The sequence below is a fragment of the Sneathiella sp. genome, from assembly GCF_002694385.1.
Classification (GTDB): domain Bacteria; phylum Pseudomonadota; class Alphaproteobacteria; order Sneathiellales; family Sneathiellaceae; genus Sneathiella.
Window position 1 is genome coordinate 1 of the sequence record NZ_NZMB01000003.1, and the last position, 57,671, is coordinate 57,671.

Consider the following 57,671-nt stretch of genomic DNA (forward strand, 5'->3'; position numbering starts at 1 on the left):
CCAGGCCCGGCTGTGTGTGATATCGACGGGCACCCAGTTTCTCTGCATCATCTGTAACAGACGCTGCGCCGCGGCTTTGTTCAGCAGATAGGCGTAGGCGCCGCTGGGGGAGGTTGGAACACGGGTAATGCTGTATCCATGGCGGAGACTGGCGAGTTTGCGAAAGCCGAGATCGAACACCTTGCCATGGCCGACAAAGCGGATCAGGTCCCAGGGAAGTTCTGTCTTCTGGATATCTTCCAGCACGGCACGGAAATCATCGGCGAAGAATACATCATCCTCCAGAACGACCGCACGCTCGATATTTTCGTCCACCATTCTCTGATAAATGGCGCGATGCGACAGCAGGCAGCCGATTTCGCCGGCCTTCAGATCCTTGCCGAAATAGCGGCGACGCTTTCCCCCGTCATAATCGGGGAGGTTAGGGATATCCAGCTTATACCCGTCCACCGCCGGAAAGAAGGTCGGGGTGAGACCGACTTTGGCCAGCCGTTCCGTCATATCGCCGCGGCGGCTTGTGTCCGATTGCCGGTTGATGACAAAAATCGGGGGAAGATCGCTATTGGGATTGAGGGGCACTGGCGGTCTCCGCGCGGTTATTGGATACAACCGGATTGTTAGGCCATGTTGGCGCGGCGATCAAGCTCCCGCATTTTCACTTGCAACTCGTGAAGATAGCGGTCTTTCACATTCATCTCGTCGAGATGCGCAATGGTATTGGTGAGATAATCCCGGCAGGTGCCGAGATGCCCTTCCCCGGTGGCGAGAAGGCGGGTTGTCTCTTCCATGTCCATCTCCCGGATATAGCGGGAATGGGTGCGGTTGATGACAAAGGTTAGCCCCTTCACCGTCCCGCCCGGCAGGCGGAGGTTGACCAGACGGGCATGATAGGCGCCGGAGATCATTTCCCGCATCCACAGGATATCCGTTTCGCTGTCGATCTTTTCGGGGGCGATGTGAAACGCCCGCCCGTTGCAGGAGCCGCCATGGTCAAGCGCCAGCATCAATCCCGGCTTGTCGGGGCTGCCCCGTCCGATTGAGGCTTTCATGCAGAAGCGGCGGCGAAAGCCATGCAGCCGAGCCGGTTGCCATTCGGTAAAGTGAAAGGCCGGATTCCACAAAAGAGAGCCATAACCGAAGACCCAGAGGCCGTCTTGCGGGTCAATTTGCGACAGAAACGCGTGTCTTGTCGCCTCCCGCTCCTCATGGGTAAGAGCCTGAAAGGGACCATGCTTCTGCGCCTCGCGAATAAGTTCGTCGATCCGTTCCCGATTGAATTCCTCTCGCACCAGCATGATATTTAATCTAATGTACCTTTGGGTCTTTGCAATGACAGGGGTTAGTCAGAACAGGTGTCATAATGTTGAAGAATCTTTTGAAGAATGTCCAGAGGCCGGAACTGGATTTTTCGACGCTGAAAAAGCCTCGCAAGCCAAACACCTATCTGATGTCGCCACCGGATTACGCCGAATATCCGCCGAAAACGGTCAGCCCGATTTTCGAGCTCGATATGCCGACGCTTGCCGCCCGATTTGAAAAAGTCGCGCTGGGTGAACCGCGGGTCGAAAAACTCAGTAGCCGCAATATTGGCGCGGATCTGCAGGTTGACTATGTGCAATGTTCGAAGCTCATCGGCTATCCCGACACGATTACGGTCCGCTTTATTGATCTGGGGGAAGGGCGGTCAACCCTCGCTATTTTCAGCCGCGCCCACTATGGATACCGTGATTTCGGCGTCAATGAAGCGCGGGTCAGGGACTGGATGAGGAAACTCGACCATGCCCTCAGTGTGCCGGAGAAAAACGCCTAGATTTTATAGGCGCGCAGCGCGTCGTAACTGGGCTGCTGCTCGGCGGCAAGCTGTTCCAGATCGTCGTTGAGGGTTATTTCCTTCTCCTCATAGGGCGCGAAGCCGGTCGTTGCCTCGACTGATGCATACCAGTGCGTGGCCCAGACGCCATCTTCCGGCCGTCGGCCTGCGGGCCAGGACAGCATTTCAGGCTGCCAGTTGATGTCGAGAGCCGCGCATAATTTTCGCAGCATATCTTCCGGATTTTTCAGGATATCCTCCGCCTCGACCACAACCGGGGTCTCTCCTGTGAGACGTTGCAGCGCTTCGAAAATTTCAAGCTGACGCCGGATGCCGATATCATCGGTCGTGATGCGATCCCATTTTACGGCATAGGAGGCGATGACCCGTCTCGGGTCACGGATCAGGAAACAATTGCGATGATGGCGGAACGCGCCGAGGTCCACCTCCTCCAGCATATGGTGGGTCATCTGTTTGATATATAATTCTTGCGCAGAGTGAGGGCCGTTGAGATTTGCCGCCACCACCTGCCAGTCGGTTGGCTGGCTGGCGATGACTTCTTCATACATCGGGTGTTTGAGGCCGGTCTTTGCCAGATAATAGGCATAGAAGGGTTCATCGACGGCGCGGCACCCCGGCCTGCTGGCGAAGGCGCGCATCATCGCCGTCGAAATATTCCGGGGGCCGGACCACATGGAGAGACGGATCGTTTCCGTGCTTTCAGGCAAATTACTGGACTCCGTCCATCAACTCATTGACTCCGTCAATAAACTCTCCCCTAGAGGCCAAGAATCAGCTTCGCCATGATGTTGCGCTGGATTTCATTGGACCCGCCATAGATCGACACCTTTCTGGCGTTGAAATAGCGCGGGGCGACACCGCTTGCGTAATCCGGCCCGACGGGTTCTTCATTCTGCCCGGGATAGAGCGGGATGAACGGCTGGGAATAAGTGCCGACGGCCTCCAGCGCCAGGGCGACAACCTCCTGATAAAGGTCCGTGCCGCGGCATTTCATGAGGGAGGATTCCGGCCCCATATTTTGCCCCGATGTGAGCTTGCTCAAGATGCGAAGCTCCGTCATTTCCAGCGCCTGCACGGCAATTTCAAGACGCGCCAGCTTGGCATTGAAGGCGGCGTTTTCAATGACTGGTGCCTGCCCGTCAATTTCCTTCGCGGCAATGGCGCGGACTTTCTCAAGCCCGCGTTTGAGCCGTCCGGCATAGGCATTGCCCCGCTCAAATTCCAGCAGATATTTGGCGCAGGTCCAGCCCTTGTTCATCTCGCCGATCAGGTTTTCCTTCGGTACCTTGACGTCATTGAAGAACACCTGGTTCACCTCCTGCGCGCCCTTGATGGGCAGGTCCAGGGTCGGGATCGGATCAACGGTGATGCCTTCTGATTTCATGTCGATCAGCAGGAAGGAAATGCCTTCCTGCGGCTTGCCGCCAGATTGCGTGCGGACAAGGCAGAAAATCCAGTCCGCATACTGGGCGAGTGTTGTCCAGATTTTGGAGCCGTTGCAGAGGAAATGATCGCCCTTGTCCTCCGCCTTCATTTGCAGGCTGGCAAGGTCGGAGCCCGAGCCCGGTTCCGAATAGCCCTGGCACCACCATACCTTGTTTTCGCGAATGTCAGGCAGGAATCGCTGCTTCTGTTCTTCGGTGCCGAATTTCATGATGACGGGGGCGCACATGCTGACGCCGAAGGGCATGATGCCCGGCGCGTTCGCATTTGCCATCTCGGTATCGAAGATATACTTCTGTGTCGTCGTCCAGCCCGGTCCGCCATGTTCGACCGGCCAGTTGGGGGTGAGCCAGCCTTTCTTCGCCAGCGCGTCCTGCCAGCGGAGGTGATCCGCTTTCGGCATGTAATTATTGCGGTTTTCCGCCATCTTCTGTTTCAGATCCTCGTCGAATTCATCGGCGAGAAACTGACGGACTTCATCGCGAAAGGCGATGTCCTGCTGGGTAAATGAAAGGTCCATATTCCGCTCCCTGACTTTTTATCTCGACGAGTGCCATTGTCATCATGTTATGTTGATTTTTAAGATTGAATAGACCACAAGGACACACTTGTATTTTACGATAACGGATCGGAAGGATGAATAAAAATGAAAAAAGGCATCAAGCAGCTTATTGAAGAGGCGAACAGCCAGATCAAAACCCTGTCGGTCGAGGAAGCGTTAGCCCTTCATGGCACCGAGGGTGTCACATTTGTCGATATTCGCGATGTACGCGAACTGGAACGGGACGGTCAAGTGCCGGGCGCCGTGCATGCGCCGCGCGGGATGCTTGAATTCTGGGTCGATCCGGATAGCCCCTATCACAAGGAAGTTTTTGCAAGCGGCGACCGGTTTGTGTTTTTCTGCGCGGCGGGCTGGCGCTCTGCGCTTGCGACCAAGGCGGTGCAGGACATGGGCCTTGAAAATGTCTGCCATATCGACGGCGGTTATGGCGCCTGGAAAAAATCTGGCGCCCCGGTTGAGGAGCGCCAGAAAAAAGGCGGTTGATATTTTGTCCGGCTGATTTTTGGATCGCTGCCGCGGTCAGTTCTTCTTGCCCCCGAGAAGGCCGCCGGCAGCATCCAGCAGATTCTTGACGCCGCCGGAGTCCTTCTCCGCTCCGCCTTTCAGGCTGTCTTTGAGATTATCTCCAGCCCCTTTGGCGTCATCTATGATCTTTTTGACATTTTCCGGGTTCACGTTTTTGAGTGTCCCGGCCAGATCAGGCGCATATTGCAGATTATCCCATGAACCCGTCACCAGAATGGGGACGCCGACACCGCTGGCTTCAGTCCCGCCCTGACCTTCCGTCGAGGCGACAAGCTGCGGTTCAATCCGGTAATTGACGGTTTGCGGGGGCAGTTCCACTGTCCCGGAGCCGCTGAGCCGGATGAACGGGTTCAGCATTTTCAAATCATCATTTGTGAGAATGCCGTTCTTGATGACATAGGTTCCCGAAATCTCCGCAAAGTCGGTTTTCTGCAGGCTGCTGTTCTCGGTAAAGGCACTGGTCAGATTGCGCGCCATGGCCGCGAGATTGATGCCGGAGATGGAGCCGTCCTGAAACAGGATCTGGCCATTGCCATTCAGGGCATTGATCATGTCGGCCTGCGATTTTCCGCTAGTGGAGATATCCGCCTGCACCATGCCCTTGCCTTCAAGTTTCCGGAAATCCGCGGCATCGGTCAATAATGGCTTGAGCTGAACATCCTGAATGGTGACAGTCTTGCTGACCGTCAGGACCGGCTGCTGGGCATTCACTTCGATGCTCGCCTGTCCGGTCCCGTCATAGAGATTCATTTCCGTCAGATCGACATTGAGAATGCCGTCTTTCAGAACCGTGGCCAGCGCACTTGCCCCGATTTTGATTTGCTGCACAAGAATCTCCTGAACGGACAGGTCGAACTTGGCATTCACGGTTTTGAGGGCGGAGAGATCAATGGGAGTGGTATCCCATTTTTCTGCGGATGCCGGCTTCTCTGCTGGCGTTGCAGGCGCAGTTTCCCCTCCGGCTTGATCCGCAGGCAGATAGGGGTTCAGATCCAGCGTTTCGAGGGCCAGCTTGCCAACAACATCGGGCACCTTGCCGCCGAGATTGACACTGAAATCACCGGTGCCCTTGATCGCATCGAAGGCAAGCTCTGCATTGGTGAAGCTGTATGTCGTGTCATTGACACCAAGCTCCCCCTTGATTGACAGGGCCTGGAAGCCTTCCCCCGCGACTTCAAGCGGCGTGCCGGTCCAGGCGGCCAGCTCCCGCACCGATGGGACATCGAGCGTGGTCGTGCCGCCAAGGTTAAGCGGCTGCGTGCTTTTTACCTGACCATCAAAGCTGGCATTCACATGTTTTGAGGCAAGGCTGACAGTGGCAGTCGTTTCCATATTCTCGAGGATGGCGCGCAGCGTCGCGACATTGACATCCAGTTCCAGCTTTTCGTTGTTCCAAAGGGCGCTGCCCTCCGCCGTGAAGGGCTGATCGAGACCTTGCAGGGTGAGCCCGACATCAATATCGGAGAGATTGATGCTGGTATCGTTTTGCCGGTCCAGGAAATTGACAACGCCGTCCACGATACGCACGTCACCAAGATTGAGGTCGGAAATGCCAAAGCCGGACCCGCCTGCGCTCTCGTCCGCATTCTCCGCCGGTTTCTCCGCGTCGCTCGCGGCGGCATCAAAGACCCAGTTGCCCTTACCGGCCTGATCAACTTCCAGATTGATGACCGGCTTGTCGAGGATAAATTCATCCACCTGAACCTTGCCGGTAATGAGCGGCAGCAGGCGGAGCTTGATGGCCAGGCTCTGGATCGTCGTCATGCTGGCTTCCTCGGCGCCCTCCGCATTGGAGAAGGTCACCATATCCGCCGTCACGCCGAGGGTCGGGAAGAAAGACAGGCTGAAATCGCCATTGATGGCAAGTTCGCGCCCTGTCGCTTCGTTGGTAGCGGAAATTAGTTCCTGTTTGATCCGGTCGGTCGGGACAATGAAGGGGAGGGCCACGACCGCGCCAACGATGAGGATCAAAATGACGATTAGTGCGATGATTGCTTTTTTCATACTCATAGTCTCCGGATACATTACGGCTTTTTTCAGATCATGCCATAAATGGGCGCGCGGGTCATGGGTCTTTGCGCTTTGCAGCCATACTTTTGCCGTGAAATGCGATAAGATAGCAGAGGATTCACACAATCGGACTTTTCATGACAGGTCGCGGATGAAACGGCTGGCATTCTCAATTCTGGCGATATTTCTGCTGCTGCCAGGCGTCCCTGCGGCGGCCGAAGACGTTGACATGCAGCTTGTCCTGGCCATTGATGTGTCCTCCAGCGTGAATTTCGACGAATATAACCTGCAGATGCGTGGCTATGCCGCCGCATTTCGCAATGCGCTGGTGATTGAGGCAATCGAGGCGGGGCCGCAGGGCAAGATAAGCGTTGCCGCGACCCATTGGGCGGGGCTCGATGAACAGCAGACCATTCTCGACTGGCAGGTGATTGCCAGCGCGGCGGACGCCGAAAGATTTGCGACTTTGCTTGATGCCGCGCCGCGCAGCTTCCCCTTCGGCGGGACGGCGATAACCGGTGCGCTGGTCCATGCCCATTCCCTGTTCGCCGGGGACGACAACCGATCCCTGCGCCGGGTCATCGACATCTCCGGCGACGGGGTGGTCTCCATTGGGCCGTCGCCGGAAGAGACGCGCGATGCTATCGTTGCATCTGGTGTCATTATCAACGGGCTGCCGATCCTGACTGACGAGCCGTCCCTGGATGACTATTACCGGGAAAAAGTCATCGGGGGCATTGGCGCCTTTGTGGAACCGGCCCGCAATTACGATGATTTCGCCCGCGCCATTGCCGAGAAGCTGGCGCGGGAAATTCGCGGAATCTGGCAGGGCGTCTAGAANNTGCCNGCCGGGGCGGCCTCAGACTTTCGGTCGNAGCATGGCAAAAACACTCTCGACATAGCAGTAATCCATATAGCCAAGCCGGGCCAGCGGCCGGAATTTGTCCATATTGANCATGCCGTCCGTAATGATGTCTTCATTGATATGAATACCNACGACTTCCCCGAAAACCATCNTATTCTTGACNTCCGGGTTGGTCGACGGCAGCTCGAGNGTNTTGTAATGAACGCATTCCAGATGCGCGGGGCTTTCCTTGACCCTGGGCGGCTTTACNAGTTCGGAGGGNTCNTTGGTCAGNCCGGCNTANTCGAACTCATCGACATCGCGCGGTAACATGGCGGAGCTAAGGTTCATTTGCTCGCGCAGNTCATAAGTNACCATATTGCAGACAAACTCTTTTGTTACCTCAATATTGGCGAGCGAATCCTTGGCNCCGCCTTCACTGTGCGTNCCATTGATGCCGAGCACGACAATCGGAGGAGAATCCGNCATGGCGTTGAAGAAGCTGAAAGGCGCGAGATTNACGGNACCGTCCGCCGCAAGGGTGCTGANCCANCCGATNGGNCGNGGGGATACCAGCGCCTTGAACGGGTTGTGCTTCAGGCCATGATGTTCGGATGCTTTATAAAACATGCAGAANTTCTCCGATTTTTTATCCCGGTAAACAGGAGNTTTGTAACATATGTTACTAATTGTAACGGNTGGCATATCCCAGCGCAAGCAGGATTTATTTTCTTTCCTTGCCGACATTGATGTGATATNTGCGCCATATGACCGGAAANATGATCATATTCCTTCGACGACGACAAGCTGCCGCTTATCNTTGCGCTGCCGCTTAANTCNCCTTTGCTNTGNTCATTTTAATGTCGTGACGGTANGGGGCTTCNTTAAGAGGCTGNCCCCCAATTCCGAAGTATAAATGGAAACCGTCATGTATCATATTCTCCACGAACGGCCCGGCGANGACCGGATGATCGAACCTCTGCTCGANAGATGNTTTGGTCCGGANCGNTTCAACAAGACCGCCTATAAAGTCCGCNGGAATATCCGCGCCGTCCCGGAGCTCAGCTTNGTCACGCTGGATCAGNNTCAGCTNGTCGCNACCATCCGGTACTGGCCNATTACCATNGGCGGGCGGNCNNCCGCNATCCTGCTGGGTCCGATTGCNGTNGANCCGGAGTTGCANGGCAAGGGNATTGGCGTGCGCCTTATTCGGGAAAGNATNAANGTGGCCGAGGATCTGGGGCATCGGCTGATCGTTCTNGTGGGCGATCCGGAATACTATATGCAGTTCGGNTTNCAGAATGCCGCTGNTCTGGGNTTCNNNCTTCCCGGACCGGTNGAGGAACGCCGCTTNCTGGTNCGCGAATGTGTGCCGGGCGCCCTTGACAATNTCAGCGGAATGGTCAGNGGNGCCTCCCNGGACCCGCAGCCGCCGGGCAGGGTTGCCAATGGNTCAGAGACNGCCGATCTGGTGGAGAGGCTAGCGTCCNTCACGCCACCAGCCGANGCATAGAAAGGCGAGGGNGAGGANAAGNGCNAGCAGCGGCGGTAACATNGCCCGGCGGCTGTAGCCNGTGACTTCATAATTTTCATTGGCGCGCANACCGAACCAGTAGTCGCTGGATTGCCGGTTGTCGGGCCGTGTGCGGCGGAANTCCGGCANTCCNTCCTGATTGATCCAGCGGATGCCGCCGTCCGTGGCGCGCGCNGCCGGGGCAANCAGCTCCGGGCTNGCCCGGATGTCATGCAGTTCCTTCGGGTTGAGNGCNCCCACCGCCACCAATGANTTTTTCACGCCNTCNTCAAGGGTNTGCAGNCCGCTGGTCGCCAGTTCNATAACTCCGCGCTGCACCCCATATTCCCCCTCACTGAGCGGAATTTCCGTAACGTTACCGTCCGGGTCCGTCACGCGCACCGTCACCGGCTCCACCTCGAGGGAGCGCCGGGAGACGACAAGCTGATTGCCGGAAACTGCGCCTTTAAGCTGCTCCTCTTCCAGCTCCGGTTCCTTCATCAGCCAGTGGGAGACCCGGCGCAAGAGTTCCGATTGCGGCCCGCCGCCTTCAAATCCCCGACCCCATAGCCAGGCATGGTCGGACAGCAGTTGGGCAATGCGGCCATCGCCGCTGCGCTCCAGGATCAGGAGCGGCTGTTCAAGGGGGCCGGTCATCAGGGTTTCCCCGCCGAGCGCTTCCGCCTCGATCATGCGGAACCAGCGGCCCCATTCCCGGTCGTCCTCAAGGTTTGCCTTCAGAAGGCCGGTGACCGGATGCCGTTTGCCGACATCGCTGATCTTTGGCACATAGCCTTCCGTGAAAACGGTGCCGGTGGGCCGACCGGGCAGAACATCGGCGAGCGGCGTCTGATAGAGGCTGAGCGAACTGGCGTAGGCAGGGCCTGCCGCCTCCAGCAAGGCGCCGCCGTTTTTAACATAGTTGGCGATATTGTTCAGATAGCTGGACGGCAACACCCCGCGCCGCCGGTAGCGGTCGAAGATGATGAGGTCAAACTCGTTCAGCTTTTTCTCGAACAGGTCGCGGATCGGGAAGGGGATCAGCGACAGTTCCGTGATCGGTGTGCCATCCTGCTTTTCCGGCGGGCGCAGGATGGTGAAATGCACCAGCTCGACCGACGGGTCGGATTTCAGGATATTCCGCCATCCCCGCTCGCCCATATGCGGNTCTCCGGAAACCAGCAGNACCCGCAGCCGGTCACGGATGCCGTTGATGGTGACATAGGCGCTGTTNTTNTTNTCCGTCANNTCGCCCGCCAGCGGTTCCGANGAAATTTCAACGAANTTGGCNCCGCCATGGGNAAGGGTGANGNTNACCGGAATTTCCTCGCCGGGCCGGGCAAGGGCGACGCCAACCGGCTCATCATTCAGTTTTATGGANACGCGGGTTGCCTCCNCATTTTGCGNNGCGCCGAAATCNTCGACCTTGACGATAATCTGNACGGGNTGATCNACAATCCCGAANGANGGNGCCCGAACAACGCGNAGCACNCGGTCCGTCTCGTCCGGTTCCCCNGTCAGCAGAAAATGCAGCGGGCCTTCNCNGGNGCGGATNTCGTCGGCCGCGGGNACATCGTGAATCTGCCCNTCGGTAATGAAGAAAGTCGCCGCGACCCGTTCCGGGGANATATTGCGAAAGGCCTCATTGCGGAGGGCGAAGGCATAGCTGCCGTCATCCTCGCCGATCAGGGAGGATGTCNTGTTCTGCAGGATCACGCTTTCCACCTGNAGATTGTCGACAGCNTCCAGNCGGTTTTGCAATTCATCGAAGGCNGCGCGGGCGGTNTCNCTNCGNTCCCCGATNTTCTGGCTGCCCGTTTCATCGAGAATGATCAGGGCAATGTCGCTNAGGAATTTGCGTTTNTCCGACANCAGCACCGGATTGGCGATCATCAGCAGGATCAGCGCCATCAGTGTNCCGCGCAGCAGGCTTCCCCGCCCCCGCCGCCAGAGNGAAAAGANNACGAACAGNGCGCAAATGGNGGCNAGNNCCATCAGCCAGCCGACCGGCAGGTAGGGATCGAAGNTAAGGGNTGAAAAGAANCTCTCCTCCCTCATTGGCCGAGCCTTTCCAGNATGGCCGGGACATGNACCTGATCCGCCTTNTAATTGCCGGTCAGGGTGTACATGACCAGATTNATGCCGAAACGGTAGGCAAGNTCCCGCTGACGCTCGCCTCCCGGGGGTGTGGCGGCCTGATAGCGNCCGTCCGTATCCACGGCCCAGGCGGCGGCCCAGTCATTGCTGCCGATGATGACGGAGGCAACGCCGTCATTGCCTTGNGTTTCGGTCGTATCCTGNACCCANAGGTCGCCGCCGTCATAGCGCCCNGGGAATGTCTGCATCAGGTAAAAGGCNCGGGTGATNACATGNTCGGGCGGCACCTGATGGATGCGCGGAATATCNAGCCGCGCCGTCAGCTCACGCAGGCGGGTGTTTTCCGGGCTGTTNTAAAGATCGCCGCCATAAAGGCTGGTGGTGTTCTGNTTGCGGGTATCGAACAGGATGGTGCCGCCGCCNTGNAAATANTCNTTCAGCTTCAGGATGGCCCGCTCCGACAGGGCCGGNAAATCCGCNGTCANNGGCCAGTAGATGAAGGGGTAGAAGATCAGCTCGTCGCGCTCGATATCAATGGGAAGCGGNTCTTCCGCCTCCACCGCCGTGCGGTTTCTGAGCTGGCGGCTCAACCCGACAAGCCCGTTATGGCTCATGNTGTCGATGTTGTAGTCCTTCGTCAGGATATANCCGAGCCGGGTNTCCAGCGTGGCGGCGAGGATNCTGGCGTCCCCNTCGGNCGGGGCGGCTTGNGCCCGCGCGTTCTGCGGGATGAAAAGCGGNGCGGNAAGCCCGAGGGCGAGCAGGATGGCCGCNGCCGGNGCNGCNTTGCGNAAGGGNGGCANNCNNCCCTGAAGATNGAGNGAGATNATCTGGTCGATCAGGATNAGCAGCAGNGCCGCGAGCAGCAGNGGCGGCATCAGATCGACAAGGGCCGACGCCTCGAACGNNCGATGGGTGCCGGGCCANCCCGTCAGGTCAAANACGGANTAGGCGGTGTCAAACTCCCCGATATTGAGGGCGATNTTGAAATTCTCNTNNCCGTAATAGCCGGGCGGNTGNTATNNNTCGAGNGNGAGNCNNTCNATNTCNGCGGTGTTAAGNGGTTCGGCAAGGGCGATNTCCGCCCCNACNCGGCCNAAGCCGGTCATCAGCTGATAGGGCGGCAGATNGCGCGGNTCNGANAGGCTGCCNCCNGTATACTGGCCAAAATTGCCGATTTCCCGCAGCATTTCGACAAACAGNCCGGACAGGGCGAGNTTNGACCATTCCGGCGTTGCNGTGGTGTGAAACAGGACAATCCAGCCCGCCCCCGTNGCGGCGGCGGTGACCAGNGGCGTNCCGTCCTCAAGCTGCGCCCANGTCTTGCCGATNAGNTCCGGTGANGGATTGGCGAGCACCTGCCGCGTCACCGTCACTTCCGGCGGGATCATGAGCCCGGCGAAGGGGCTGGCNTCCGGGAGGCGGCCGAGAGACATCGGCTGGTTCCANGACATCGCCCCCTGCAGNTCGCGATTGCCGGATCGNAGNTCCACGGGAACCAGCTCCCCGCTGGCATTGGCGAGTTTCGGCCCGGCNAANCGGATCAGNACCCCGCCTTTNGCAATCCAGTCGGTGAGGGCCTGCGTCGTNCCCGCGGGCAGGCTCGCCGTNTCGCCTAGAACGATCAGCGACTGNTCNCCNGCNAGCAATTCTTCAATCGATCCNCGGGCAATATCGAAGAANGGCGCAAGGGCNTGCGTCAGATAATGGGTCTCNTTAAGCAGCGGCTGNTCNACTTGCCCCGCGTCGCTGACNACNAGCCCGACCTGCCGCCGCTGCCANCGNTGNTCCAGCAGGTAGACGGCCCCCGCATTGCCCGCATCGGCGATTTCAAGGCGNCGGATNTCNTTGCGGATTTCGTTGGGGATGTTGAGGGTGACTTCTGTCCCCGCTTCNTCANCGGNGAAGCTGAAAGGGGTGGATGCCAGAATCTGCCCGGCTTCCCCGCGNGCGGTCAGCATTCCGGCAGCAGCGGGCGCCCCGGTCGGCATGACCAGCGGAATGGTCAGCTTNTCGCCNGNNAAGGCCGGGCGTTTGATAATCGGGGAGATNNCCGGNTCCGCCTCCTGATAGACGGTNAGCGGGCCGATGGCGGCNAGGGAATTGAAAAAGCCCCGNAAATCCTCCGTCTCGTCATCNNNCAGGNTATTNCCAGACAGCCAGATAAATTCCGGATCCGCAAANGCCTCCAGCCGGGGCAGCAGGGAGGGCAGCGCCGCATATGAGGCGGNCCATGATTTGGGNTCGNTCGACGCGACGATGCCGAGNGCCTCCNGATCNGTCAGCGNCTGCAATCGCGGTTCGACATTCTGTTCAAGNGNAGANAGGGGCAAGACAAAAACTTCCCGNCCGTCGCGGGTNGTTTCATCGGNNAGNTTGCCAANGGTGGTTTTCANNCCCTCCCACGCCTGCGCCGATGTCCACCCGTCNTCAATGAAGATGACAACTTCCCCGTCGCTNTTTTCCTGCGCCTGAAAATTGAGGANCGGCCCGGCAATGGCGAGGATGATCAGCGCGGCAATGATGAGGCGCAGCAGCAGCAGCCACCAGGGCGTNGTGGCNGAGGANTGTTCGTCCTTTTTCAGGCGGTAGAGAAACTGCATGGCCGGGAAGCTGACGGATTTNGGCTGCGGNGGNACAATNCGCAGCAGCCACCAGATCAGCGGCAGCGNNAGCANCGCGGCCAGCACCCAGGGATANAGGAAGNCGAGGGAAGCAAGCGCCGCCATGCCGTTAGTTCCCCCTTATGTTGAGGGCGCTGTAAAGCCGGGCATAGGCGTCACTGGCCGGGGCATCGGTNCGATGGAAGGCGTAGTCCCATGAAATNCGCTCGGCAAGGGANGTNATCTNGCGCCGGTGCGCATTGAACAGGGATTGATATTCCTCCCGCACCGCTTCGACCCGGCCGAGAGTGAGGCTGTCGCTGTCGGCAAGGGAGAGGAATTTGGTCCGCCCCTGATAGGGCAGGTCCACCTCCACCGGATCNGCGATATGCAGCAGAAANCCATGGCAGCCGAGACTGACGAAATAGCGGATAACGGATGAAATTTCCTCCGGNTCGGCGAGAAAATCACTGATCAGCACNACNGTNGATCTGGCGGANAGCCCNTCCGTCCGTCCGAGANCGGNNAGGGAAGGGGGCGGCATTTCCGNCATCCGGCTGGTAAAGCGGTTGAAGCTGGCCGGACCNGTNGAGGGCTTTTCCGACTGGCCNATCAGCCCGAATTTTTCGCCGCTTTTGGAAAGGGAGAGGGCGAGCGCGAGAGCAAGGAGGGTGGCGCGGCCAGCTTTCGATTGCGCGGCCCGGTTTGAGCCATACCGCATGGTCGGGGAATCGTCCCGCCAGATCCAGACGGTTTCCGCCGTTTCCTGCTCTTTCTGCCGGATATAGACATGCTCCCGCTTGGCGCTTTGCCGCCAGTCGATGCTGGAGGCCGGATCGTCCGGGCCATATTGCTTGAATTGCCAGAAATCCTCCCCCGTTCCGGCGCGGCGGCGGCCATGCACGCCCATATCGAAGGCATTCACCAGATGTTCGGCCGCGAGAATCAGGGGAGGCAGGGACTGAACAAGCCGCTCCGCGTCTTCCCTCTGATCCGGCTTTCGACTGTCCACGCGCCGCGGTCGGAACATTCACTACTCCAGCAAAGGGGTTGAAAGTGAGGTGATGACATCATCCATCGTGATGTTTTCCGCCCGCGCGGCATAGGAAAGGGCCATGCGGTGACGCAGCACGGGCTTGGCGAGGGCAATCACATCATCCACCGACGGGCTCAGCCGTCGGTCCAGCAGGGCCCGCGCCCGGGAGGCCAGGATCAGGGCCTGGCTGGCGCGCGGCCCCGGCCCCCAGGAAATGTAGCGGTTGACCAGCTCATTCTGGCTTTCACCCGGACGGCCTTCGCGCACCAGNCGGAGAATGGCGTCAATCACCGCATCGCTGACCGGCATTTCGCGGACCAGATGCTGGGCGGCGATCAACTCCTCGGGCGAGAGAATTTGTGTCGGCCGCGGCTTTTCNTTGCCGGTGGTTTCCAGCAGGATACGCCGNTCCGTCTCGCGGTCNGGATAGCCGACATTGATCTGCATCAGGAAACGGTCAAGCTGGGCCTCCGGCAGCGGATAGGTGCCTTCCTGCTCAATCGGATTTTGCGTCGCCAGAACGTGAAACGGGGTGGGCAGCGGATAGGTCTGACCGGCGACGGTGACCATTTCCTCCTGCATCGCCTGTAACAGGGCGGACTGGGTACGCGGGCTGGCGCGGTTGATTTCGTCAGCCATGATGATCTGGCCGAAAATCGGTCCCTTCAGGAATTTGAAATAGCGGCTGCCATCCTCGGCGGTTTCCAGAATTTCCGATCCCAGAATATCCGCGGGCATCAGATCGGGCGTGAACTGCACCCGCTTGTCATCCAGACCCAGCACCCCGCCCAAAGTCTCGACAAGCCGTGTTTTGGCAAGACCCGGCACGCCGATCAGCAAGGCATGACCCCGCGCCAGCAGGGTCACAAGGGTCAGTTCGATAACCTCTTCCTGTCCGAAAATGAAGTCGCCAATTCCGGACTTCAAATGAGAGAGTTTCTCCGACAGATTATCAACTTTTTCGAGAATTTTCTGTTCGCTGTCACCAGTTGTTTTCATGTGAGTCTGTCATCCCCGGTGAAATTTGAGTAATCTCAACTGGCGACTTGGTAGCCAGCGACCGTTAACCTAGATAAATATAGTACCAAAAAACACAAATTCAGGCCAAAATTATGACAGAAGACAAAACCGGGGACAGCCTCGGCGCCATCATCAAACAGATACAGGGTCAGAAACATCCGCCCGTCCATTTGTGGAATCCGGAATTTTGCGGTGACCTCGACATGCGCATCGCCCGCGATGGAACCTGGTTCTATCTCGGCTCTCCGATCGGCAGAAAACCGCTGGTCCGGCTGTTTTCCGGCGTCATTCGCTATGATGATGACAAAGAATATTACCTTGTAACCCCGGTAGAGAAGATCCGGATTACCGTCGATGATGCCCCCTTCGTTGCCGTTGAAATGTTTGTCGATGGCACGGGGCGGGACCGCACGATCAGCTTCCGGACCAATGTTGACGATTTCGTGATCATGGATGCGGAGCATCCCTTCCGCCTAGAAATTGATCCCGAAACGAAGGAACCCTCCCCCTATGTGCTGGTGCGGGCCAATCTGGAGGCATTGATCAACCGACCGGTTTTTTATGAACTTGTAAATCTGGCGGAAGAGGAAAATATTGAGGGGCAGGCCCGCTTCGGTTTCTGGAGCAGCGGCGAGTTTTTTGAACTTGGTTTGGTAGATGACATTTTTAGTAACTGAACAGACGGATCTGGTAACGCAGCTTCGCGAGAGTCTTGATCCGGTGCCGACCGGTCTTTCCACAGTCCTGACGCTGGAGGGGCGCATTCGGGGGGATCATGATCTCAACCCGGCCAGCGCACCGGACAGGAGCCTCACCTTTACGCCGGCCGCCGTTCTGGTGCCGATTGTGATGCGGAAAGACGGGTGGACGGTGCTCCTGACCCGCCGGGCGACGCATCTCTCCCGCCATGCCGGGCAGATCAGCTTTCCCGGCGGCCGCTCCGATCCGGAAGATCGCGATGCGGTGGCGACGGCGCTTCGGGAATCGCAGGAGGAAATCTCCCTCGATCCGTCCCTGGTTGAGGTGGTGGGGGCCCTCACGCCCTATATTACCGTGACGCAATATTCCGTGACGCCGATTGTCGGGCTGGTCCGGCCCGCCTTCGATCTGCAAGCGGAAGAAGGGGAGGTTTCGGAGATATTCGAGGTGCCGCTCGCCTTTCTGCTCGACCATGCGAACCGCAAGCAGCATAGCGGTTTTCACAATGGCGTTGAACGCTTCTGGTATGCGATCCCGTTTGGCGACTATTATATCTGGGGCGCCACCGCCGGTATGATCAAGGATTTATCGGAAAGGGTTTCATTGACATGATGCGGGGCATTCTTTTTCACGTCATCCCCCTGCTGCTGCCCTTTGTGGTGTATGCGGTCTATCTTTACTTCAACGCCCGGGCGGGCGGGGATAAATCATGGGGCAAGACATCGCTGGCCGTTACCACGATGATCGGGCTTATCCTGATGGCGGCAAGCCTGATCACCCTCGGGTTGGTGGGGGGAGAGCCGAGCGAGGGGACGGTATATGTGCCGCCCCGCTTCGAAGATGGCCGCGTCATTGATTCCCAGGTGTTACCCGCCGATCCGCCTGCCGAACAGAAAGAATGAGGATGTGATGGACGCGGGCGTTCCTCTTGTTGATATTGCGTCCCGTCCGCCGTCCTGGCGGCGCTGGCCGGAAACGGCGATGGTGCTCAAGGCCCTGATGGAGGAAGGCGGCCATGCGCGCTTTGTCGGCGGTTGCGTCCGTGATGCGCTCATCGGTATCGACAGCGAGGATATAGATATCGCCACGGATTTACTGCCCGGTGCGGTGTTGCAAGGGCTGGAACGGGCCGGGATCACCGCCATACCGACCGGGCTGGATCATGGCACGGTCACGGCCGTCTGCGGCCACCGGCGGTTCGAAATTACCTCCCTCCGCGTGGATGTGATTTCCCATGGCCGCCATGCGGAGGTGGCCTTCACCCATGACTGGGAACTGGACGCCGCCCGCCGGGATTTTACGTTCAATGCGCTGTATCTTGATCCGAACGGGGAGTTGGTGGATCCGGTCGGCGGCCTCGCCGATCTGGCCCGGCGGCATGTGCGCTTCATTGGCCAGGCGGAGGATCGCCTGCGCGAGGACCGCTTGCGGGTGTTGCGCTATTTCCGGTTTTACGCCCGCTTCGGCGACGATAACCCCGATGAAGAGGCGCTGGCCGCCTGCGTACGCTGGGCGGACAGGCTCGACACCCTGTCGGTGGAGCGGGTGCAGAAGGAAATGCTGCTGCTGCTGGGAACGGAAAACCCTGTTCCGGCGCTGCGACTGATGGCAGAGACGGGCGTGCTCGCGGCGATCACGGGCGAGAACACCGATATCGAGCGATTGCAGCGGATGCTGTCCCTGCGCCGTTCCTCAGATGCGCTGCTGCGGTTTGCGGCCCTTCTCGGTGGGGAGGCGGGGGCGATGCGGCGGCTCGCCGGTAAATGGCGGTTCTCGAATAAGCAGAAAGAGCGCCTTGCGTGCATGACCGGCGGGGAGGTGACGGCGGGACTGGACGCAAACGCCAGCCGTGCGCTGCTCTATCGACTGGGGACCGAGGCCGTGGTGGATCAGGCGATGCTGCTTGCTTCCTGCGCGGGGCGCCTTGATGAGTATCAAACCTGCTTTGACGCGGCGGAGGGCTGGGTCAAGCCGCAATTCCCCCTCTCCGGCCATGATTTGCGGGCGCATGGCATGTCGGAAGGGGCGGAGATCGGCCGCCAGCTGCGCGAGATGGAGGAGCGCTGGATTGCCTCCGGTTTCACGCTCAGCCGGACGGAGTTGCTGACCAGCCTGCGGCGTGATACCTAGCGGACGCCGAGGATCCACCCCTCTTCCTCACGGCAGATTTTCTCCTGTGCGGGATCGAGCCAGTCCGGCGCGGCAAAAGCCGCCGCCGCTGTTCCTTTCGCCATTTCATCCAGCAGCCAGTCGCGACAGGCTATCACCTGTCGGGCGTCCTTGACCGGGTGGTCATAGGGTGTTTCATCCCGAAGGCTCGGCCAGATTTCGGTGAGGATGATGCCATCCAGCCGCCTTTCCCAGTCCGTCTCGAACGGCCAGAAACGAATGCGCGGTGCAATATCCGCCTGTGTGGCCAGCAGGGCGAGTTCCCGGAGGCCCGTCAATGCCTGACTGCCGACGGAGCCGGTGGTGTAGAGCTTCCAGACGCTGGAGAGGGAATGGCGGCGATGCTTCTCTTTCAGATATTTCTCGGCAATTCGCCATTCATCGAAAGCCGGAAAGGGGAACCCTGTTCTTTTTGTCGAGAGATAATCAGAACTGGCATTCGCCGGACATCCCCAGAAAGGACCCGTGCGGTCTGTCATTTCGCGGTTGAAGCGCGCGGCCACATCAAAGCGGTTGTTCCTGTCCCGCTCATCGGAGGTAAGGTGCCGGGCAATCCGCATGGCCGCCTGCCGTCCGCCGCCAAGGCCGCTGCCCACAGGATATCCGAACGGAAAATCGAAACCGACACAGGCGGTGCCATGGTGGGTGCGCAACAGATGACAGATCCGCGCCATGCAGTCCCGCCGTGTTCGGAAATATTCAGGGGCGGGCATTTTGCCACCCGTGGCCCAGGCGATCCAGCAGCGATCCGGAGATGGTTTCGCCGGTCCCGGGCTGGACGCGGCGGACCAGTCCACCATGATAACAAGATCGAACATCGCTTCCCTTTTAACGCCTGTCCCGGATGCCGGGGCTTTATGATATACTCAGGAGGTGACAAATATCCATGAGTGATTATATGGACAATGGTTGCGTCATTTCTCAGCAGGAGGAAAATGCGATGAAGCGAATTGTGATGACATCGGCGATCGCGTTGTTCATGGGGCTGGCCCAACCGGCGCTGGCCGAAGATAAGGAAACCCCGCCGGGCGATATGGCGCTGGACGGGATCAGCCGCCTGATGGAGGCGCTGGGCGCGTTTATTTCCTCCCTCCCGCAGTATGAAGCGCCGGTGATGAATGAAAATGGCGATATTATCATCCGCCGCAAGAACCCGCCGCCGCCCGAAAAGAAAGAGCCGAAGCTGGAAGAAACCGCCACCTGACGGACCCCGGTTATTGATCACGGAAAACGGATAGGCCGCGTGCAGCATCGTTTCTAATATATGTCTGGTTGAGATATGAACAGGTGATGCCATGACACAAAAAGCCAGAATGACCGCCATCATGACCCGCGATGCCACAGAGGACGGCCGTTTTGTCTATGGCGTCAAGACGACCGGGATTTATTGCCGCCCGTCCTGCCCGGCGCGTAATCCGAAACCAGAAAATATCCGTTTCTTCGAATTGCCGGAACTGGCGGAGGCGGAGGGGTTTCGCCCCTGTCGCCGCTGCCGTCCTGATCTGGTGAAAGTTGCCGATCCAGCGTTGTCCCTGACCCGTCAGGTCTGCCGCATGATTGAACAGCATGTGCAGGAACAGGGATCGGACAGGATGACGCTTCAACAGATCGCTGCCGAGACCGGCTATAGCGAAGATCATCTGTCGAAAAGCTTTCGCAAAATCCTCGGGATTTCGCCCGTGGATTATTATGACAATCGCCGCACCTCCCTGTTCAAGGAGAATGTCCGCGCTGGCGAGACGGTGACACAGGCCGCCTATGGCGCAGGGTTCGGCTCCTCCTCCCGGCTGTATGAGAAGGCCCATGCCCGCCTCGGGATGACGCCCGCCTCCTACGCCAAGGGTGGCGCAGGCGCGGAGATCGCCTATGCCTTCGTTGATTGTTTCCTCGGGCGGATGCTGGTTGCCGGAACGCGGCACGGGGTGTGCGCCGTCTATTTTGGCGACGATGACCGGGCCTTGCTGGAGGAACTGGAGGAGGAGTTTCCCCGGGCGGAAATTGCCGCCGATCTTGGCCGCCTCGCCGATTGGACAGGGGAAATCGTCACTTTTCTGGAAAGCAGTGCGAAGGCGGTGCCGGAAATCCCCCTTGATATGTATGGTACGGCGTTTCAGCGTCGCGTCTGGCGGGCCTTGTTGGAGATCGCGCCGGGAGAGACAAAAACCTATCGCGATCTGGCGGAAGATATCGGTGCGCCCAAATCCGCGCGGGCGGTCGGCCGGGCCTGCGCCACCAATCCGGTGTCGCTGCTGGTGCCTTGCCACCGGGTCATCGGCACCGATGGCAAGCTGCATGGCTATCGCTGGGGAATGCAGCGCAAGGAAATGTTGCGCGACTGGGAGACGGCGGAGCGGATGGAGCAGACGAAGCGGGCAGGGTAAACCCCCTGCCGGCGATCAGGAGGACTGTCCGCTTGCCTTCAGCCGTGCCTGATTTTCCTTGCTGAAGCGCCGCTCGCTGGCCTCCTGGATGCGCTTGGCCAGCTCTTCCCGCTTCAATTGATACGCTTTGCGGGCGTCCGCCATTCTCGCATTCGTATCCTTGCGCCGCTCCTTCTGCCAGATATTCAGCACCTTCTGACGGTAGGGAATATTGTATTTCTTGGTGCGCGAATGGTAATGAGCGATGGCGACATTCCACGACCGGCTTTCCGCCTGCAGGCGGCTGAGCAGGTCAGCGGCGTAGCGGGTGTTCTGTTCCGGGTCCAGCGCGGCGTCCAGATCCTCGAACGCCTCGGGATGGTAATAGAGATTGATCTGCATGCAGCCGACATCAATATTCTGCACGCCCTTGGCTTTCAGCGCGGTCACTTCCGCGATCGCGTCTTCCTTGCTCGGCAGATACCGGCCGCGCCCCTCGGCATAAACTGTCCAGGGCCAGGCAATCATTTCCTGCTGCTCCTTGTGCCAGTGGCCGCTTTCGGTCAGCGACACGGCGGTCAGCAGCCGGGTCGGCAGGCGATATTCCTGCTCCGCCGCGGTGACCGCCTTGGCGCAGGTTTCCGCGAATTCCGGGGCTTTCGCGATGACGCTGCCCGCGGCTCCCGGGGTGGCGGCGAGGGTGGCGAAGGCCAGTGATATTATTCCGATCAGTATACGCATTCATCTTCTCCTGCCCAGAGAGAAGCAAAACCCGCGCCAGTTTCGGATCAGTCGTCGGAATTGAGATTTTTCTGCATGATCACGGTATCGACCCAGCGCTCATGCTTGTAGCCGACCGATTCCATAATGCCGACCAGACGAAAGCCGAGGGCCTTGTGCAGGTTGATGGAGCCGCGGTTGCCGCTATCACCGATGACGGCCACCATCTGCTGCTTGCCGGCCTGGCGGGAGAGATTGATCACCTCTTTTAACAGGGCGCGCCCGACGCCGGTTCCGCGCATGTCGGCCGCGATATAGACGCTGTCTTCCACCGTATTGATATAGGCGGCGCGCGGGCGATAGAGATTGGCGTAGGCAAAGCCCGCGATCTCGCCGTTCCGCTCCGCCACCAGATAGGGCAGACCCTGTTGCAGAATGCTGTTGCGCCGGGCCATCATTTCCACATCATCCGGCGGCTCGATCTCGAAGGTGCCAAGACCGTTCAGAACGCTTTCCGCATAAATCTTTGTGATAGCGCCGATATCCCCGGAAGTGGACGGCCGGACAAGGAGAGAGGTATCTGTTTTCATGTGTTTTACGCTGTCAGGAGAGAACTGTATTCGGCGCCGAGCCCGTCAATGAACCGGCTGATGTTGTTTTTAAGCCGGGGGAAGCCGTCTGTCGGGGCCAGGCGATGCTGATCCATATATAAACCACGGTTGATTTCAATCTGCAAGGCATGGATGTTGTGGTCGGGCCTGCCGTAATGGGCGGTGATGAAGCCGCCTGCATAGGGCGTATTCAGGCCGATCCGATAGCCGAGATTTTCAAGCCGGGTCAGGATATTGTTGAACAGCGGCGCACCGCAGGACGTGCCATAACGGTTGCCGAGAATGATGTCCGGCCGGGCGCCGCGCAATCCGGATTTCCCGCGCCCCTCCCCACAGGCGGTGGCGGGCATTGAATGACAGTCGAGAAGATAGATAAAGCCGAATTTCCTCACCCCTTCCTCCAGCAGCTGACGCAGCGCGTGATGATAGGGGAAGTAGCATTCATGGATGCGCTTCTGCGCCTCCCGAAAATCGAGCTTGCCCGCATAAATCTCCTGCCCGGCGCCGACGACGCGCGGAATGGTGCCGATCCCGCTGGCGAGGCGCGGGCTGGCGGTCAGGGCATAATCGGGCAGCGGCGTGCTGTACATCAGGGGATCAAGCTCGAACGCCTCCCGGTTGGCGTCGCAATAGGCGCGCGGAAAAGTGGCGCAGAGCAGCGGTGCGCCGCAGAGGGGGGCGCTCGCAAACAGCTCATCGACCAGAAAATCCTCCGACTGGCGGAGCTTGCCGAAGGTGAGCATGGAGCTCTGGATAAAGTCGGCGGGATAGTTGCGCCCGCTATGCGGAGAGGAAAAGACAAACGGAATGCGCCATTCATCGGGCCATTGAATATTTACCGGGGATGGAAAGGCCGTCATGGTCCTGAATATCTCCTGTCCGGGCGGGCGAAAAAAATCCCGTAGCTTTTTGCCAGCCGCATGTGGATAGTATAATCTGATTTCCGACCCTTTTTGAACGAGAATTGTACAGATTTCGCCATGGCCCGTATTTTACTTGCTGAAGATGACGATAACCTGCGGCCGTTCCTGGCCCGCAGTCTGGAAAATGCCGGTCATGAAGTGCTGGCCTTCAGCGACGGGGAGGATGCGCTGCCCGCGCTCGGCGCGGGACAGATCGATATCCTGATCTCCGACCTGGTCATGCCGGGCATGAACGGGATTGAGCTCGCCCGCCACGCGCGGGAGCAGGAGCCGGACCTGCCGGTCATTTTCATTACCGGCTTTTCCGCCGTGGCGATGGAGGCGCTCAACACCGTTGACGGGGTCAGCAAGGTCCTGTCAAAGCCGTTTCATCTCAACTCACTGGTGGAGGCGGTGCATAACGCGCTGGAGGACCGCGCCATATCCTGACACTCTTCAGGATGTCTTTCGCATGCGCGCTTTATAATTGGCTTGCAATGGCAATCATGGCGGATTATAAGTCGCCAAAACCCGCCGCAAACCGCGCGGATCCGGGGGCGTATAGCTCAGTTGGTTAGAGCGCTGTGTTGACATCGCAGAGGTCACAAGTTCGAATCTTGTTACGCCCACCATTTGTTTAACAACCCGCCCTACTTGGCGGGTTTTTCTATGCTCAAAAACCCCGTTTTCCTATAAGGCGCGGGATTTATTTGCATATTCCGGATGGTTGTGCGTTATGGGCAGGTCGGCGTGGCCATTGTAAAGCCGATTGAGCCGGTATTTACACCGCCACCAATATTGCATGTGCTCACGTTTCCACTATTGCCGGAGCCTGATAGGTTGGTGTTGTTGCTGTTAAAAAGCAGCAGGTAGTTGTTTGTTGCGCCGCTGACATTGATTACATTGTTTTCGAAAATAAGGTTGGCCGATCCGACAGCGCTCATGCCATAGGCAAAAGTATCGTCATTGTTCGATGTGATCGTGTTGCCACGAATGACAGTATTTTGCGCATTACCCAAGACCTGAATGCCAGTGACTGTGTTGCCCGCTGCGGTTACTGTCATGGTGTTATTGATAATGTCAACATTGTCTGCGCCGTTAATCCGGATGGCCGTGGTCGCCCCCGCTGCGGAAGTTGCAACATTTACACCAATGAGGCGGCTGTTATCTGCCATGTTAAAAATGTGGCTGGGGCTGCCAAAGCCGGGCGGAAATGCCCCGCTGCCACTCAGACTCGCGCCGGGTGTGGCGATGCTCACAGTGCGGCCGGATGGCGTTTGAACATTCAGACTTCCAGTGCCCATAATGGTCTGGCCATCTTGTACATCAAGGCGATCATTCACGCTGTCAAAACTGCCGTTGAGGATCACGATGGAATTATTGCCGGCGGTCAATATCTCATTGGCAAGGTCGGGGCTGGCTGTTGTGTCGCTGCTGACAAGTGTGATGGCCTTGCCATCGGCGGTCGTGGTAATCGCTTCTGCTTCGCCAAATGCGCCCGCTTGACTGACGATGTCTATATCACGAATGACCGGATCGGCCATGCGCCGCTCCATTCTGGTCAATGGTCGGCTTCCTGTCTTTTTAGAACGCTGCAAGGGAATACGCAAACGGAGCGAGGCGAAGCCTTGTGTGCCGCGTGGATCATCATGCTGGATTTCTGCCCCCACCGATAAGCGCGCGCCCTGCCAAAGGAAAGGCACCTCATCGAATGTTAAATCAAGGCGACCGCGCGGCCCCGCAATGGTGTCGGCCTTATCATCGGAAAAGTGATAACCGCCGATATACGCGCGAAGTTGTTGCCCGGCATCCGCATCAAATAGCGGAATGCGTCTGCCGATTTCGGCATCGAACCCGCCCATGGCACGTTCTTCGCCACCACGGTATGTAATAGTGGATCCTGAAAAATCAGCGGTGCCGGCACTATCCTCGGCATGGCTTGTGCGCCCTACGGGGATGTAGGCGTTGGCACGAAAATCCCAATCAAGGGACAGGGCTTCTGCGCCAAGGGTTATCTGGTTAAGGCTGTTGTCGTAGGGGCTGTTGCGATGATCAAAATAAGCATAGCCGCCAAGGTTCCAGCCATTACCCTGCATTTGGCGCAGACCGATGCCGAAATTGCCTTCCTGACTGTCATTGTTATCTATCCGCCCACGCAGATTACCAAACAGTAAGGTATCATTATTTTGCCAAAGGGGTAAAAACAGGTCTGCTTCGCCGAGATCACGTTCATTTCCAACCTTGCCTTCCAAGTCAATGTGGGCTTGCCATTTATCCTGTGCGAAAGATTTCTGCGCGGGGATGAGAGCTATTGTGGCCGCTAGCAAAGTGAAAAGATGTCTGGTCATTGAAAGCGTGCCTTGAAGAATTGTAATCATCTCTTTTTTATAGTCGGAAGCATGCATATCTACAAGCGCGCGGAGGTCAAAGAAAACTGATGCAGAATTTCCGAACATTTAATCTATTTTAAAACAATTAACAGTTGCTTTAAAATAGTTCGTATGATGGCGGCAAATCCATCACCATTCCCGGGACATTGATATGTAATAGATTTGCGGATGTCCCGGTAAGACACGCTGAACGCGCGGCTCTGCCCGTCCATCCGGCTCTATAACCAGTCTATTGCCGGGAGTTGTGACGGCCGCGCCGGTCTCCGTTTAGTCCGTTGTTTCTGGGCATATGGCCGGTTCAGCTTTTCAGAAGAACATCGAAACCGCGAAGATGATTCGCTTGCCATCGAACGGCATGGGGGGATGCCTTCCTGCGCGCGGGGGCTCCATCCTCTTCTATGTGTCCGCGTCCCGCCGTCTATTGCAGGGCGGCGCTCCGCAGCAGGGTCGGGTTGCCAAGGGGGAAGTGGATCAGGGTCTGTTCGCCGTCCGGCTGGTCGAGGGCGATTTTCCATTCCATGACATAGAGCAGGGGCGCTTTCGGCTGCGCGAAATCGAGCTCCCCCGTGCTGATGTTGAGATACATCAGCTTATGTGGCATGCGGCCGGATTTGACCGTGAGATAGGTTGCCTCCTGGCTTTCGATGACATCGCCGGGCTTTGGCCAGTAGCCAAGCTCCATCAGCATCGTGGCTTCGGAGATCACCGGCCTGAAAGACGTATTGGCGACGCAATAGACGGGCCGTGTCGTGGCATTTCTCTCCTCCACCAGACGGGGAAGGTGGGTCCTGTCCCGCTCCGATGGTTTGATGGCAACGGTGTAATCGACAATCTCCGTCTCATTCAGAACAAGGAAGGCTTTCAGACAGGGAAAAATCCTCCGTTCAATTTCTGTATAGAACAGGCTTCCGTATTTCACGTCGGACAGAAAGGCCGGTTTTCCCAGAAGATCAACATTCATATCGACTGCCTTAATACTGCCGCAATGTTCATATACAATGCGCAGTTCAATTGAAATTCACCCTGACAATTTTACTTCAACTCTTGCGATCCCGCAGATGGATCATCCTGTTTTGAGACTTTTATTGTTCCAATCAATCAAAGGATACAGCAGAAGCAAAAATTATATCGCAAATTATATCGAAGATTTCCCGATAAGTAAAAAAATATCAGTTACATGGTTAATGGACTAAGCCGGGTTCATACTGCTTATTTTTCAATTTCCGCCCTTTGCCGGTTGAAGGTGCGGTTTATTTTGCCAATATGAAGTATGTGGGATTGTCCCCCTCGGGAGGCATTGGATGAGAGTATATATCCTGTTTGTTGTCGGTCTGGTTCTGGCGGGTTGCGCCACGCCGACAATTGATGCCAACGTAACCGCCTTTCATACGCCGGAGCTGTCGCAGATCCGGGGCAAGTCGGTTGCGATCCATGCGGACCCGCCTTCCCGTGAGACAAGCCTTGAGTTTCTGAACTACCGTCCCAGGATTGCCGCGAAACTGCAGCATGTCGGGTTCGTTGTCGTGGAAGATGCGGCCGATCCCGATTATATCGCCCGGGTTTCCTATGGCGTTGAGGGGAGCGAATCCTATTCGTCGGTGACGCCCTCGCCGACATTCGGCTTCGGCTATTTCGGCGGCGGTCCGGTCTATTATGGCGGTGCGATCAACAGATCCTACAACACCCGGACATGGGTCGATTACAACCGCTATATCGCCCTCGACATTATCGAGGGGGAGACCGCCAATCGCGACTCCCCGACACGGATTTATGAAGGCCGGGCCCAGTCATCGGGCCGTTGCCCGACGGTCGCCGGGGTTTTCGACGAGATGCTGGACGCCCTGTTCCGCGATTTTCCGGGCGCGAACGGCAAAACGGTGTTTGTCAGCGTCCCGTGGGATGGATCCTGCGAATAGGGCGCTTGCGGTAACCGGGAATAATGCCCCGCGCGGCGGGTGCTGATGGCGGCGCGCAGCGCGCCCGCTCTCTGTTCTTGCCTTGTCGGTTATTCGACCTTGAAAACGCTGTATTTCGGGCCTTGCTTGTTGCGCTCTCCCGTGGCGATGAACAGATGGCGGTTCATCCAGAGGTGCGGCTCCGCCGAGGTTTCAAAGCGCGGCTGCACCCGGAAATAGAAGAGGGACGGATCGACCGGCTCCCCCGCCGCCATTTTGGCCATCACATCGGCCGGTCCGTGGCGGAGGCCTTCATAACGGCAGTAGATCAGGCCGCCGTCCGCCGCCTCGATCGTCAGCCGGACATCCAGCTGCGTCACGCCGTCTTCGCGTGTCAGCAGCCAGTCGCCGCCGCCGCCCTGGGCACGGCCCTGAAGCAGTGGTCCGGAAATCTCACCGCCCGTCACCTCCGCAATCAGCCGGGTGCCGTGGGAGGTTTTGCCGAGATTCTGGATCGGGGTCTTCACGAAGAGCTGCATGTCAAAGGCATGGGTGAGTTTTATGTCCGGCATTTTCTGTTCCTGTTCTGGTTATCGCCCCGATTATAGCCGCGATTATAGCCGCGGCATATTACCCTGTCGGCAGCAGTCGGAAGTATCGTAAGTATAGGTGCTGTAGGGGTTGGGATTGTTGATAGAGAAACTCGTTCCGCATCCCGTTACGGCGAGTGCCAGTCCGATGATCAGCAGATATTTCATGTCAGTTCCGGGGCGCGCGGCCCCTCTCCTCATTTGTTCCGGTGGTGTCAATCTGGTTGCCTGCCCAAATTAGTCAAATGCGCCGCCACGGTATTTTACAGCACCGGAGGCGGGGTTGACGGGCCGTTTCCATCATTCAGTTTCGGCAGGGCGAGACTGCTGTTGCCGATCTGCATCAGCGCGATCCCGTTTTCCTTCAATGTCGTGTAAACGGCGCGGTTGATATCATAACGATCCTCGAAATACTGGAGGCCGGGCACCCAGGCCCGCACGCCGATAACAACGCCGCCATAGGTGAAATCCTGTATGCCGACTTGCGGCGGATGCGGGGATTCCCCTTCTGTCACTTTCTTGATGGCCGCCTCGATCAAATCGATCACGCGGAGGGCGTCTTCGTCGATGGCAATACAGAAGTTGCTTTCGACGATGCGCATTTCCATGGAGTTGACGATAACCTGACCGACAATTTCCTTGTTGGGAACGGCGATCTGTTCGCCGTCTTCGCCGGTCAGGAACGTCATGCCGAGGGTGATCTTGTCCACCACGCCGCTCACCCCGCGCACGGTGATGACATTGCCGACGACAAAAGGCCGGGTCAGAATGATCGCGACCCCGGCGCCGAAGTTCGAGATTGGCCCCTGTAATGCGAGGGTTGCGCCGAAGGTTACGGCGCCGGCAAGGGCGATCAGCGGTGCAATGCTGACCCCGAAATTGCCGAGCGTGATGATGATCAGCAGCGCGACCAGAATCAGCTTGATGGCGCTGCCGATGAATTGCGACAGGGTGACGTCAATGTTCCGGCCCAGCATGACATTGATGAGCCGGTTGCCGATCCAGTTGGCGACCCACAGGCCGAACAGCAGGAAGACGATGGCGCCCAGTATCTGAAATCCGTATGTGATGGCGAATTCGGTGAGGATATCCACCCACTTCGATACGGTTTCAATATTGTCGTTTACCTTGTCCATCGTCCTCTTTGCTCTTGGAGTTGATTATTCGGGTCAGTCGCCGAACAGCTTCTTGACGGCGCCGCCCGCCCCACCGAGGGCATCCGTCGCCCCTTTGGTCACACCTTTGGCGGCATCACCGGCCTGCCCGGCGGCCGCGCCGATGCCGGATTTGTTGATCAGATCACCGGCATTGGTCAGCAGGCTGTCGAGATTTTTGCCGATGCCGAGGTTATCCAGCACATTCATGGTCTGGCCGGAGAGCTGATCGACGAGCAGGGCGATGACCTCTCCCGGTGTGGCCCCGCCCTCATCCTTGCCGATATCCGACAGGTGAATGTTGGGAAGGCCGCTTTCGATTTTCTGGCCCGCCAGCACAGGCGCCCGGACGGAGACACGCCCGCCATTGACAAAGAGATTATCGATAATGATTTTCGGCCCCTCACCGGCGCTGTCATCCGCTGGCTTCTCCCCGCCGGAGAGGCCATGCTCCTTCATGAAGGCATCGACATTCTCCTGAATGGCGGTCAGGTTGTTGGTCGTCTGGTTGACCTCGTAAATGACGGAGGGATTGTCAACGCGCACTTCGCGGATATGAATCAGCTTGTTACTGGATCCGCCAATATTCACATCGACCGAGACGTTATCAAACCGGATGGAATGATCTTCTTCAAAACCCGCCGGATTGCCGACGCTGAATCCGTTGAGCGCCAGTTTCCCGCCAAAGATATCCAGATCGACATTTTCAAGAACCACGTCGGTTTTTGTCACTTTCGAGCCATATTCCTTGACCGATGCAACAATCACCCTGTCCAGGTTGAAGTAAATGATCCCGACAGCTACGGCAATAATGACAATTAATGCGACAATTATTCCGCCTATTATCTTGCCCATTTTTCAAATCCTTCGTTTTGTTGGTGTCTGGCTGAACTCCACCGGCGGTCATTTAGCCAGAGAACGCCATGTTAGGCAAATATTTATGCGGCCCGTTGTGGCCGCTTTACAGACGGCCGCCGCTCGCCTACAGATAAGACCTCTGGCAGGCGGAAAGGCGTAAGGATGTCACCGGTCATTTCATCCGATTTCACGATGGCGCTCCGCCTCGTTCCCTTTTATATCGCGCTGTTTCTGATCGTCGGCTTTCAATTGCCTTTCTGGCCGGTGTGGCTGGCGCATAAGGGCCTCAGGCCGGAGGAGATCGGCATCGTGCTGTCCGCGCCGATCTGGGCGAAAATATTCGTGACCCCCGCCATGACCGCCATTGCCGATTATGTCGGCCGCCGCCGCGCGCCGCTGGTGGTGATGTCGGCGCTCTGCCTTGGCCTGTTCCAGCTTTATTTTCTGGTCGGCGGCTTCTGGCAGATTTTCTTTCTTGCCCTTACCATCGGGGTGTTCATCACCTCCTTCACGGCGCTTGGTGACAATCTGGTGCTGACTCTCGGTCGGACCTGGAAGATCGACTATCCCCGCATCCGCCTGTGGGGCTCGATTGCCTTTATCGCCGGGTCCTATCTCGGCGGGGTGGTGATGACGGGACGCTCTCCCGATTTCATTCCGGTTTTGCTCGCTGTCGCCTATCTGCTCTTGTTCCTGTGCTGCCTGATGCTGCCGGAAATCCGGGTGGAGCGCAGTGACAAGGGGCGCAAAGGCTTTCGCCTGCTGCTCGGCAACCGTTCTTTCGTGGTGTTCCTGATTGCCAGCGGCCTTATTCAGGGCAGCCACGCCGTGCTTTACAGCTCCGGCACCCTGCACTGGCAGCAGCAGGGCCTCAGCGATCAGACAATCGGCTTTCTCTGGGCCGAAGGCGTGATTGTCGAGGTGATCCTGTTCGCCTTCTCCCGCCGGGCCTTCGCGCCGTTCAGCCCGGTCCAGCTTCTGCTGCTGGCCGGTGTCGCGGGCACATTGCGATGGCTCGTCATGAGCTTTACGCCCGGCGTGCCGGTGCTGCTGCTGATCCAGACACTGCATGGCGTCACCTTCGCCGCGGCGCATCTTGGCACCATGCGGATGATCAGCGAAACCATTCCGCTGGAATTTTCGGCGCGGGCGCAGGGGCTGTATACCGCCATCGCCCTTGGTCTCATTATGGGCGGGGAGATGTTCCTCTCCGGCTATCTCTATGATGCCTTCGCGGCGCAGGCTTATTTCTTCATGGCGGGGAGTTGCCTGATCGCCCTTTGCCTCTGTCTGCGCATAAAAAGCTAGTATCCGCCCGGTTACTTTATGGGTGACAGCGCAAAGGCCTTCGGTTTAGATTGGGCGAAATTCTGGGTCTGAAAATTTAAAAAGGAAAAACGAATGGGACCGTTAGCTGGATATAAAATCGTTGAAATGGGCGGCATTGGGCCGGGCCCGATGTGCGCCATGCTGCTGGCTGATCTGGGGGCGGATATCGTCCGCATCGACCGGCTGGCGGATCCGGGCCTCGGCAGCATGCCGACCTCCCGCTTCAGCCTGCTGATGCGCGGCCGCCGCTCCGTCTCCATTGATACGAAAACCGAAGCGGGCAAGGAAGCGGTGCTCAGCCTGATCGAAAAGGCCGACGGGCTGATTGAAGGTTTCCGTCCCGGCGTGATGGAACGTCTCGGCCTCGGTCCGGACGTGGCGCTCGCGCGCAATCCGAAGCTCGTCTATGGCCGCATGACCGGCTGGGGTCAGGACGGACCCATGGCGCAGGCGGCGGGCCATGACATCAACTATATCGCGCTGTCCGGTGTGCTGCATGCCATCGGCCGCAAGGATGAGGCGCCGGTGCCGCCGCTCAACCTCGTCGGCGACTTCGGCGGCGGGGCGCTGTATCTCGCGCTCGGTCTCGTCTGCGGCCTGCTGGAAGCGCAGAAATCGGGCAAGGGCCAGGTGGTCGATGCCGCCATGGTCGATGGCGCGGCGTCGCTGATGACCATGTTCTTCGGCCTGATGGCCGCCGGTCACTGGAAGGATGAGCGCGGCGTCAACCTGCTCGACGGCGGCACCCATTATTATGATGTCTATGAGACGAAAGACGGGAAATATATTTCCCTCGGCTCGATCGAGGCGAAATTCTACAAGCAGCTGATGGAGCTGACCGGTCTCGACAAGGAAAACCTGCCGCCGCAGCTTGATCCCAAAAGCTGGCCGATCATCAAGGCGCGCCTGACCGAGGTGTTCAAGACCAAGACCCGAGACGAGTGGGACGACATCATGCTGACCACCGATGTCTGCTATGCGCCCGTCCTCTCCATCATGGAGGCGACAAAGCATCCGCATAACACCCACCGCAAGACCTTCGTTGAATATGACGGGGTGGTGCAGCCGGCGCCGGCGCCGCGCTTCAGCCGCACGGAAGCAACCATCCAGCGGCCGCCCTGCCTGCCCGGAGAGCATACGCGCGAAGCCATGCGGGACTGGGGCATTACGGAAGACACCATTGACGGGCTGATCAATCAGGGCGTTATCAAGTAAGCGTAGTTACAGGGTTTTTCCCGACAGAACACCCTCTCCGGCGGATCAGAAAACTTGACGCCGGAGAGGATTTCATGAACCTTTCTCTGAGAGTTTGGTAGGAGAGGGGTGATGTTGCAAAAACATCAAGATCTGGAAGTTCGCGGCGGCGTAGGCTCGCCTGCGGCGAAAAACGGGGCTGTGCCGCAAAAAATGACAGAAAACAAAGGTTTGTCAGGGGCAGCCAAGCTCTTTGGCGTTGGTGTTTTGTTAACCATAAGCTGGCTGGTGGCCGCTGGCGCCTATGCCTATACAAGAATCGGCTGGCCGGAAATCCTGACCATTGCGCCCCTTGACCTGGGAATCCTGCTGCTGGGGGCCTTTGCCCCGCTCGCTTTTTTATGGTTACTTCTGGGGTATTTTTATCGCGGCCATGAAGCGCGGCTGAAAGGTCATGCGCTCGATCAACTCATGGCCAATCTTGGCTATCCAAGCGCCGAGGCGGAAGCCCGCGTCGCCCGCCTGACCGAGGCGCTGGAGCGGCATTCGCAAAAGGTGCAGGCGGAAACGGACAAGGCGGCAGAGCGTATTGAAGCGGCGTCGGGCGCGCTTGAAAAACAGGGCAGTTCGGCCCGCTCCGCCACCGACGGGCTGCTCAAAACCTCCGACCGGATCAAGGGCGAACTGGAGACGCGTGAATCGCATCTTCGCGATCTGATCGACCGGATCAATGAACAGGGCGTGCGGCTGAATGACGCCATCAAGCTGCAATCGGACGGCCTTGAAACCGCAGCGGGCGATGCGGAACGCCGCAGCGTTGCGGTGCAGGCAGCCCTGACCGCGCAGATCAGTACCCTGGAAAAGGCGGTCGCTGCGGCGGATGCGAAATCACAGGAAATCACCCGCCTGCTGGCGGAGACCAGCGAGAAAATCTTCACCAGCGCCAGTGAAACCCTGACCAGAACAACAGAGACGAAAGACGCGCTCGGCGCCGAGATCATCTCCCTTGAAGCGGCGGCGGACAAACTGCAGGCGAAGCTCGATGAAGGCGCCGCGAAACTTGGCGAACGGGGACAGGAGATTGAGGAAATCTCCCGCACCTCCTCCGGCGAGCTGTCGAAAACCGCCGATATGCTGCTGCAAAGCACAACCGACCTCAGCATTGCGAGCGATGAGGGCATCACGCGGCTGAATGCGCTGCGCAATACACTGGCCAGCAGCATGGCCGAGGTGGACCGCGCCCTCGAACAGCTTGAGAGCCGCGAAGGCGGGCTGTTGCAGGTCGCTCGCGATACCGAGACTGGCGCGCGCGAATCCGCCGAGAAGCTGCATCAGAATTCGCAGGAGCTGGCCGTCAGAGCAAGTGAGATGGCAGAGCAGATGCTGCTCTCCAGCATGAAGCTGAAGGACGAAACGCTGGTGCTGGATGAGGTGCTGAAAACCACCGGGGTCAGCCTTGGCGCCATTGACCGGAGCCTGCGCGAGGGTCAGGCGCTGCTCGATGAAGCGGGCGAGAAATCCCTGCGCAATGCCGATCAGCTTGGCGAGAAGCTGGCGAGCCATGCGGCAACCCTGAACGAGGCGTCGGAAACCACAGGCGCGCGCACGACGCTAATCCAGGAGCAGCTGCGCAACCAGATTGCGGTCTTCGAGCAGGCATCGCAGCAGATTCTTGAGATGTCGCGGGAAATCAGCGAACGGCTGGAACAGGATCTCGACCTGCTGAGCCGGACGAGCGTTGAGACCAACAGCCGGATCACGGAAGTCGGCGGCGGATTGCAGCGTCAGGTTGAAGGGTTGAAGGATATTTCGGACGCCATCACCAGCCGGATGCGCGAAGCGGGCGAGGAGTTGCGCAAGGAAGGCTCCGATATGGAGGTCAGCGCCGACAAGATGTCGCGCACGCTTGTCTCCGCCAGCGAATCCCTCGCCAAGCAGCAGAAGGAGCTGGGCGCCAGCGCCGATCATTCCAAGGGCAAGCTCGCTGCCGCGATCGAGGAAACCATCCGTTATCATCAGGATTTCATGGCCACGGCCGAACGGGCGACATTGCAGGCCCGCCAGTCCGGGGAAGCGGCCCATTCGCAAACGGCGGAACTTGCCAAAACGGCCGAGCGGGCCTCCGCCGAGCTGCGCGCCATGGGCGATCAGGCCTCAACCCATATCGAGGAGCTGAACAAGGCCGCGGCGCGGGCGGAAAGCCAGGGCAGCCGCCTCGCCGAGGTGACGCGTTCCTCCCTCTCGCATATCAGCGAGGCGAGCGGCTCCGCCAAGGTGCATATGGAGGAACTGGCCGATATCTCCGTCCGGGCAAAGAACCACGCCGAAGCCATGGAGGAAATTCTCCAGCAGGAAACCCAGGCCCTCGCCGATATCGCGCAGCAATTGACCGAACAGGTGGAAACGGTCGAGAAAACCCTGTCGGAGCGGTCCTATATGCTCGACAATTCGGTCGAGCAGGCATCGGAGGCGACAGACCGTTTCCATCGCCGTTCCGTGGAGCTGGCCAAGGCCAGCGAACTGATGATCAAGGGCATCCAGTATGCCGACCGGGCGCTCGCCAAGCACAAGCTGGAAATCGACGAGGCGCGCAAGCATATCCATGACGATCTGGACCGCGTGACCTCCAAGATCTCCGAGGCCAGCCAGCAGGTGAAATCAGCGGGCTCGAATGCGTCCGAGCTGTTCCACGGCCAGGCGGAGGATCTGATCCGCTTTACCGCCAAGGCGAATGAGAGCGCCCGCCTGCTGGGCGAGCAGTTTGAAAGCCAGCAGCAGCGCCTGACCCTGTCCATCCGGCAGGTGGAAGAGAAGCTGAGCCAGTCCGCGGGATTGCTGAAGAACGAAAGCGAAGCCTTCAAGAAAGCCGCCGAAAAAGCGGCGGAGGATGCCAGCAACTCCGGCCAGCGCATTGAAAAGCAGATGATGAGCCTGACGACGGCGGCGGCGAAGGCGAAGCTGGAAGCCGACCGGCTGGCCGACAAGAAGAGCCGCGTGCGTAACGAGCAGTTCATGAAATCGACCGCCTTCATTATGGAGAACCTCAACTCCCTGACCATTGATCTCAACCGGATTCTGGACAGCAGCCTGTCGGAAGAACTCTGGCGCCGCTACCGTAAGGGAGAGAAGGGCATTTTCACCCGCAAGCTGCTGAAATCCCGGGATGCGGACAAAATCCGCGCCCGTTATCGGGACAGCGGCGATTTCCGGCGGTTTGCCGATCAGTATGTCTCAGAATTCCGGGAAATCATGACGGAAGCGGGCAATGTGGATCATTCCGAACTGCTCTCCGATGCCTTTATCACGGCGGATGTGGGGAAGGTCTACCTCCTGTTGCAGGAGGCGCTGGAAGGAATGGAATGACGAAGGGGCCGGAATAAGTGAGGGATGTCATAAAACCGGTCGCGCCGCCGCCCGCCGAAGGGCCGGCCAGGATGGCGCAGATCATCTATTTTCTGTATCTGGCGGGACTGGTCTTTCCGATTGCCCATCTGGTTGGCGTGATCATGGCCTATGTCAACCGGGGGGACGGGCCGGAATGGGTGGAAAGCCATCTGACCTTCCAGATCCGCACCTTCTGGATGTTCCTGCTGTACGGGATAATCGGGACACTTCTGACCCCCATCGGGGTCGGGTTTCTGATTATCTTTCTTGTTTATATCTGGCTGATTGTCCGCTGCGCCAAGGGACTGAAATCCCTGACCCGCGAGGCGGCAGTGGCGGATCCCGCGACCTGGCTCTGGTGATCCGGCGATGTGATCGGCAGAAGAAAAAAGGGGCCGTTTCTGGCCCCTTTATTTTTGTTTAGCTTGCAACCTTCTCGCGGGAGGCTTTTTTCCGCTCATGCGGGTCAAGATGGCGTTTGCGCAGGCGGATGTTGTTCGGCGTCACCTCCACCAGCTCGTCATCGTCGATATAGGCAATCGCCTGTTCGAGGCTGAGCTTGCGCGGCGGGGTGAGGCGGACGGCTTCATCCGATCCGGCGGCGCGGATATTGGTAAGCTGCTTCGCTTTCAGCGGGTTGACTTCCAGATCATTGGGGCGGGTATGCTCACCGAGGATCATGCCCTCATAGACATCCACGCCGCTGCCGATAAAGAAGAAGCCGCGCGCCTCCAGATTCCAGATAGCGAAAGCCACCGACTTGCCCGTCGAGTTGGAAATGAGAACGCCGTTGCGCCGCCCCGGAATCTCCCCCTTGTGCGGCACATAGGAATGGAACAGCCGGTTCATGATGCCGGTGCCGCGGGTGTCGGTCAAAAACTCGCCGTGATAGCCGATCAGACCGCGGGTCGGGCAGTGAAAGGTGATGCGGGTCTTGCCACCGCCGGAGGGGCGCATATCCGTCATCGTGCCCTTGCGCAGCGCGATTTTCTCAACGACCACGCCGGAAAACTCGTCATCCACATCGACGACGACTTCTTCCATGGGTTCCAGACGCTCGCCCTTTTCGCCCTCGCGATAGAGGACTTTCGGGCGGCTGATGGACAGCTCAAAACCTTCGCGGCGCATGGTTTCAATCAATACGCCGAGCTGCAATTCGCCGCGCCCCGACACAATGTAGGAATCGGCTTCGGGGCTGTCCTCGACGCGGATCGAGACATTACCCTCGATCTCCTTCATCAGGCGGGCGCGGATGACGCGGCTCTGCACCTTGTCGCCATCCCGCCCGGCAAGGGGGGAGGAGTTGATGGCGAAGGTCATGGAGATGGTCGGCGGGTCGATCGGCTGCGCATCCAGCGGCTCGGTCTCTTCCGGGGTGCCGATGGTGTCGGCGACCGTCGTCTTGACCAGCCCGGCGACGGAGACGATATCCCCGGCGCGCGCTTCCGCGATGGTTTCGCGTTCCAGCCCGCGGAAGGCCATGATCTTGCTGATGCGCGCTTCCTCGATCTTGCCGCCCTTGCGGCTGAGGCCCTTGACGGGGTCGTTGGTTTTCAGAACGCCGCTCTCTACCCGGCCCGTCAGCAGACGGCCGAGATAGGGATTGCTTTCAATCGTGGTGACCAGCATGCGGAAGGGTGCTTCCTCATTCACATCCGGCGCCTGCACATGGCGGACGATCAGATCGAACAGGGGGTGAAGATTCTCACGCGGGTCGGTGAGATCGGCGGCGGCCCAGCCTTCCTTGGCGGAGGCGTAAAGGACCGGAAAATCGAGCTGTTCCTCATTGGCATCTAGCGCGACCAGCAGGTCGAACACCTCGTCCAGCACCTCATCGGCGCGGGCGTCGGGGCGGTCCGCCTTGTTGATGACGATGATCGGCTTGAGACCGAGGCCAAGCGCCTTCTGCGTCACGAACTTGGTCTGCGGCATCGGCCCTTCCGCCGCATCGACAAGCACGACAACGCCATCGACCATGCTGAGGATCCGCTCCACCTCACCGCCGAAGTCGGCATGGCCGGGGGTATCGACGATGTTGAGACGGTATCCGTCCCATTCGACCGAGGTGCATTTCGCCAGAATGGTGATCCCGCGCTCGCGCTCGAGATCGTTGCTGTCCATGGCCCGTTCGGCCACTTTCTGGTTGTCCCGGAACGTGCCGCTCTGTTTCAAGAGGCCATCCACAAGGGTAGTCTTCCCATGGTCAACATGGGCAATAATCGCGACGTTCCGAATTTCCATAAGATTTCTTTGTCTTTAAAAAAGAGGCGCGCAGTATAGCGTCAGGCGCGCGAATGGCAAGCGATCCTTTCGCAGACGCACAATTTTTTTCGCATATGCGGATTGACAGCGGTGGCGGGCGAACCAGCAGCATTTTGCCTTGGACGGGCCGGGAGTTCCGTCAGTTGTTGCCAATCCGCATAAAGGGTGGCACGATGCCTGAAAATAAAAACAGGGATTTGGGAACGCAATGCCCGTCTACAACCGGATTGCCGAAACTCATGAGGATATGCAGCGCTGGCGCCGCGATCTGCATCAGCATCCGGAGCTGTGCTTTGAGGAGCGCAGAACGGCGGGCATCGTCGCGGAGAAGCTGCGGAGCTGGGGCATCGAAGTTCATGAGGGCATTGGCGTGACCGGCGTTGTCGGCGTTCTGAAGGGGCGGGGCAACAGCCCGCGCAGCATCGGCATCCGCGCCGATATGGACGCGCTGCCCCTGCAGGAGCTGAACGACTTTGCGCATAAATCGAAAATAGACGGCAAGATGCATGCCTGTGGCCATGACGGGCATACGGCCATTCTGCTCGGCGCGGCGCAATATCTCGCTGAGACCCGCAATTTCGACGGCACGGTGCATTTTATTTTCCAGCCGGCGGAGGAAGGCGGCGGGGGCGGCGACGCCATGGTGAAGGATGGCCTGTTCGACCGCTTCCCCTGCGAGGGGGTGTATGGCCTGCACAATCAGCCCGGCATGCCGCGCGGCAGCTTCAATGTGAAGGTCGGGCCGATCATGGCCTCGGCCGATACAGCGGTGATGAAAATCCGCGGCAAGGGCGGACATGCCGCCTATCCGCATCTCGCCAATGATCCCATTGCCGCAGGCGTACAGCTTTATACGGCGCTGCAAACCATCGTGGCGCGCAATGTCGGCCCCGTCGATAATGCGGTGGTCAGCGTCACCCTGTTCGAGGCCGGGACGGCCATCAATGTCATCCCGCAGGAGGCGACCCTCAGCGCGTCAATCCGGGCGATGACGCCGGAAATTCGCGATTTTATCGAACGGCGCATCCGGGAGATTTGCAGCGGTGTCGCGGCGACGCATGGCGTTGCCATCGAGCTCGACTATCAGCGCCGTTACCCGAGTGTGATCAATTACGAGAAAGAAACGGAAATAGCGGCCCGTGCGGCGCGCGAGATCGTCGGCGAGGATAATATGGATCTGGCAACGCCGATCCGCATGGGCAGCGAGGATTTCGCCTTCATGCTGGAGGCATGCCCCGGCTGTTATTTCTTCCTGGGTACCGGGGATGAGACGCATTTCCATGCCGTTCACCATCCCGAATTCGACTTTAATGACGAGGTGCTGTCCATCGGGGCGAGCATCTGGGCGCACCTTGTCGAACAGCAACTGCCGCGCCAGTAGCGGCCCTTCCAATAAATCACCATAAAAGGGAATAAGGAAAAGAAAATGTCAGACGTACTTCTTGAAACTATTAAAGACGGTATCGCAACCGTCACCATGAACCGCCCCGACTCGCGCAATGCCTTCACGCCCGAGATGATGGACCGGCTGACAGAAGCCTTCGAACGGCTGGCCGCAGATAATTCCGTCCGGGCCGTTGTGGTGACCGGCGCGGGCGATGCGTTCTGCGCGGGCGGCGATGTCAAAAGCTTCGCGGCCAAGGCGGGGGACAAGGTGGATGTCAACGGCCGTATCCGCGAATTACGCAATCGCATGAAGATGTGCGTCACCCTCTATGAAATGCCGAAACCGACGCTGGCGGTCATTCCGGGCCCGGCGGCGGGGGCGGGTTTCTCCCTCGCCATGGCCTGCGACATGCGCATTGCCGCGGATGAGGCGAAAATCACCACGGCCTTTTCCAAGGTCGGGTTATCCGGCGATTTCGGAGGTTCCTATTTCGTGACGAAGATGCTGGGCGAAGCGAAGACGAAGGAACTCTATTTCTTCGCCGATGTCCTGCTCGGCAAGGAGGCGGCAGAGATCGGACTGGTGAACAAGTCGGTTCCGGCGGCGGAACTTGCCGATGCGGCAGCCGCTCTGGCCAAACGGCTGGCCTCTCTGCCAACGGTTGCCATCGGTTATATGAAAAAGAATATCGGCACGGCGTCCGACGGTACGCTCAATGAGGTGCTGGACTGGGAAGCCAACCAGATGATCCGCGCGTTCGAAACCGAAGATCACAAGGGCGCGGCGAAGGCCTTTGTTGAAAAGCGGGCCCCGGAATTCAAGGGCCGCTAGACGCCGCGCAGACGGAATGGAGAGGGGGAGGGCGCGGGCCGGTCCCGCGTCCCATCCCGCCGCGTTATCCCCATAGTTCAGCCTTCGGCGGGTGCATGATGCTGCCGTCGAAGGTGATGCCGTTCTCCCGGTCTTTTTCCAGCAGCAAGGGCCCGTCCAGATCGACAAAGCGGGCGAAAGGGGAGAGATACATTGCGGGCGCCATGCCGAGGCTGGTGCCGAGCATGCAGCCGACCATGACGCCAAGGCCGAACCCGCGCGCCGCCTCCGCCAGCAAGAGGGCCTCCGTCAGGCCGCCGGTCTTGTCCAGCTTGATATTGATGAAATCATACAGCTCCGTCACCGCATCGAGGGTGGCCGTATCATGGGCGCTTTCATCGGCGCAGATGGGAACCGGCCGCTCCATCTCGCCAAGAATGGCATCCTCGCCTGCGGGCAGCGGCTGCTCGATCAGCTCGACGCCGAAGTCCGCCATTTTCGGGCAGTAATCGCGCATCATGTCAGGGGTCCAGGCCTCGTTCGCATCGACAATCAAGCGGGTTTGCGGCGCATTGGCACGGACAGCGGCGACACGTTCCAGATCCCCCTCCCCGCCGAGTTTCAGCTTGAAAAGCGGGCGGTGCCGGGCGGCTTTTGCGGCGTCTCCCATTTTCTCCGGACTGTCGAGGGAGAGGGTATAGGCGGTAATGACCGGCCCCGGCGCCGGGATGCGGGCAATGGCAGCGATGCTTTTGCCGGTCTGTTTCGCCTCCAGATCCCAGAGGGCGCAGTCAACGGCATTGCGGGCCGCGCCGGAGGGCATGATGGTCAACAGGCCGTCGCGCGTCAGCCCGTCGGCTATATAGTCACGGACGGCGGTAATCTGGCCGAGGACAGAGCGTATGCTCTCCCCATAGCGGGCATAGGGCACGCATTCCCCCCGGCCGGTCACGCCATCCTGTGTAATCTCGACAACGATGACTTCCGCCGTGGTTTTCGCGCCGCGGCTGATCCGGAAGCTGCCCCGGATCGGCCAGCTTTCGGATCGCGCCTGAAGGCTGCGTTTGCTCATGGCAGATTATCGACGATGCGGGCAGTGCCGTCGCGGAAGGGATCGACCGTCGGCAGTCCCAGTTCCTTTTCGATTTTGGCGAGATACTCTTCGCGCTCCCCCTCCTTGAGGCCGGAGCTGTTGATGGCGACGCCATAGAAGGCGGCCTTTTTGTTGGTCAGCCGGGCGCAGGTGAGGTTGAGCTCCATGCATTCCTTGAGGCCGGGGATCGGCATATGCGGCAGGCCGCGCATATGGGTACGCGTCGGCTCATGACAGAGGATGAGGGCATCCGCCTGCGCCCCGTGCAGCAGGCCGAGGCTGACGCCGGCATAGGAGGCATGGAACAGCGAGCCCTGCCCTTCGATCAGGTCCCAGTGATCGGCATCATTGGCAGGCGACAGCATCTCCACCGCGCCGGAGATGAAATCGGCGACCACCGCATCGACGGAGATGCCGCTCCCGGCGATGAAAATTCCGGTCTGGCCGGTGGCGCGGAAATCCGCCTTCATGCCCCGGGCGAGCATTTCCTTCTCGAGCGCCAGCGCGGTGTACATCTTGCCGATGGAGCAGTCGGTCCCGACGGCCAGCAGGCGCTTGCCGCTGCGCGGCGTGCCCTTGCCGGTGGGGATGGTCTGGGTTGGATGGCGGACATCGAACAGGGTGCGGCCATTGCGCTCGGCGGCCGCCTTCAATTCCGGGATACTGCCGAGGCGGATGTGCAAACCGCTGGCCACATCCATCCCGGCATCCAGCGCCTCGACGATGGCGGAAATCCAGTGTTCAGGCAGGAACCCGCCGGAGTTGACGATGCCGACAATCATGGTCCGGGCGCCGTTTTCCACGGCCTCCCGGATGCCCATGTCCGGAATGCCGAGATCGGCCTTGCAACCCTCCAGCTTCATCTGACCCAGGCACCAGTCAGGGCGCCAGTCGACGATGCCTTTGGCGGTCTTGGCGGCAAGCTGATCCGCCACATCGCCGAGAAACATGAGATAGGGGTTCTGCATTTCCTTCATAGTGCCTCTCGATCCGTTCTTTCAAACTAGCGTTCCGCCGCGGCTTTCAATCCGGGCCTGTTCTTCCTGCAATTTCTCCATTTCCACCTGCATTTGTTGCAGGCAGTCATCGGAGGCCCATTCGCGATGTTCGCCCCGGCCATAGGCCAGGGCATTCCGATAATACAGGAAGGCGTTCATGCGGCAACGGGCATAATTATTCTGCGTGCGCACGACCTGTCCGGGGGTGCCCATGACGATGGAATTATCGGGGATGACGGTGCCTTCCTTCAGGAAGCTGTGTCCGGCGACGATGCAGTTGTCGCCAATGACGCAGCCGTCCATGATGGTGGTATTGATGCCGATCAGACAGTTATCGCCGATGGTGCATCCGTGAATGGTGCAATGATGGGTGATGGAGCAGTGCGCCCCGATGATTGACGGTGTGCCGGACCCCACATGGATCATCACGAAATCCTGGATATTGGTGTATTCACCGACAACGACTTCCGAGGATTCCGCCCGGATAACGGTGTATGGCCAGAGGGACACCCCCTGTTCAAGGCGCGCCTTGCCATAGATCAGCGCGGTTGGATGGATATAGGCGGCGTTGTTAATGATGACGTCCGGACCGAATTCTGACATTCCCTGCTCCCTGCTTTTCAGGCATTTTCAGGGATATGCGTGCGAACGTCAAACGGATGTTGGCCGGGAAGCCTAATTCAGCTCCTGCTTCCAGCTTTGCACGGTCAGCCAGTCATTGAAGGTCTTAAGATCAATCGGCCGACTCATGAAATAGCCCTGCGCCACATCACAGCCCAGCGCTTCCAGCATCCGCCAGGTTTGCGCATCCTCCACGCCTTCGGCCACCACGGACAGGCCAAGGTTGCGGGCCAGATCCAGCAGTGTGCGGACAATCACTTCATCGTCGGCCACGCGCGGCATGTTGAGCACGAAACTCTTGTCGATCTTGATTTCATCGACGGGAAGTTTGCGCAGATAGGCAAGCGAGGTATAGCCGGTGCCGAAATCGTCAATGGACAGGCGCACGCCGATGTCATGCAGCTTGAAGACAATCTCACGGGCCCGGTTGACATCGGAAATGATCGCGCTTTCGGTAATCTCCAGCTTCAGCAGTTCCGCTGGAAAGCCGGTTTTGTCAAGCTGCCGTTCAACCATGTCGGGGAAGGCGGGATTATGCAGGATAAGCGCCGAGATATTGACCGAGACCGACAGCCGGCTGCCATGTTCAAGCCAGTCGGCGCCCTGCCGGACGGCCGCCGCCAGCACCCATTCAGTCAGAGCCTCGATCGAGCCGGAGCCTTCCGCAAGCGGGATGAAGGTATCGGGGAATAGCAGCCCGTGCTTCGTATGTTGCCAGCGCACCAGCGCCTCGACGCCGATCACCTGCTGATCATGGATACGCACAATAGGCTGATAGTTCAGCAACAGCTGGTTATGTTTGATGGCCTCCGGCAGATCCTGCGCCAGGCGAAGCTGCCGCCGCCTCGCATGATCATCCTCATGGGTATAGAGAACAATTGATGTCTTGTCGCGCTTGGCGGAATAGAGGGCGGCGAGAGCTTTGTACAGCAGGCTGTCGGCGGTGTCATGATCATCCAGGATGCCGAGACCCACGGAAAGGCTGATATCGGTTTTCTGCCCATCGATCAGATAGGGCCTGCGAATTTCCAGCAACAGCCGCGACGCATAGCCGCCGACCGGATCTGCGGTTTCCTGATCAAGGGCAAGCAGGGCAAATTCGTCATCACCGAGACGGCCGATGATCGAATTGTCCGGCGCGATATTGATCAATCGCTTGGCCACCCGCTTGAGAATTTCATCCCCGAATTCATGGCCGCGAATTTCATTAAGTTCGCGGAAGCTGTTGATGTCGAGAATAATCAGGGAGGCAGGAATTTTGGCCGCATGGGCCTTTTCAATGGCCTTCGCCATGCGCATACGGAATTTGCTGCGGCCCGGCAGCGCCGTCAGCGGATCTTCCTCGATAAAGGCGGACAGCTCCATTTCAAGGATCGTTGTCCGATTGTTCAGCTTGCAAAGCCGGTCGGCATTAAACAGCGCCGTTTCAAGCCGTTCCGCCGTCAGGTCGCTCCGCAGGATGCATTCGGAAGCCCCCCGGCGCAGAAATCCGAGGGAGCCATCAATGACAATGACCGGCAGAAAGGGCGGTTTACCCGCGACCGAGGCCAGGATGTTCATGCAGATGTCGTTGTCGTCGGCGCCATCCACGATGATACAGTTATACACCCCGGCGGAAATATCCTTGGCGATAGACTCGTCATAGGTTGTTTCATGGCCGGTAACCGGAATATTGATCGCGCGGCAAAAATCGAGAATATGGCTGCCTTCTTCGAGGATCAGAAGCCTGAGCTTGCTGTAATTCAGCCTGAGAACGCGCCCGTCCTGAACTGCAGAGGCAGTCATTCCGCTGACGTTTCGATCTCTGATTTGCCGGGAAGCTAAACCTTTTATCGTCAATGCACTGTTCTCTATCGGTTTATATCGCAGGCAGCAGATGCTGCTGTGAAATTGGAATGCCTCATCAACAACCTATAAACCGAGGATGTAAAGAAGGTCTTAATTTTTGCAAAATGCAATATATTTGCGATTTCAATATACTGCTAATCTAGGAATGAATTAGCGTTATGCAATATAATGGTTATCAAATCTTCCGGATCGACCGGTTCACATCATAAATATTTCCCGTCGCGTTGTTTATTTGAAAACGGTCGGGAATAGTGTGCCGCAATAAAGAAAAGGCCCGGAAATCCGGGCCTTTCATCAGCCAAAATAAATTATGTATTATTTGAATGTCTCAAGATAGGTAATCACGTCCTGGCGCTCACTTTCCTTCTTGAGGCCGACAAACCCCATTTTGGTCCCTTTGACATAATCGCGGGGTTTTTTCAGGTAATCGTCCAGAGTTTGTTTATCCCAGACCAGATCTGCATCCTTCATGGCCTTTGAATAGTTATATCCTTCGACGGAGGCTGATTTTTTGCCTGTAATGCCAAAAAGATTCGGGCCGATCTTTGCTCCGGCGCCTTCTTCAATGGTATGGCAGGACATACATTTCCTTTTGAAAATCTTTTCGCCCTTTGCCGCATCTCCATCAGCGAATGCCGATGTTGCCGTCAGAGACAGGGCCAGTGACAGCCCGAGCGTCATGAGTTTCATTTTCATCATCTTTTCCTCCATCCTCCAGGGCGCATCGCCCTGACTGAGGACCGGGATATCACAGCAGTTAATGCTGTAACAGGGGGCATAATGTCGCGGCTTCTAGGCGGCAGTTTAAGATAATCTTAAGAAAAATTGGCGACAGTAAGGGTTCCGAACAACTCAAAACTGGAGCCACTGTGACAACGAACGGTTCTTTAAGCCCTGCGGATGTGGAGCGGCTGCTGACGGATCGCTCCGCGGCGGCGCGGGCGGAAACAGTTGGAAAAATTGCGGGCGGCATGAGCGGCTCCGGCTTCAGTTCTTCCGAACGACGGGAAGCCGAGGCCATCTTTCGTCTGCTGGTCAATGATGCGGAAGTTCTGGTCCGTCAGACATTGGCGGAGACGCTTAAATCCGTTCCCGATCTGCCGCGGGATATTGCCAAAACGCTGGCCAGTGACATCGCCGATGTGGCGACGCCGATGCTGAGTTATTCCGCATCGCTGACGGATGAGGATCTGTTCGAGATTATCAGTCAGAAATCCGACATGCATCAGATGGCCATTGCGAGCCGCAGCACGGTATCGGAGGCTGTTTCTGAAAAGCTGGCGGAAACCGGCTCGGAAGATGTCGTTGCGACACTGATGCAGAATGAAGGCGCGGCCATTTCCGAAGACACCTACGTCCGGGTGCTGGAGCAGTTTGGCGACAGCGAGAAGGTCAAGACGCCGATGGCCCATCGCAGCGCCCTGCCGATTACCGTGACCGAACGGCTGGTCACCATGGTGTCGGACAGGCTGCGCGACCATTTGGTCACGCATCATGAGATGTCACCCGGCCTGGCGACCGATATCATTCTGGAAAGCCGGGAAAAAGCCATGATCGGCTTTATCAAGGATGGCGCAAGCCATACGGAACTCGTCGATCTGATCGAGCAGCTTCATGCCAATGACCGCCTGACGCCGACTATTATCCTCCGGGCGCTCTGTGTCGGGGATGTGGATTTCTTCGAAACGGCAATGGCAAAATATACGAATATCCCAGTTTCCAACGTGCATATCCTGGTCAATGATGCCGCCGGAAACGGCCTTCGCCAACTATGTGAAAAATCAAATATTCCGGGCGGACTGCAGGAAATCATGCGGGTTGGGCTGGATGTCGCCAATGAGCTTGACTTCGACGGCACACCGGGAGATCGCGAACGCTATCGCAATCGGGTGATTGAGCGCGTCTTGACCCATTTCCAGGACGAATTCGACGGCGATAATGTCGATTATCTGATCGGCAAGCTTGGCAATAATAAACAGAACAGGGCGGCGTGATCCGCCCTGCCGGTTAATCCCTTTAACAAAAAGCCGCCGTCCCGATGGGCGGCGTTTTTTATGCCTGTTTCCGGCGGATGCCGATGACATTGCCGGCCTGCGGTGGATTGGGGACGCCCGCATAACGATCCTTTCGTTCCTGAAGCGCCTGTTGCAGGAACTCCGGCATGGCCTTGGCCTTGGGGCCCGCCCGGTCGAGATGCATGATCATCTGTTCCGACGTGGCGGCGAGGAAGCCTTTGTCGCGATGACGCATTTCAAGGAACAGATGCATGCGCTTTTCGTCGCAATCCAGCACACGTATATAGATGACAAGCGGATCGCCTTCCTTCACCTCCTGCAGGTAGCAAACATGGGTTTCCAAGACATAGATTGTGCAGTTGGCCGAATCCCGATAGGCATGGGTGAGCCCGATTTCATCCAGAAACACATCCAGCGACTGATCGAATATCAACACATAATAGGCCACATTCATATGCTTGTTGTTGTCAATCCATTCCGGCAGAACCGTCTGCTCATGCAACCGTGTGAGGGTGGAATTACTCATAATCGGGTTTCCCTATTCTTCTTCCTTTGATCTGATGTTTGGCTGTATGATAGGGGGAACAATTCACGCTGGCCAGAGCGGTTGACAGGGAAGGGCAGGCAAATGGCGGACAGACATCCCGAAATGGATCAGGTAATCGGCAAGCTCACCAAGCTTCTGGGAGAGCGCTGCTCCACCGCCCAGGCGGTGCGCGAACAGCATGGCAAGGATGAAAGCTGGCACATCACCGAAGCGCCGGACGTTGTCTGCTTCGCCAGAAGCACCGAAGAAGTCTCCGAGATTGTCAAAATCTGCGCGACGCATAAAGTGCCTGTCATTCCCTTCGGCGCGGGCACCTCGCTGGAGGGGCATGTCAATGCCGTTGCGGGCGGGGTTTCCATTGACCTGAACGAGATGAATGCGATCCTGCGGGTCAGCCCGGAAGATCTCGACTGTACGGTGCAGCCCGGCGTGCGGCGCAAGCAGCTCAATGAGTATTTACGCGATACCGGCCTGTTCTTCCCCATTGATCCGGGGGCCGATGCCTCCATCGGCGGAATGACGTCAACGCGCGCTTCCGGCACCAATGCGGTGCGTTATGGCACCATGCGGGAGAATATTCTCAGCCTCAAGGTGGTGCTGCCCGACGGGAGGGTCATCTCTACCGGGCACCGGGCGAAGAAAAGCGCGGCCGGATATGATCTGACCAAGCTGTATATCGGCTCGGAAGGGACGCTCGGCGTGATTACGGAAATTACCCTGCGCCTTTACGGCATTCCGGAGGCGACCTCGGCGGCGACGGTCTGCTTCGCCGATATCGAAGGGGCGGTGCAGACCGTCATCCAGACAATCCAGAGCGGCATCCCCGTGGCGCGGATCGAGCTTCTGGATGATGTACAGGTGGATGCGGTCAACCGCTATTCAAAACTCGATCTGCCGGTGCAGCCGACCCTGTTTCTGGAATTTCATGGCAGTGAGGCTTCGGTCCGGGAGCAGGCGGAGCAGGTGCGGGCCATCTCGGCCGAATTTGGCGCCGGCGATTTTCAATGGACGACACAGGCGGAGGAACGCACGAAGCTCTGGCAGGCACGCCATGATGCGGCTTATGCGGCCGTTGCGCTGCGCCCCGGCGGTCAGCTCTGGGCGACCGATGTCTGCGTGCCGATTTCCCGCTTGGCGGATTGTATCCGGGAAACCAAGAAGGACCTGGAAGGCAGCTTTCTGGTGGCCCCGCTGGTTGGCCATGTGGGGGATGGGAATTTCCACCTTGCCTTCGTGATCATGAAGGATGACCCGAAGGAAATGGCGGAGGCCGAGAGGATCAATGCCCGGCTGATCCAGCGCGCCCTTTCCATGGACGGCACCTGCACCGGCGAGCACGGGATCGGCCTTGGCAAGATGAAATATATGCATCTGGAACATGGCGAGGCCGTTGATGTGATGGCGACACTGAAACAGGCGCTGGACCCGGACAATATCATGAACCCCGGAAAGATCGTTCCGCTACGGGCGGCGGAATAGGGTGGTTTTTGCCCCCGTCTCTGAATTTTCTGAAGTTGATGTAAGGTTGGTATGACTGTATTTTCACGCGGCAAGGGGCTGTCGGTCATCGGCTTCGATGCGGATGACACCCTGTGGCAGAATGAGTATTTCTTTCGCCTGACCGAGGAGAGGTTCGCGGCGCTTCTCTCCGATTATGCGGACAGCGGGCATATCACGGAAAAGCTGCTGGCGGCGGAGCGGCGTAACCTGCAATATTACGGCTATGGCATTAAGGGCTTCACCCTGTCGATGATTGAAACGGCGGTCGAGGTGACGGAGGACCGGGTGCCTGCCGCCCTCCTGCATGATATCCTGCGCGCCGGGCGGGAAATGCTGCGCCATCCCATCGAAACACTGCCCCATGTGCGGGAAACATTGACCGAGCTGAGCGGCCGTTACCGGCTGGTGCTGATCAGCAAGGGGGATCTGTTCGATCAGGAACGCAAGCTGGCCCAGTCAGGGCTGGGGGAATTGTTCGATGATATCCAGATTGTCAGCGAAAAAACAACGGCCACCTATGCCCGTATTTTCAATCATGCAGGCCTCACGCCGGGGGCAAGCATGATGGTCGGAAATTCCCTTAAAAGCGATATCATCCCGGCGATAGAAGCAGGGAGCCATGGCGTCTATATCCCCCATGATCTGACCTGGGTGCATGAGCATGCGGAGGCGCCGGACGGCCATTCGCGGTTCCACACCCTTGCGCATCTGGGGGAACTGCCTGCGCTGATTGACCGTCTGGAGGGCATCATCAGGGGTCGCACTTCGCAAGTTTGATACGACCGGGCAGCTTTGTGCGCTCATCTCCGCAGGCGGCTTCCAGTTGACCCTGTTCCAGCCCCTTCACATTCGTGAAGTTGGCGCCGGAAAGATTGGCGCCCCAAAAGGTGGCGTTGGCGAGGTTGGCGGCGGAGAAATCCGCCTCCGCCAGATTGGCGCGATAGAAATTGGCATAGCGCAGATCGGTCTTGTCGAGGTGGGCGCCGGAAAGATCAGCCCGCGTGAAGTTGCTGTTTGAAAGATCAGCGTTCGACAATTTTGCCCCTATCAGCGTCGCCCGCTTGAAATTCACATCCGAAAGCTTTGCTCCTGTGAAATCGGCATTGGTCAATATCGCGCGCTTGAAATTGGCCTGGCGGATATCGGCATTCAGAAACTGGCCACCTTCGATTGTGGCATTGTCAAAATCAGTGTTACGTAAATCAGCCCCTTTCAGGGTTGCATTCGTCAGGACCGCCTTTTCCAGGTCCGCCTCCTGCAGGATAGCCTGATCAAGATTGGCGGAGATGAGGGTCGCCTTTTCAATATCGGAGCGGCGCAGGTCCGCCTTTTCAAGATTTGCGTTGCTGAGATTTATCTGTTTCAGAAAGGAATCACGCAAATTTGCTCCCTTGAGAGTGGCGTCGTTCAAATCCTGATATTGAAGTTTTGCCCCGCGCAGATCACAGCCGCTGCAACTATTCGTCGTTGTCAGCTTTTTCAAAGCCGCCCTGTCCAGCGCCTGTGCGCCAGCCGTGGTTAGTACAAGAAAAAAGGCGCCGACAATCAATTTTCTCATTGAAATCTCCCACAATCAGGATGGTTTTTTGTGCTGTTATTTGCTTTAGAATTAATCTTTATTGCCGCAAATTCAATTCATCATGATGTTTGACAGGATAAAGGCCGCCTGTCACTATTTAACAAAAGCAAGAATGATAACCTGCGTCGCCCCGGGCGGCCTTAGCATCACCAGAAGGATTTATTTTCAAGATGATAAAAGCCATCCTGTGGGATTTCGGGGGCGTTCTGACGTCGAGCCCGTTTGAGGCGTTTGCCCGGTATGAGTCGGAGCGGGGATTGCCGGAAAATTTTGTCCGTACAATCAATTCGACCAACCCCGATACCAACGCCTGGGCGCGCTTCGAGCGGAGCGAGGTGACGCTGGATGAATTTGACACACTGTTCGAGGCGGAAAGTGCCGCCCTTGGCCATCCGGTTTCGGGCAAGGATATTGTCCGTCTGCTGGGCGGCGATATCCGGCCGAATATGGTGAATGCCCTCAAGATTTGCCGTGAGAAATATATCTGCACCTGCCTCACCAATAATGTGGCGGCCGGGAAGGGACCGGGCATGACCCGCGATGCGGCTGCGCAAGCAGACGTGCAGAAGGTTATGGGTCTGTTCGGTGAGGTGATCGAATCCAGCAAGATTGGCCTCAGAAAGCCAGACCCGAGGATTTATGAATATGCCTGTGGGCAGATGGGCGTCAAGCCGGAAGAAGTTGTGTATCTTGATGATCTCGGCATCAATCTGAAGCCGGCCGCCGCAATGGGCATGACAACCATCAAAGTGGTGAGCGAGGCGCAGGCGCTGCGGGATCTGTCCGCCGCATCGGGCCTCAGCTTTTCCTGACCGGCCCTGCTGGTCCAGCTATCGCCAAAGCCTGCCGGAGATAGTCGGAGGCGCCTATTTTCACACCTCTATTTCTCGCTGGCCCGATAAACGCCGTCCCAGCCGTCGGACGGCGGGGTCTCCTGAAAGGCCCGGATGCGCATCCGGAACAGGGCGGCGTAACGGGAAAACCGGTCGTTCATTGCCTCGATCCCATCGAGCCGGGTCAGCGCCGCCTGCCAGTTGCGGGCGAGATACAGCTCAAGGAAGGCTTCCATTTCGGCTCTTGCTTCCCTGAAATCCTGTCGCGTGGCATATTCCTCATTGCCGAACAGGCCGTAGATGGTCACGGCCTCCTCCTTGCCTTTCACGGTGATCAGGTCAAGCTTGATGAGGGCATAACCCGGGATGGCCCTGGCCGTGCTCTCGCCGATGATGATGCTAACCCCGTATTCCTTGGTCTGCCCTTCGAGGCGGGACGCAAGGTTGACCGGGTCGCCTAGCACCGAATAGTCAAACCGCTGCTCGGACCCGAGATTGCCGACAATGCAGGCCCCGGTGTTGAGCCCGATCCCGACGCGCAACGCCTTGAAAGGCCGATCTTCCGCCTCCGCCTCTTCCTTCAGGCGCGCATTCAGGGCGACAAGGCGGAGAATCATCTGCAAGGCGGCATCCGCGGCGTCTTTCGGATGCCGGGCGTTTTCCAGCGGCGCATTCCAGAAGGCCATGATCGCATCGCCCATATATTTGTCGATGGTGCCATTATGTTTGAGGATTTCATCCGTCATCGGCGTCAGAAACCGGTTGATCAGATGGGTGAGGCCGCGCGGGTCATGACGATAGCCTTCGGATATCACCGTAAATTCGCGCACATCGCAGAACATGAAGGTCATTTCGCGCATTTCCCCGCCGAGGACCAGACTGTCCGGGGACGCGGAAAGCCTCTCGACAAGCTCCGGCGAGAGGTAATGGGCAAAGGCATTCCTGATCCGGGTTCGCTCCTGCTCCGTACCACGGTAATTTGAATAGACCATGGTAATATATACAAGGATTGAGATGAGCAGGGTGTAGCTGACATCAATCAAGGTTGATGTGTAGATGAACAGGAAAATGGAAGACCCGATGGCGGTGGCAGAGATAAAGATCAGCAGCCCAAGCGTGGTTCGCGCCCCGACGAGCGGCACCAGCAGGATCAGCAGCAATCCTGTGGCGAGCGTTCCGATCCATTCGAAAATGGCGATGAAGTCGGGGCGGAACAGGTAACTTTTACTCCAGATATTTTCCAGAAGCTGCACATGCATCTCGACCCCCGGCAAGTTGGAGGTCAGCGGCGATGCCCGCAAATCTTTCAGCCCCGTTGCCGATGTTCCGACCAGAACCAGCTTGCCGTCAATGCGCTGTTTATCAACGGCGCCGTTTATGACATCCACAGCGGAAATATAGAGCGACGGATCATATTCGGCATATTTGACGCGGATTCGCCCTCTTGCGTCGGTTGGGACTAAGGTATCGGCCACCTTGAAGCCGATAATGCCGTTTTCGCCGGACTGGATGATCACATTTCGCCCCGTGGCAACCCGCAGCATGTCAAGGGCCAGCGAGGGGATAATCTGGTCGCCGACCCGGTTGGCGAGTGGGATGCGGCGGACGATACCGTCAAAATCCTGTTCAAGACTAATCATCCCGCGCCCGGCGGCGGCTTCATCCAGCGTGGCAATATTGCCGACAAGCGCAGGGTAGCTTCGAAGATAGTTTCGCGGGTGCGGGCCAAGAATAGCGAAGGAGGGGATCCGGTTGAGCCCGAGATTGTTCGCCCCGACAATATCGGTAATGACGGATATGCCAAGCACGACACGGCTTTTTGCGATGGCGGTGGCAAAGGTGTCATCGAAAGAGGGCAGGGCCCCCAGCCTCTCCCGGATATCAGGGGGAAGATTGACAATATTCTTTGGCATCTGGTCGGGCGACAGACGGTCTGCTTCGGCAAACAGCATATCGAATCCGATAACCGCCGCCCCGTTTGCCGTCAAATTGTCAACGAGCTGGGCAAGGAAGGTCCGCGGCCAGGGCCATTGCCCCAGATTGAGCAGGCTTTTCTCATCAATATCCACCACCACAACCGGGCGCGACGCCTCTGCTTCACGGGGGTGGTAATGCTGATAGATGTCAAAAATCCGGTCCCGGAAGCTGGAAAGGACAATGGGATCGGAGATCTGTAGAAAGAGCGCCGTGGCCAGCAGAAGGGATGCCCATATCCGGCTGAGCCCGGCGGAAGGAGACCGGCCGAGCGGGCTTTTTATGCGTAAGGATTTGGCCACAGCCCCCCTCGTACTTCCTTATCCGGAATATAAATCAGTAAACGACCGTTTCCACAAATCTTTCCATTAACCATAGTTGCGAAAAAATTTATGAAATATGTTCGAAATGTGGCATACTCTTCCAATTGAGACCAGTGCGCTTTGTATTTTATGTCTTCGTTTATTCCTTTCGCCGACAGAAACCAAACGGCGACTTTTTTTGATGTGATTATTTTAAGGGTTGATAATTGCGCTTTTCGCATTGCAATGAATTTCTCCCGCCCAGAGGTTGTTTAATATGAAACAGGAAGGTTTATCTGACCTCGACAGCCGATCCCTTGCCGATTATCAGGCACCCGAGCAGGGATACCTGCGGCTGGGGGATGAAATAAAGCCGCTTGTTGCGGAGTTTTCCCGCGAGGGGGTTGATCTTCGCCTGACATCGGAAGATGGCGGTTACATTACGGTGCATGATTATTTTGCGTCCGGCCCGGGTGTGGACATTCTGACCGCGGGCGGTGCCCGAATCCCGTCGGATCTTGTCAGCAAGCTGTCCGGCCCCGGACCGGTGGCGCAATCGGCGGGTACTCAGTCGGATGCGGGCGGCCCGATCGGCGAGATCAGTCGGCTTGAAGGAACCGTTACCGTACGTCACGCCGATGGCACCCGTGTGGAGCTGGTTGAAGGGGCGGCGGTTTATCAGGGCGATGTCATCGAAACAGCAGGCGGATCGTCCTTTACAATTATTTTTGTCGACGATACCCAGTTTTCCATGAATGAGAATGGCCGGGCGGTCCTCGATGAGCTGGTTTATAACCCTTCCTCCGGCAGTGGAAAGTTTGGCCTCTCCCTTTTACAGGGGATTTTCTCGCTGGTCAGCGGCCAGATTGCCAAGGACGAGCCGGAAAATGTGGATGTCCGTACGCCGGTCGGCACCATCGGTATCCGCGGGACAAGCTGGTCCGGCCAGGTCAAGAGCATTGGCGAAGACTCTGTCTTCACCCTCTATACCGGCGCTATCGCCGTCAGTAACGAGGCCGGATCGCAGCTTCTCACCTTGCCGAACCAGACGGTGATCGTCACCAGCTATTCCTCCATACCCGGGCAGCCTTTTGTTTTAAGCGATCAGCAGGCAGTGGACCTCTATGGCGATGTGCTGCGGTTGATCAATCCGGAATGGTTCAGAAATGAGGAAGACTTTGATCCGGACCGGATAAACCCGGAAGGCGGGCGGCGGTCCCATAATGGCGGCGGCGCGGGGTTCAATCCTTTTGCGGATGGTCAGATTGATGGCGGGCTGACTGTCGGTGATCTTTTGAAATCGGCGGATTTGCTGGGAGAAACCGATCTGGGTTTTGAGCGATCTGAAAGCATGCAGGAAATCACCGGTCTTGGCCCTCAGACCAGCCTTTCGATTGTCTCCGTTACAGATCCGGAAACAGGGAATCTGCAAAGCTTCCAGATTGTTGTCAGCCTTAATGAGCCAACGAATGTTCCGGTGACGATAACCTATGATCTGCGCGGCGGATCGGCTTCGGGCGTGGGGGCAGGATTGCCGGGCGATCTTGATTATATCATCGAAGGGGGAAGCGACGGTATTATCGTCATTCCGGCCGGATCGACGCAGGCAACTTTCACCGTTTCGATCATAGATGATGATGTGATCGAGAATGTCGAGTTTTTCATCATCGCCCTGACGGGGGCGCAGAATGCCGACATCAATGTTGCCTCCAGTCAGGCTATGGTTGTGATCACGGATGATGATATCGGCGTTGTCAGCCTGTCGAATGTGACTGTCGGCGGGGTGCCGGTTGCAAGCGGGGAGGCCATCACGGTTGATGAAAGCGCCGGCGTCCTCTCATTTGAACTTATTCTCGACAAGGCGGTCGCTCCGGGTGTGACAGTGGCGGTCAATTATACCATCAGCGGATCGGCAACGGCGGGTGGCGACTATGTGACAGATGGCATACAGACCGTTCTGTTCGAAGGCGGAGAGAGCGGTCTTGCTCCCGGGGCAACGGCGGTTATCACCATTCCCATTGTGGACGATGACATTGCGGAAGGGACGGAAACCCTGACCCTGACGCTGGTCGGCGGATCGAGCAATGTCGTTATTGACGAGGGGGGAGAACCCCTGACAATCGTCATTGAGGATAACGATAGCACGCCCATTGAGCTTGGGGAGGCTATGCCGGCCGAGGTCACGGAATCGGCGACGGGCGACGTCATAGAAGGCGGATCAACTGGGATTGTCGGCGGGGATATTGCGGCGGTTACGTTCGATACGGTGCAGGCGGAGTTCAGTGAAACCGGGCTGACATCCGGCGGCGTCCCCGTTGTCCTGGATGGCCTCGGCACGAATGCCGTCACGGGTATGGCGAACGGAGCGCCGGTTTTTACCGTCACGCTCAATCTTGACGGCTCCTATGATTTTGCGCTGCTCGGGCCGATAGATCACCTCGATGCGGCGGGCGCAAATCTGCCGACGATTGCCTTTGATCTGGCATTTACAGCGACGGGTCCGGGCGGGGATTCCGTCTCTGGCTCGCTGCCTGTCACAATCGCGGACAGTGGCCCAATTGTCAGCGATGTGGCGGCGTCAATCCTCTATGAAGCGGCTCTGGCTGACGGCACGAATCCCTCTGCGGCCGGGACAGTTGTCAGCGGATCGGTGCCGGTTGACTTCGGCCTCGACGGGGCAGGCAGTGTGACGCTGGATATTGACAGCTTGCCGACAGTTACATCGGCGGGCGATCCGGTGACCTATACGATTTCAACGCTTGCCGATGGCGTGACACAGCGCGTCGAGGCCATGGCCGTCCCATCACAAGGCGGCGCGGCGCGGCCCGTCTTCTCGCTCGATTTCGGACCGGAGGCGAATGCAGACGGGTATCAGTATACCCTGACGCTGAAAGACGCGCTGGATCATCCGGCACCGGGGGCCGATAGTCTTGATCTTTCCTTCAATTATAATGTTGCCGATGAGGACGGGACCGTCGCCACCGGCTCCTTTACAACAACTGTTGTGGATGATGTTCCTGTTGCAGAGCCGGATGCGGTTGAATTGCCGGCCACTTCCCTGCCCGATCACAATCTGCTGTTCGTTCTGGATGTTTCCGGCTCGATGACGAATTTCGTGCCCGGCGCCGGGCAAACCCGCATTCAGATTTTGCGCACCGCCGTTGATAATATGCTCAGCGAATATGCACCCGTGGCGCGCGATGTGAATATCACCATCATCGCCTTTGCCGCCGGTGCCTCCGTGGTTTTTTCGGGAAGTTCGATTGACGATGCGCGGGCGTTTGTCATGAATGCCGATAATCTGGTGCCGGAAGGCGCGACAAATTATGCCGCGGCCCTTGCCGATACGGCGACAGGGGCGCAAGGCGTCCTTTCGTCACAAATTACCGATCCTGCATTTGAAGGATATAAATCGACCGTCTATTTCATTTCGGATGGCGAACCGAGCTTTGGCCAGGCCGTCCCGACAGAAGATGGCAACGCATGGCAGCAATTTGTTGACAGCAATGATATCGAGGTTCTTGCCATCGGCCTTGGCAATGATGTCAGCACCGATGAGCTTGCCAAGGTTGAAAATGCAGGGGATGAGCCCGTTGTGGCGGCCGATCCGGCGGATCTCGGGGCCGTACTGGAAGGGACGGTTCCTGTGGTGGAGACGGACAATGTGGTGAGCTCCGGTTCGGTGGATCGTCTCGGCGCCGATGATGGCCAGTTGACCGCACTTGTCTATAACGGTGAGGAATATGATATCCCGCAGAATGGCGATCCGCTTGTGATCGAGACATTGCTGGGCGGACAGCTTTCCATTGATGCAGAGGGGAATTATACCTATACCGCCCCCGCCGCCACGCAGCCCGGGGATATAGACAGTTTTGAGTATATTCTGACGGACGGCGATAATGATACAAGTGTTACGACGCTGACCTTTACGTTTGTCGAGAATGGGGTGGGCGATGTGGCGGCCTTTGCGGCGTTTGCCCCGCAATCAAACCTGTTCACCGGACCGGAGGGGGGGCAGACGCTATATGGCACGTCGGGGGATGATTTCCTCTCTGGCGGCGAGGGAAATGATATGCTGTACGGAAATGGCGGCAATGATATCCTGAACGGCGGGGAAGGGGCTGATATTTTCTTCTTCACCCCGGCTGATAATGGGCAGACGA

Annotated in this window: 48 protein-coding genes, 1 tRNA gene and 2 pseudogenes (1 of these 51 running past the window's edge); 24 read left to right on the plus strand and 27 right to left on the minus strand. The window is 58.1% G+C overall.

The genetic code is table 11. The features are described from left to right. Together CMN55_RS00145 and CMN55_RS00150 are read right to left on the minus strand one after the other, a co-directional pair. A partial coding sequence (locus CMN55_RS00145) for a glycosyltransferase family 25 protein (protein ID WP_293947477.1) occupies nucleotides 1-579 on the minus strand: 579 nt, incomplete at its 3' end. Nucleotides 580-617: 38 nt separating this feature from the next. Next, a complete protein-coding gene (locus CMN55_RS00150) occupies nucleotides 618-1,295 on the minus strand; it encodes a gamma-glutamylcyclotransferase (RefSeq protein WP_293947478.1) in 678 nt (225 codons plus the stop codon). A gap of 65 nt (nucleotides 1,296-1,360) precedes the next feature. On the opposite strand from CMN55_RS00150, the gene CMN55_RS00155 reads away from it, so the two are divergent. Further along, entirely contained in the window at nucleotides 1,361-1,810 is a 450-nt protein-coding gene (locus CMN55_RS00155) for a DUF1499 domain-containing protein (protein WP_293947479.1), read from the plus strand. Here the strand turns inward: CMN55_RS00155 and CMN55_RS00160 are convergent. Together CMN55_RS00160 and CMN55_RS00165 are read right to left on the minus strand one after the other, a co-directional pair. Continuing rightward, nucleotides 1,807-2,538, minus strand: coding sequence for a sulfotransferase-like domain-containing protein (locus CMN55_RS00160; RefSeq protein WP_293947480.1), 732 nt, complete (start codon nucleotides 2,536-2,538; stop codon nucleotides 1,807-1,809). The genes CMN55_RS00155 and CMN55_RS00160 overlap by 4 nt on opposite strands. Before the next feature lie 50 nt (nucleotides 2,539-2,588). After that, on the minus strand, nucleotides 2,589-3,794 hold the full coding sequence (locus CMN55_RS00165) for an acyl-CoA dehydrogenase family protein (RefSeq protein WP_293947481.1): 1,206 nt from the start codon (nucleotides 3,792-3,794) through the stop codon (nucleotides 2,589-2,591). 120 nt (nucleotides 3,795-3,914) lie between these two features. On the opposite strand from CMN55_RS00165, the gene CMN55_RS00170 reads away from it, so the two are divergent. Further along, nucleotides 3,915-4,319 (plus strand): rhodanese-like domain-containing protein, encoded by a 405-nt coding sequence (locus CMN55_RS00170; RefSeq protein ID WP_366931922.1) that lies wholly within the window; start codon nucleotides 3,915-3,917, stop codon nucleotides 4,317-4,319. A gap of 36 nt (nucleotides 4,320-4,355) precedes the next feature. Here CMN55_RS00170 and CMN55_RS00175 read toward each other — a convergent pair whose 3' ends face one another. Continuing rightward, complete coding sequence (locus CMN55_RS00175) at nucleotides 4,356-6,365, minus strand: AsmA family protein (RefSeq protein WP_293947483.1); 2,010 nt, start codon at nucleotides 6,363-6,365, stop codon at nucleotides 4,356-4,358. Between the two features lie 157 nt (nucleotides 6,366-6,522). Here CMN55_RS00175 and CMN55_RS00180 point away from each other — a divergent pair, with 157 nt between their 5' ends. After that, a complete protein-coding gene (locus tag CMN55_RS00180) occupies nucleotides 6,523-7,209 on the plus strand; it encodes a DUF1194 domain-containing protein (protein ID WP_293947484.1) in 687 nt (228 codons plus the stop codon). Between the two features lie 21 nt (nucleotides 7,210-7,230). Here the strand turns inward: CMN55_RS00180 and CMN55_RS00185 are convergent, their stop codons facing one another. Next, entirely contained in the window at nucleotides 7,231-7,962 is a 732-nt protein-coding gene (locus CMN55_RS00185; RefSeq protein ID WP_366931919.1) for a flavin reductase family protein, read from the minus strand. A gap of 220 nt (nucleotides 7,963-8,182) precedes the next feature. On the opposite strand from CMN55_RS00185, the pseudogene CMN55_RS16900 reads away from it, so the two are divergent. Beyond that, nucleotides 8,183-8,728 (plus strand): annotated as a pseudogene (locus CMN55_RS16900) (GNAT family N-acetyltransferase). Nucleotides 8,729-10,782: 2,054 nt separating this feature from the next. Here the strand turns inward: CMN55_RS16900 and CMN55_RS16905 are convergent. The 3 genes and pseudogenes from CMN55_RS16905 to CMN55_RS00200 form a co-directional block, all read right to left on the minus strand. Then, nucleotides 10,783-13,554: pseudogene (locus tag CMN55_RS16905) on the minus strand (DUF4159 domain-containing protein). A 4-nt stretch (nucleotides 13,555-13,558) separates the two neighbouring features. Next, nucleotides 13,559-14,458 (minus strand): DUF58 domain-containing protein, encoded by a 900-nt coding sequence (locus CMN55_RS00195; protein ID WP_293947487.1) that lies wholly within the window; start codon nucleotides 14,456-14,458, stop codon nucleotides 13,559-13,561. A gap of 3 nt (nucleotides 14,459-14,461) precedes the next feature. Beyond that, complete coding sequence (locus CMN55_RS00200; protein WP_293947488.1) at nucleotides 14,462-15,463, minus strand: AAA family ATPase; 1,002 nt, start codon at nucleotides 15,461-15,463, stop codon at nucleotides 14,462-14,464. 113 nt (nucleotides 15,464-15,576) lie between these two features. Here CMN55_RS00200 and CMN55_RS00205 point away from each other — a divergent pair, with 113 nt between their 5' ends. The 4 genes from CMN55_RS00205 to CMN55_RS00220 are packed head-to-tail and all read left to right on the plus strand — an operon-like array spanning nucleotide 15,577 to nucleotide 18,313. Continuing rightward, the gene (locus tag CMN55_RS00205) at nucleotides 15,577-16,161 is read left to right on the plus strand and encodes a DUF1285 domain-containing protein (RefSeq protein WP_293947489.1); all 585 of its coding nucleotides are present in this window, start codon (nucleotides 15,577-15,579) and stop codon (nucleotides 16,159-16,161) included. Beyond that, complete coding sequence (locus tag CMN55_RS00210; protein WP_293947490.1) at nucleotides 16,142-16,795, plus strand: CoA pyrophosphatase; 654 nt, start codon at nucleotides 16,142-16,144, stop codon at nucleotides 16,793-16,795. Before CMN55_RS00205 ends, CMN55_RS00210 begins: the two co-directional genes overlap by 20 nt. Next, nucleotides 16,792-17,085 carry a DUF6111 family protein gene (locus tag CMN55_RS00215; protein ID WP_293947491.1) on the plus strand — a complete coding sequence of 98 codons (294 nt, stop codon included), beginning with the start codon at nucleotides 16,792-16,794 and terminating at the stop codon, nucleotides 17,083-17,085. Before CMN55_RS00210 ends, CMN55_RS00215 begins: the two co-directional genes overlap by 4 nt. Nucleotides 17,086-17,092: 7 nt before the next feature. After that, nucleotides 17,093-18,313, plus strand: a complete 1,221-nt coding sequence (locus tag CMN55_RS00220; protein WP_293947492.1) for a CCA tRNA nucleotidyltransferase — start codon at nucleotides 17,093-17,095, stop codon at nucleotides 18,311-18,313. Here CMN55_RS00220 and CMN55_RS00225 read toward each other — a convergent pair. Further along, nucleotides 18,310-19,170, minus strand: coding sequence for a hypothetical protein (locus tag CMN55_RS00225; RefSeq protein WP_293947493.1), 861 nt, complete (start codon nucleotides 19,168-19,170; stop codon nucleotides 18,310-18,312). The two genes, CMN55_RS00220 and CMN55_RS00225, sit on opposite strands and share 4 nt — an antisense overlap. 68 nt (nucleotides 19,171-19,238) lie before the next feature. Here CMN55_RS00225 and CMN55_RS00230 point away from each other — a divergent pair, with 68 nt between their 5' ends. Further along, a complete protein-coding gene (locus tag CMN55_RS00230) occupies nucleotides 19,239-19,556 on the plus strand; it encodes a hypothetical protein (protein WP_293947494.1) in 318 nt (105 codons plus the stop codon). A 91-nt stretch (nucleotides 19,557-19,647) separates the two neighbouring features. Next, complete coding sequence (locus CMN55_RS00235) at nucleotides 19,648-20,733, plus strand: bifunctional transcriptional activator/DNA repair enzyme AdaA (RefSeq protein ID WP_293947495.1); 1,086 nt, start codon at nucleotides 19,648-19,650, stop codon at nucleotides 20,731-20,733. A 15-nt stretch (nucleotides 20,734-20,748) separates the two neighbouring features. Here the strand turns inward: CMN55_RS00235 and CMN55_RS00240 are convergent, their stop codons facing one another. The 3 genes from CMN55_RS00240 to CMN55_RS00250 are packed head-to-tail and all read right to left on the minus strand — an operon-like array spanning nucleotide 20,749 to nucleotide 22,903. Further along, entirely contained in the window at nucleotides 20,749-21,453 is a 705-nt protein-coding gene (locus CMN55_RS00240; protein WP_293947496.1) for a transglycosylase SLT domain-containing protein, read from the minus strand. A 47-nt stretch (nucleotides 21,454-21,500) separates the two neighbouring features. Then, on the minus strand, nucleotides 21,501-22,022 hold the full coding sequence (locus CMN55_RS00245; RefSeq protein ID WP_293947497.1) for a GNAT family N-acetyltransferase: 522 nt from the start codon (nucleotides 22,020-22,022) through the stop codon (nucleotides 21,501-21,503). Between the two features lie 5 nt (nucleotides 22,023-22,027). Further along, nucleotides 22,028-22,903 (minus strand): N-formylglutamate amidohydrolase, encoded by an 876-nt coding sequence (locus CMN55_RS00250; protein ID WP_293947498.1) that lies wholly within the window; start codon nucleotides 22,901-22,903, stop codon nucleotides 22,028-22,030. A gap of 120 nt (nucleotides 22,904-23,023) precedes the next feature. On the opposite strand from CMN55_RS00250, the gene CMN55_RS00255 reads away from it, so the two are divergent. Next, nucleotides 23,024-23,395, plus strand: coding sequence for a response regulator (locus CMN55_RS00255; RefSeq protein ID WP_293947499.1), 372 nt, complete (start codon nucleotides 23,024-23,026; stop codon nucleotides 23,393-23,395). Between the two features lie 105 nt (nucleotides 23,396-23,500). Then, a tRNA-Val gene (locus CMN55_RS00260) sits at nucleotides 23,501-23,577 on the plus strand. A 102-nt stretch (nucleotides 23,578-23,679) separates the two neighbouring features. Here the strand turns inward: CMN55_RS00260 and CMN55_RS00265 are convergent. Together CMN55_RS00265 and CMN55_RS00270 are read right to left on the minus strand one after the other, a co-directional pair. Next, nucleotides 23,680-25,401, minus strand: coding sequence for an inverse autotransporter beta domain-containing protein (locus CMN55_RS00265; protein WP_293947500.1), 1,722 nt, complete (start codon nucleotides 25,399-25,401; stop codon nucleotides 23,680-23,682). Nucleotides 25,402-25,753: 352 nt separating this feature from the next. Then, nucleotides 25,754-26,296: a hypothetical protein gene (locus tag CMN55_RS00270; protein ID WP_293947501.1), complete on the minus strand. Its 543-nt coding sequence runs from the start codon at nucleotides 26,294-26,296 to the stop codon at nucleotides 25,754-25,756. A 340-nt stretch (nucleotides 26,297-26,636) separates the two neighbouring features. Here CMN55_RS00270 and CMN55_RS00275 point away from each other — a divergent pair, with 340 nt between their 5' ends. Continuing rightward, nucleotides 26,637-27,251: a DUF4136 domain-containing protein gene (locus CMN55_RS00275; RefSeq protein ID WP_293947502.1), complete on the plus strand. Its 615-nt coding sequence runs from the start codon at nucleotides 26,637-26,639 to the stop codon at nucleotides 27,249-27,251. 89 nt (nucleotides 27,252-27,340) lie between these two features. Here the strand turns inward: CMN55_RS00275 and CMN55_RS00280 are convergent, their stop codons facing one another. The 3 genes from CMN55_RS00280 to CMN55_RS00290 form a co-directional block, all read right to left on the minus strand. Beyond that, a complete protein-coding gene (locus CMN55_RS00280) occupies nucleotides 27,341-27,802 on the minus strand; it encodes a DUF3237 domain-containing protein (RefSeq protein WP_293947503.1) in 462 nt (153 codons plus the stop codon). A 281-nt stretch (nucleotides 27,803-28,083) separates the two neighbouring features. Beyond that, nucleotides 28,084-28,956, minus strand: coding sequence for a mechanosensitive ion channel family protein (locus CMN55_RS00285; RefSeq protein WP_293947504.1), 873 nt, complete (start codon nucleotides 28,954-28,956; stop codon nucleotides 28,084-28,086). A 33-nt stretch (nucleotides 28,957-28,989) separates the two neighbouring features. Then, on the minus strand, nucleotides 28,990-29,829 hold the full coding sequence (locus tag CMN55_RS00290) for an AsmA family protein (protein WP_293947505.1): 840 nt from the start codon (nucleotides 29,827-29,829) through the stop codon (nucleotides 28,990-28,992). A 165-nt stretch (nucleotides 29,830-29,994) separates the two neighbouring features. On the opposite strand from CMN55_RS00290, the gene CMN55_RS00295 reads away from it, so the two are divergent. The 4 genes from CMN55_RS00295 to CMN55_RS00310 all read left to right on the plus strand — a co-directional run bounded on the left by CMN55_RS00295 (nucleotide 29,995) and on the right by CMN55_RS00310 (nucleotide 36,101). Then, entirely contained in the window at nucleotides 29,995-31,140 is a 1,146-nt protein-coding gene (locus CMN55_RS00295; RefSeq protein WP_293947506.1) for an MFS transporter, read from the plus strand. A gap of 93 nt (nucleotides 31,141-31,233) precedes the next feature. Then, nucleotides 31,234-32,376 (plus strand): CaiB/BaiF CoA transferase family protein, encoded by a 1,143-nt coding sequence (locus CMN55_RS00300; protein WP_293947507.1) that lies wholly within the window; start codon nucleotides 31,234-31,236, stop codon nucleotides 32,374-32,376. Nucleotides 32,377-32,568: 192 nt separating this feature from the next. Beyond that, complete coding sequence (locus CMN55_RS00305; RefSeq protein WP_293947508.1) at nucleotides 32,569-35,718, plus strand: coiled-coil domain-containing protein; 3,150 nt, start codon at nucleotides 32,569-32,571, stop codon at nucleotides 35,716-35,718. Nucleotides 35,719-35,735: 17 nt separating this feature from the next. After that, nucleotides 35,736-36,101, plus strand: coding sequence for a DUF4870 family protein (locus tag CMN55_RS00310; RefSeq protein WP_293947509.1), 366 nt, complete (start codon nucleotides 35,736-35,738; stop codon nucleotides 36,099-36,101). 58 nt (nucleotides 36,102-36,159) lie between these two features. Here CMN55_RS00310 and typA read toward each other — a convergent pair whose 3' ends face one another. After that, entirely contained in the window at nucleotides 36,160-37,980 is a 1,821-nt protein-coding gene (typA, locus tag CMN55_RS00315) for a translational GTPase TypA (protein WP_293947510.1), read from the minus strand. Between the two features lie 229 nt (nucleotides 37,981-38,209). Between typA and CMN55_RS00320 the strand changes: the two genes are divergently transcribed. Further along, entirely contained in the window at nucleotides 38,210-39,382 is a 1,173-nt protein-coding gene (locus tag CMN55_RS00320; RefSeq protein WP_293947511.1) for a M20 aminoacylase family protein, read from the plus strand. A gap of 45 nt (nucleotides 39,383-39,427) precedes the next feature. Beyond that, entirely contained in the window at nucleotides 39,428-40,219 is a 792-nt protein-coding gene (locus tag CMN55_RS00325; RefSeq protein ID WP_293947512.1) for an enoyl-CoA hydratase, read from the plus strand. A 64-nt stretch (nucleotides 40,220-40,283) separates the two neighbouring features. Here the strand turns inward: CMN55_RS00325 and dgcA are convergent, their stop codons facing one another. From dgcA to CMN55_RS00350, 5 genes are all read right to left on the minus strand, one after another. Then, entirely contained in the window at nucleotides 40,284-41,270 is a 987-nt protein-coding gene (dgcA, locus tag CMN55_RS00330) for an N-acetyl-D-Glu racemase DgcA (protein WP_293947513.1), read from the minus strand. Then, the gene (gene dgcN / locus CMN55_RS00335; RefSeq protein WP_293947514.1) at nucleotides 41,267-42,268 is read right to left on the minus strand and encodes an N-acetyltransferase DgcN; all 1,002 of its coding nucleotides are present in this window, start codon (nucleotides 42,266-42,268) and stop codon (nucleotides 41,267-41,269) included. Before dgcN ends, dgcA begins: the two co-directional genes overlap by 4 nt. Nucleotides 42,269-42,289: 21 nt before the next feature. Then, the gene (locus tag CMN55_RS00340; protein ID WP_293947515.1) at nucleotides 42,290-42,892 is read right to left on the minus strand and encodes a gamma carbonic anhydrase family protein; all 603 of its coding nucleotides are present in this window, start codon (nucleotides 42,890-42,892) and stop codon (nucleotides 42,290-42,292) included. A 72-nt stretch (nucleotides 42,893-42,964) separates the two neighbouring features. Next, the gene (locus tag CMN55_RS00345) at nucleotides 42,965-44,695 is read right to left on the minus strand and encodes a putative bifunctional diguanylate cyclase/phosphodiesterase (protein WP_293947516.1); all 1,731 of its coding nucleotides are present in this window, start codon (nucleotides 44,693-44,695) and stop codon (nucleotides 42,965-42,967) included. 378 nt (nucleotides 44,696-45,073) lie between these two features. Continuing rightward, nucleotides 45,074-45,457: a cytochrome c family protein gene (locus tag CMN55_RS00350; RefSeq protein WP_293947517.1), complete on the minus strand. Its 384-nt coding sequence runs from the start codon at nucleotides 45,455-45,457 to the stop codon at nucleotides 45,074-45,076. 170 nt (nucleotides 45,458-45,627) lie between these two features. Between CMN55_RS00350 and CMN55_RS00355 the strand changes: the two genes are divergently transcribed. Next, nucleotides 45,628-46,752, plus strand: a complete 1,125-nt coding sequence (locus tag CMN55_RS00355; RefSeq protein WP_293947518.1) for a DUF2336 domain-containing protein — start codon at nucleotides 45,628-45,630, stop codon at nucleotides 46,750-46,752. A gap of 58 nt (nucleotides 46,753-46,810) precedes the next feature. Here CMN55_RS00355 and CMN55_RS00360 read toward each other — a convergent pair whose 3' ends face one another. Further along, nucleotides 46,811-47,299, minus strand: a complete 489-nt coding sequence (locus CMN55_RS00360; RefSeq protein ID WP_293947519.1) for a thioesterase family protein — start codon at nucleotides 47,297-47,299, stop codon at nucleotides 46,811-46,813. A gap of 102 nt (nucleotides 47,300-47,401) precedes the next feature. On the opposite strand from CMN55_RS00360, the gene CMN55_RS00365 reads away from it, so the two are divergent. Beyond that, on the plus strand, nucleotides 47,402-48,799 hold the full coding sequence (locus CMN55_RS00365; RefSeq protein ID WP_293947520.1) for an FAD-binding oxidoreductase: 1,398 nt from the start codon (nucleotides 47,402-47,404) through the stop codon (nucleotides 48,797-48,799). A gap of 51 nt (nucleotides 48,800-48,850) precedes the next feature. Continuing rightward, on the plus strand, nucleotides 48,851-49,597 hold the full coding sequence (locus CMN55_RS00370; RefSeq protein ID WP_293947521.1) for an HAD family hydrolase: 747 nt from the start codon (nucleotides 48,851-48,853) through the stop codon (nucleotides 49,595-49,597). Here the strand turns inward: CMN55_RS00370 and CMN55_RS00375 are convergent. Further along, entirely contained in the window at nucleotides 49,572-50,378 is an 807-nt protein-coding gene (locus CMN55_RS00375) for a pentapeptide repeat-containing protein (RefSeq protein ID WP_293947522.1), read from the minus strand. The two genes, CMN55_RS00370 and CMN55_RS00375, sit on opposite strands and share 26 nt — an antisense overlap. A gap of 191 nt (nucleotides 50,379-50,569) precedes the next feature. On the opposite strand from CMN55_RS00375, the gene CMN55_RS00380 reads away from it, so the two are divergent. Beyond that, nucleotides 50,570-51,211 (plus strand): HAD-IA family hydrolase, encoded by a 642-nt coding sequence (locus CMN55_RS00380; RefSeq protein ID WP_293947523.1) that lies wholly within the window; start codon nucleotides 50,570-50,572, stop codon nucleotides 51,209-51,211. A 68-nt stretch (nucleotides 51,212-51,279) separates the two neighbouring features. Here CMN55_RS00380 and CMN55_RS00385 read toward each other — a convergent pair whose 3' ends face one another. After that, entirely contained in the window at nucleotides 51,280-53,508 is a 2,229-nt protein-coding gene (locus CMN55_RS00385) for a CHASE2 domain-containing protein (RefSeq protein WP_293947524.1), read from the minus strand. 277 nt (nucleotides 53,509-53,785) lie between these two features. Between CMN55_RS00385 and CMN55_RS00390 the strand changes: the two genes are divergently transcribed. Further along, a protein-coding gene (locus tag CMN55_RS00390) for a T1SS-143 repeat domain-containing protein (RefSeq protein WP_293947525.1) crosses the window boundary here: on the plus strand, nucleotides 53,786-57,671 show its 5' portion. Its footprint extends 242 nt past the window's final position; 3,886 of the gene's 4,128 nt are visible here — the first part of the coding sequence; it begins with the start codon at nucleotides 53,786-53,788; the stop codon falls past the right edge of the window.

What these genes read in the sequence shown, in the direction of transcription:
- CMN55_RS00305 (WP_293947508.1), top strand. Translation starts at nt 32,569, where the DNA reads ATGACAGAAAACAAAGGTTTGTCAGGGGCAGCCAAGCTCTTTGGCGTT.
- CMN55_RS00365 (WP_293947520.1), top strand. Translation starts at nt 47,402, where the DNA reads ATGGCGGACAGACATCCCGAAATGGATCAGGTAATCGGCAAGCTCACC.
- CMN55_RS00210 (WP_293947490.1), top strand. Translation starts at nt 16,142, where the DNA reads ATGACATTTTTAGTAACTGAACAGACGGATCTGGTAACGCAGCTTCGC.
- CMN55_RS00345 (WP_293947516.1), bottom strand. Translation starts at nt 44,695, where the DNA reads ATGACTGCCTCTGCAGTTCAGGACGGGCGCGTTCTCAGGCTGAATTAC.
- CMN55_RS00275 (WP_293947502.1), top strand. Translation starts at nt 26,637, where the DNA reads ATGAGAGTATATATCCTGTTTGTTGTCGGTCTGGTTCTGGCGGGTTGC.
- dgcA (WP_293947513.1), bottom strand. Translation starts at nt 41,270, where the DNA reads ATGAGCAAACGCAGCCTTCAGGCGCGATCCGAAAGCTGGCCGATCCGG.
- CMN55_RS00325 (WP_293947512.1), top strand. Translation starts at nt 39,428, where the DNA reads ATGTCAGACGTACTTCTTGAAACTATTAAAGACGGTATCGCAACCGTC.
- CMN55_RS00320 (WP_293947511.1), top strand. Translation starts at nt 38,210, where the DNA reads ATGCCCGTCTACAACCGGATTGCCGAAACTCATGAGGATATGCAGCGC.
- CMN55_RS00150 (WP_293947478.1), bottom strand. Translation starts at nt 1,295, where the DNA reads ATGCTGGTGCGAGAGGAATTCAATCGGGAACGGATCGACGAACTTATT.
- CMN55_RS00255 (WP_293947499.1), top strand. Translation starts at nt 23,024, where the DNA reads ATGGCCCGTATTTTACTTGCTGAAGATGACGATAACCTGCGGCCGTTC.
- CMN55_RS00370 (WP_293947521.1), top strand. Translation starts at nt 48,851, where the DNA reads ATGACTGTATTTTCACGCGGCAAGGGGCTGTCGGTCATCGGCTTCGAT.
- CMN55_RS00180 (WP_293947484.1), top strand. Translation starts at nt 6,523, where the DNA reads ATGAAACGGCTGGCATTCTCAATTCTGGCGATATTTCTGCTGCTGCCA.
- CMN55_RS00250 (WP_293947498.1), bottom strand. Translation starts at nt 22,903, where the DNA reads ATGACGGCCTTTCCATCCCCGGTAAATATTCAATGGCCCGATGAATGG.
- CMN55_RS00205 (WP_293947489.1), top strand. Translation starts at nt 15,577, where the DNA reads ATGACAGAAGACAAAACCGGGGACAGCCTCGGCGCCATCATCAAACAG.
- CMN55_RS00235 (WP_293947495.1), top strand. Translation starts at nt 19,648, where the DNA reads ATGACACAAAAAGCCAGAATGACCGCCATCATGACCCGCGATGCCACA.
- dgcN (WP_293947514.1), bottom strand. Translation starts at nt 42,268, where the DNA reads ATGAAGGAAATGCAGAACCCCTATCTCATGTTTCTCGGCGATGTGGCG.
- CMN55_RS00230 (WP_293947494.1), top strand. Translation starts at nt 19,239, where the DNA reads ATGAGTGATTATATGGACAATGGTTGCGTCATTTCTCAGCAGGAGGAA.
- CMN55_RS00380 (WP_293947523.1), top strand. Translation starts at nt 50,570, where the DNA reads ATGATAAAAGCCATCCTGTGGGATTTCGGGGGCGTTCTGACGTCGAGC.
- CMN55_RS00215 (WP_293947491.1), top strand. Translation starts at nt 16,792, where the DNA reads ATGATGCGGGGCATTCTTTTTCACGTCATCCCCCTGCTGCTGCCCTTT.
- CMN55_RS00280 (WP_293947503.1), bottom strand. Translation starts at nt 27,802, where the DNA reads ATGCCGGACATAAAACTCACCCATGCCTTTGACATGCAGCTCTTCGTG.
- CMN55_RS00350 (WP_293947517.1), bottom strand. Translation starts at nt 45,457, where the DNA reads ATGATGAAAATGAAACTCATGACGCTCGGGCTGTCACTGGCCCTGTCT.
- CMN55_RS00155 (WP_293947479.1), top strand. Translation starts at nt 1,361, where the DNA reads ATGTTGAAGAATCTTTTGAAGAATGTCCAGAGGCCGGAACTGGATTTT.
- CMN55_RS00360 (WP_293947519.1), bottom strand. Translation starts at nt 47,299, where the DNA reads ATGAGTAATTCCACCCTCACACGGTTGCATGAGCAGACGGTTCTGCCG.
- typA (WP_293947510.1), bottom strand. Translation starts at nt 37,980, where the DNA reads ATGGAAATTCGGAACGTCGCGATTATTGCCCATGTTGACCATGGGAAG.
- CMN55_RS00240 (WP_293947496.1), bottom strand. Translation starts at nt 21,453, where the DNA reads ATGCGTATACTGATCGGAATAATATCACTGGCCTTCGCCACCCTCGCC.
- CMN55_RS00300 (WP_293947507.1), top strand. Translation starts at nt 31,234, where the DNA reads ATGGGACCGTTAGCTGGATATAAAATCGTTGAAATGGGCGGCATTGGG.
- CMN55_RS00175 (WP_293947483.1), bottom strand. Translation starts at nt 6,365, where the DNA reads ATGAAAAAAGCAATCATCGCACTAATCGTCATTTTGATCCTCATCGTT.
- CMN55_RS00225 (WP_293947493.1), bottom strand. Translation starts at nt 19,170, where the DNA reads ATGTTCGATCTTGTTATCATGGTGGACTGGTCCGCCGCGTCCAGCCCG.
- CMN55_RS00295 (WP_293947506.1), top strand. Translation starts at nt 29,995, where the DNA reads ATGTCACCGGTCATTTCATCCGATTTCACGATGGCGCTCCGCCTCGTT.
- CMN55_RS00245 (WP_293947497.1), bottom strand. Translation starts at nt 22,022, where the DNA reads ATGAAAACAGATACCTCTCTCCTTGTCCGGCCGTCCACTTCCGGGGAT.
- CMN55_RS00165 (WP_293947481.1), bottom strand. Translation starts at nt 3,794, where the DNA reads ATGGACCTTTCATTTACCCAGCAGGACATCGCCTTTCGCGATGAAGTC.
- CMN55_RS00375 (WP_293947522.1), bottom strand. Translation starts at nt 50,378, where the DNA reads ATGAGAAAATTGATTGTCGGCGCCTTTTTTCTTGTACTAACCACGGCT.
- CMN55_RS00340 (WP_293947515.1), bottom strand. Translation starts at nt 42,892, where the DNA reads ATGTCAGAATTCGGTCCGGACGTCATCATTAACAACGCCGCCTATATC.
- CMN55_RS00285 (WP_293947504.1), bottom strand. Translation starts at nt 28,956, where the DNA reads ATGGACAAGGTAAACGACAATATTGAAACCGTATCGAAGTGGGTGGAT.
- CMN55_RS00265 (WP_293947500.1), bottom strand. Translation starts at nt 25,401, where the DNA reads ATGTTCGGAAATTCTGCATCAGTTTTCTTTGACCTCCGCGCGCTTGTA.
- CMN55_RS00290 (WP_293947505.1), bottom strand. Translation starts at nt 29,829, where the DNA reads ATGGGCAAGATAATAGGCGGAATAATTGTCGCATTAATTGTCATTATT.
- CMN55_RS00270 (WP_293947501.1), bottom strand. Translation starts at nt 26,296, where the DNA reads ATGAATGTTGATCTTCTGGGAAAACCGGCCTTTCTGTCCGACGTGAAA.
- CMN55_RS00220 (WP_293947492.1), top strand. Translation starts at nt 17,093, where the DNA reads ATGGACGCGGGCGTTCCTCTTGTTGATATTGCGTCCCGTCCGCCGTCC.